The sequence below is a fragment of the Dactylosporangium maewongense genome, from assembly GCF_039531485.1.
Lineage (GTDB): Bacteria > Actinomycetota > Actinomycetes > Mycobacteriales > Micromonosporaceae > Dactylosporangium > Dactylosporangium maewongense.
On record NZ_BAAAQD010000002.1, the window covers coordinates 395341 to 451998 of the forward strand.

A 56658-nucleotide genomic window follows, 5' to 3' on the forward strand; every position below is an offset into this window, starting at 1 on the left:
CAGCCCGCCCGACCTGCACGGGTTCGACGAGGAGGAGCTGCTCGGCTGGTCCGTCGACATCGTCCGGCTGGCCCGGCGCAACGGGTACCTCGCCAGCACCGCCGACGCGATCGCCGTCTTCGAGACGTCGATCCTGCTCGCCGGCATGCGCAACCGGGCGCGGCCCACGCCGTACGACTTCCAGGACGCGGCCGTCACCTGCATCGAGAAGGACGTGGTCCCGGGCCGCCGGGACGTGCGGCGGCTCTGCGAGATCCTGCTCGGCGGCGACCGCGTCGGCCAGGTCGGCTACGAGGCCCTGCCGCCACTGGCTCGCGACGTCTACGACCGGCTCGCCCCGATCGGCCTCGACCTGCGCAAGAGCACGGTGCAGCGGGCGCTGCTCGACCTCAACGGGCAGCCCGAGCTGGTTCCCTGCTCCCATCTGCTGTGGATGCTGCGGTACCTGCTGCCCGGCGGCGCCGTCCGGCCGATCATGGGCTCGCGGCGGCTCGGCGAGCGGTCGGTCCAGGAGAGCTGGGACCTCTCGATCGGCAAGCATCAGCGGTACATCATCGAGCTCGGCTATGAGGGCGTCACCGTCGAGCAGGTCGTGGAGCGCAGGCTCCGCCGGTCCGTGTACGCGCCCGACGCGACCGCCGCCGTCGCCCTGCGCGCCGTCGAGGACTCGATCCTGTTCCTCGGCAGCCGCAGGTTCACCGACGAGCTCGGCGCGCGGGCTGTCGAGCTGCTCTCCGCCGAGCGCACCGTCGACGACGCCCCCGACGTCCTGCGGCGCATCCGCCGGCTGCTGGCGCACTACCGGTCGACCGAGCCGGAGCTGCCGTCGTGGTGCGCGTCGTTCGTCACCACCGGCTACGCGCACTACTGCACGCTCCTGCCGACCGCGTTCGTCGACGACGAGACCGGGGTCCGGCAGGTCGGCGCGATGCTCGGCTTCCTCTTCACCATGGAGGGCCTGGCGCTGTCGCTCGGCTGCGACCGGGCCCAGCTGGAGCTCGCCGTCCGGCAGTCGCACCCCGAGTCACCGGCGAAGGTCGCGCTGCTCTGGGCCGCGCAGCACCAGCTCGGCCTGCTGCCCCTGGCGGACCTGCGGGCCCGCTGCGCCGACCTGCTGGGCAACCCGCTCGTGGTGCCGACGTTCCCGCAGTACCTGAGCGGGTTCGTCCAGGCGCTGGAGCCGGTGCCGAAGCTGGCCGCGTTCGTGGTCGAGGTGATGTCGGACGCGTTCGCCCACCTGCCCGACCCGGTCCTGCTGCCGTGGCTCCCGACGCTCATCACCACGCTGCGCGACCAGGCGGGCGAGCTCGTGCCCGTCCTGATCCGCGAGGCCGGCCGGACGTTCCCCGGCACCCTGCCCGCCGTCGACGCCTGGGCCCCGCCCTGGACCGTCGCCGCGCCCGCCCCGGGTGCCGCGGCCCACGGCGGCGGCGCCATCGGCGGCCTCGGTGACCTCGCCGGAGGCGGCGACGGGTTCGGGCCCGGGTCGGAGCGGTGGGACGCGGCCGTGCCGGTCATGCGGCTGCTCGCCGGGCACCCTTCCTCGGCTGACGGGATCGCCGGCCTGCTCGGTGTCCCGGGCGACGGCGGCGCGAGCCCCGGCTGGTCGGACCTCGAACTGCTCGCGGCGTCCGCCGCCCCGGGGCAGGCGTCCGCCGCGGGCTTGGCGGGTCCGGGACCGTCCGCCGTGCGGGCGCTGCTCGCCGACCACCCAGCGACGGGGGAAGCCCTGGAGGCGCTCTTGGCGGTGGGGTGACCGGTCGGGGCTATGCGATCTCGAGGTAGCGGCGGGCGGCGGTGAGGCCGCCGGTCGGGCGATGCGGCCTTGAGGTCGCGGTGGTGAGGTGGCCGGTGGCGTGGGTGTGCCGGTCGGGCTACGCGATCTCGAGGTAGCGGCGGGCGGCGGTGAGGCGGCCGGTGGCGAGGTCGGCTTCGGGGAGCCAGAAGGAGACGTTGACGACCTCGCCCCAGGCGGTGCCCGGCTCGGCCTCCAGCTGGAGGAGCGGGCGCAGGCCCGGCAGGTGCAGGAACGCGTCCCGCTGCCAGCCGAGCACCTGGTGGCGGGGCGGCCGGCCGGCGGTGTCCTCGGCGTGTTCGCGGGCGGTCATCGCGGCGACCGGGTCGAGGGCGAAGACGTGGGCGAGGGCGGGCGCGTCGTACGGCGGGACGGACCCCACCCGGTCCGCCGCCAGGCACAGCGGCGGGACGACCCAGGTCCCCGACGGTGCGGGGCGCGGGGGCAGCCCGGCCGGGACGTGCAGGACCCGGCAGCCGTCGTCGAGGGCGTCGCCGAACTGGCCCTCCGCGGCGGTGGACGACCCGTCGCGGAGGAGCGGCCGAAGGTCCTCGAACCGGTCAGCGGTGGAGCGCTCCTCGCCGGGGAGCGGCCGCGCGTCAACGAACCGGTCGGCGGAGGGCTCGTCGCGGGAGGACGGCGGCGGGTTCTTGAACCGGTAAGCGGTGGAGGGCTGCGCGTCCCCGGACCGGCCGGCGGCGGACGACTCGTCTCGGAAGAACCGCTGCGGGCCGGTGGCGGAATCGTTGCGGGGGAACGGCTGCCCGTCCCCGAACCGGTCGGCCATGGAGGAGTCCCTGAACCGGTCGGCGGTGGAGGAGCTCCCGAATCGGGCGGCAGCTGGGGGCTCGGCGTGGAAGAAGAGCAGCTCGCCGGTGCGGGGGAGGGTCCAGGTGTCCGGGAGCACGGCGGCGAGGTCGGCGCAGTCGAGGCGGGCGAGCAGGACCATGGGGGTGCCGTGGTGGGTGGGCCAGTCGGTCCCGTGGGGCAGGCCGGGCAGGCCCCCGTAGCGGTGGGATCGGGTCGCGGCGGCTTCTGGGATCACCGTGAGGGCAGCCGCCGGCTCGATCAGGGACTCGAACAGGTGCATGCGGTGAACCTCGCGGGCGGGGAGGTGCGGAGCGGACAAGCGGCGCGGCAGGTGGCGCAGCGCCGGGAAGCGGAACTGGCACCGGGACTTTAGCGTGGATGTATGGACTCCTCGGCCATCGTCATCGGTGGTGTCGCCTGTTTCGGGGTGGCGATCGTGCTGATCGTCGTCACGGCGGTGGTGTCGGCGCGGCGGGAGCGGGAGCGGGTCGAGGCGCTGCGGGTGTGGGCGAAGCGGCACGGTTGGCAGGTCGTGGTGAGGCCGCAGGTCGACTGGGGACGGCGGATGCCGGGGCGGAACCGGCGGGGCGTGTCGCTCGCGCTGTTCGGGACGGTGGGCGGGCGCCCGGTGAGCATCGCCGACTATTCGTACACGACCTCGTCGACCTCGACGGATGCCAACGGGACGACGCACACCACGACGACCACGCACCATCATGTCGCGGTGGTGGTGCGGCTGCGGATGCCGCGGCCGACGGTGGCCGTGCACAAGCGGGGCGGCGGGTCGAAGCTGTGGCGGTCGCTGTTCGGGGACAAGGCGACGGCGATCGGGTATGAGGCGTTCGACAGCGCGTACCGGGTGAACGCGAGCGACCCGAGCCTGGTCAGAGCGGTGATCGGCGGCCAGCTCGTGGCGGAGCACGTCGCCGGATGGCTGCCGGACTGGAGCGTCGAGGGCAACGAGCTGCTGACGTTCTTCCAGGGGCGGCTCGGCGCGCCGGACAACATCCCCGGGCAGGTCGCGCCGCTGCTGAGGGTCGCGGACCTGATCGAGACCCACGCCACGAGCTAGAGGGCGTCGTAGCGGGCCTGCGCGGCGGAGATCCCCGGCATCTCGGACTCCACGAGGTCGATCAGCTCCATGAGCTTCGTCGCGATCCGGCGGCCGGTGTCGGTGAGGCTGTACTCGACGCGGGGCGGGATCGTGCTCTGCACCGTGCGCAGGACCAGGCCGTCGCGCTCGAGGGCGTGGAGGGTCTGCGACAGCATCTTCTCGCTCACGCCGTCGACGCGGCGGCGCAGCTCGTTGAACCGGTGCGTGCCGCCCAGCAGCGCCGCCATCGACAGGATGCCCCAGCGGCCGGCGACCGTGTCCATGACGGGTCGCGACGTGCAGTTCCTGGCGAAGACGTCGAAGACCAGCTCCTCGTACGACATGAGACAACGGTAACTCAAGGTTTGCACTTTCCAGAAGTTAGTGCTTTCTTGGAGATAGCAAACAGGATGAGGGAGTTCTCATGACCATCACCGTCACCGGCGCCACCGGGCAGCTCGGCCGCCTGGTCGTCGACCAGCTCAGGCAGCGGGGCGTCGACGTGGTCGCCGCGGTTCGCGACACCACGAAGGCCAGCGGCAGGCACGCCGACTACGACAAGCCGGAGACGCTCGTGCCGGCGTTCGAGGGCACCGACCGGCTGCTGTTCATCTCCGGCAGCGACGCCGGCCGGCGGCTCGACCAGCACCGGGCCGTCGTCGACGCCGCCGTGAAGGCGGGTGTGGGCCACATCGTCTACACGAGCATCACCAGGGCCGACACGTCGGCGAACCCGCTCGCGCCCGAGCACAAGGCGACCGAGGAGCTCATCGTCGCGTCGGGGCTGCCGTACACCTTCCTGCGCAACAACTGGTACTTCGAGAACTACACGGCCGGCCTGGCCACCGCGCTGCAGCACGGCGTGATCCTCGGCGCCGCGGGCGAGGGCCGCGTCGCCGCCGCGACCCGCGAGGACTTCGCCGAGGGTGCTGTCGCGGTGCTCACCGGCGAGGGGCACGAGGGGAAGATCTACGAGACCGGCGGCGACGCCACCATGTCGCTCACCGACCTCGCCGCCGAGGTCACCGCGCAGTCCGGCACCAAGGTGGAGTACCGGGACCTGCCGGCCGACGACTACGCGCAGGCGCTGATCGGGTTCGGGCTGCCGGAGCAGTTCGCGCGGCTGCTGGCCGCGGCCGACGCGTCGATCGCCGCCGGTAGCCTCGACGTGCCCGGCGCCGACCTGTCGACGCTCATCGGCCGCCCCACCACGACCCTCGCCGACGCGGTGGCGGCGGCGCTGAAAAGTCTGAAGAGCTAGGGAACGCGTCGGCGCCCCCAGGCGTGTGTGTGCTGTGGGGACGCCAGTAATGACCGCGACAAGCAACGACTTCGAGTCGTTCTACCGGTTCGAAGCCGATCGGCTCTACCGCGCGCTCGCCGTCACCCTCGGCGATCCGCAGCTGGCCCGCGAGGCCGCGGATGAGGCGATGGCACGCGCCTACGCCCACTGGGGCCGGGTCCGTGACCACGACAACCCGGGTGGATGGGCGTTCCGCGTCGGACTCAACTGGGCCACCTCCTGGTGGCGCAAGGTCCGGCGGGAGCGCCCGTTGCCGTATCCGGACCCCGACGCGGGCGCCGTCGGCGGCGTGAAGGAGGGGCCCGACACGCATGCCGGCGCCCTCGCCGCGCTGCGGCGGCTGCCGCTGCCGCAGCGGGCCGTGATCGTCTGCCGGGTCCTGCTGGACCTGTCCACCGTGGAGACCGCCATCGTGCTCGGCGTCGCCGAGGGCACGGTCAAGAGCCGGATGGCGCGCGGCCTCGCCGAGCTGCGCCAGTCGCTGGGTGAGGAGCAGGGATGACGACCGGAGACATCACCGAGGTGATCCGCCGCGCCGCCGATGCGGTGCCCGCCGCGGGTTCGGATCTGGATGCTGTACTGCGAAGGCACCACCGCAACCGCCGGCGCAAGGCGACGTCCGCCGCGCTCGGGGCGGTCGCCGTGACGGCCGTAGCGGCTGTCACCGCAATCATCGCGTTAAATCCGGGCGGACCGGCCGTCGGGCCGGCAGCCCCAAGCCGAACAATCCAAGACCAAGACCAAGACCAAGGGCCGAGGCAGCGCCTGCCGCTCAACGCCGGCTGGGCGCTGGGGCCGGACAAGAACGGCGGCAAGGTCACGGTCCCGCAGGTGCGCGCGCTGTACGAGCTCGGCGCCGACAGGCGGCTGGACGGCACCCCCGTCCCCGAGATCGTCGACGACGTCCGGGCCTGGGTCCCGCTCGATGACGGCCGCTCCGTGGTCCTCGGCGGCAAGAACCTCAAGCCAGGCGTCAGCCGCGAGGACGGCCCCGACGTCAGCGACTTCGCGATCCGCCTGCTGGTGCTGGACGCCGGCGGGCAGGTCGGCCTGCAGCGGGAGGTGCGCGTCCAGGGCCAGGACGTCGAGCTCCTCGGCGCCACCGCGACGACCGCCTACCTGTACCGCACCCCCGGCCGGATCATGGCCCACGACCTCGCGACGGGTGCCGAGCACAGGCTCACGGGCCTCGAACCGGTGCCCTCCTGGGAGACGCACAGCCTGACGGTCCAGGGTGGCCTGCTCCTCGCGGCCCCGCATGCGTCATGCGGGCTGAGGGCCGTCGCGCTGGACACCGGAAAGCAGCTGTTCGTCGCATACCTGCCCTGCGCGGCGACGCGGGTCATGCGGCTCTCGCCCGACGGCCGCACCCTCGCGGTGGCGCTGAGCGACCCCGCGGGGGTCGTGACCCTGTTCAGAATCGACGTCGCGACCGGGAGGGTCGGCACGACGCCGGTCACGCGGGGCGAGAGGTCCGGCGTGCTCGGCGTGGGCTGGGCCGGCGGCACCGTCCGGGTGGTGTGGCTGCGCCTACCCGCGACCGGCGCGCACCCGCTGAGCGAGGAGCTCCGGATCACGGACGTCTAGTAGGAGGCGGCGAGCGTCGCGAGGCCCGCGCCGACCAGTGCCACCGCCCAGACGGTGTCCAGGTTGACGCGGGCCAGCCGGGAGAGCCGCAGCCCCACCGTCTGGTAGACCACGAGTGCGATCGCGCCGGCGACGGTGACCATGGCGGCGGTGTGCACGCCGGTGGCCAGGAAGCCCGCCCACAGCGGATCACCGAGAGCCGAGGCGGCGTGGGTGTGCCCGAGACCCGGCGGCGGGTCGGCGACCAGCACGGGCACGAGCATCAGGCCGGCGCCGTGCACGCTCGACATCAGAAACGACCACCCGGCCAGCTGCGCGGCGGACAGGTGCAGGCCCGGCGGGCCGACATGCCGGCGCGACACCGCCCGCCACAGCCCGAAGCCGACGAGCACGAGGCCGCCGCCGATCGCCACGACCCGTGTCGCGACCACCGACTGCAGGGCGCTGACCAGGCCGGCGACCACGAAGATCGAGGCGGCGTGCCCGGCCGCGATCGGCGCGAGGGCCCGGAGCACCGCGGCCCGGCTGCGCTCCTGCACCCCGTTGGCGACCGCCAGCAGCCAGCCCATGCCGGGGTTGAGGCCGTGGAAGGCCCCCATCGCCGCGAGCAGCGCGATCACCGGCACGACCCCGGAGCCTAGCGCGCGTGTCATCCGGCCGGTGGACACCGGCCGGGTGGGCTTTCCGGTGACGCCTCATGCCGCCGGGGGTGGGGTCGATGGCACGCACGTCGCGGTCACCGACCCTCGAGGAGCACGGATGCACCCTGGAGCACGCACCATCTTCGGCCTGCTGATGGCGGCGGGCGGCACCCTTGTGGCGGTGAACCCGGCGGCGGCCGCGGCGGTCACCCCGGCCGCGCTGCCGCACAAGGTCGGCGGGTTCACCGAGCCGACCACCCGGGTCAACGCGAAGTCGCAGCCCGGCGTGTACGGGACGCTGCCGGACAGCGCGAGCGTGAAGGCCGACCTGCCGGCAGTCGGCGACCAGGGCCAGATCGGCTCGTGCGTCGCCTGGACCATCGCCCACTCGATCATGGGCTACTACGCGAAGCGCGACGGCGGGACCGGCGCCCCGTACGCGCCGCTGTACCTCTACATGCGGTCGGTGCAGAAGGGCGGCGCGCCGAACGCGGGCCTGTCGCCGGAGAAGGCGCTGACCGAGGCCGCCGTCAACGGCGTCGACACCCAGGACGACTACCTGCAGGGCACCACCAACTACACGATCCCGCCGACCGCCGCGGAGATCGCGAACGCCAAGAACTACAAGGTCTCCAGCTGGAAGACCCTGTGGACCGGCTCGGGCCAGGGCACCGCCGGGCAGGTCGCGGTGGAGACCGCGATCGCCGCCGGCTCGCCGGTCGCGATCGGCATGCCGGTCTTCAAGGACTTCATGTACCTGACCGGCGGCGCGCTCTACCAGACGACCAGCGGCACGAATCTCGGCGGGCACATGGTCACCGCGTACGCGTACGACGCCGAGGGTGTGTGGATCCGCAACCAGTGGGGCACCGCGTGGGGCGCCTCCGGCGACGCGCACCTCGCCTGGGCGTTCGTCAACACCAACGTGCAGGCCGCGTACACCATCTCCGGCGTGACCACCCCGTCGAAGGTCACCGTGCCCCGGCCGTCGGTGTCGACGCTGTCGCAGGTCCGCGGGCCGATCACCGGCGGCACCGAGGTCACCATCACCGGCGGCAACCTGGCCACCGCCACGACGGTGAAGTTCGGCGAGACCGCGGCCCAGTTCCGCAAGGTCGAGACGAACGGCGTCATCAGCCTGGTAGCCACGTCGCCCGCGCACGCCAAGGGTGCCGTCGACGTGACCGTCGTCAACGTCGCCGGGGCCAGCACGCTGAACTCGCAGGCGCGCTTCCTGTACCAGCCGCCGCTGCCCGTCGTGACGAGCCTCAGCGCCGCGAGCGCGTCCGTCGTCGGCGGTGACGTCCTCACGGTCACCGGCGCCAGCTTCGACGGCGCGACCGCGGTGCGCATCGGCGCCAACCCCGCCGCCAAGGTGAAGGTGCTGTCGCCGACGACGATCACCTTCACCGTGCCCGCGAAGCTCGTCCCCGGCATCTACGACGTGACGGTCGTGACCCCGTCCGGCATCAGCGCCACGGTCGCCGCCGACAAGCTCGCGATCGTCAACCCGCCCGCGCCGACCATCGTCTCGCTGAGCGTGACCAGCGGCCCGACCTACCTGCCCACCCCGGTGGTCGTCACCGGCACCAACCTCGGCGGCGTCACCGGGGTCAGCGTCGGCGGGGTGGCCGCCCTGTACCAGCGGGTCTCCGACACGCAGCTGAAGGTCACGATGCCGGTCCACGCGGCGGGCCAGGCGACCGTGCGGGTGACCACCGTCGGCGGCACCGTCGAGGGCGTCTCGGCGCCGTTCACCTACGTCGCGCCGCCCGCGCCGGTCGTGTCCGCGGTGGCCCCGGCGACCGGCGGCACCAGGACATGGACGACCGTCGAGGTCTCCGGCAGCAACTTCGTGGCCGTCGACAAGGTCACCTCCAACGGCGTCGCGGTCTCGTTCGTCAGGCTCTCCGACACCAGGCTCAAGGTGTACCTGCCGCCGCGCCCCGCGGGCCCGGTCCAGCTCCAGGTCATCACGAAGGGTGGCACCAGCGCTGCTGCCACGACGTCGACCTTCACCTACAAGGTCTGACGTACCCGCAGGAAAAAGGCCGTCCCGCACCCGGGCAACCGGGGGCGGGACGGCTTTGCCCATTCCGAAGGTTGCATCCCGGTGCTGTCGAGATGAGTACATTTCCTCACCCGGATGAATCGTTTGATGGGGCATCGCCTCACCCGATCGACCGCTACCCTTTGCCGGACTTCGATCCTTGCTGGGGGTGAACCCGGGTGCGACGAATCCTTTTCGCGGTGGCCGCCGCCGGTGCGATCAGTGCACTGGGCGCCTGCACGGCATCTGGCCCGGAGGAGGTGCGCACTCCCGGACTCGCCGACCGGGGCCTCACGATGACCACAGTGAAGCCGACCCGGCAGGACCTGACCAACAAGGTGAGCCTGACCGGCAAGGTGCAGCTGAGCCCGACGTTCGGCCTGGTCGCCCCGATCGACGGCGAGATCCGCTACCTCGACGTGAAGGCGTCGACGAGCACGCCGACGAAGCCCACCAAGGTCGCCAACATCTGGGCCGGCGGCAAGGCCACCCCCATCGAGGTGCCGGCCGGCGCCGTCTTCAGCGGCCGCCTCGTCGACGACCGGTCCAAGGTGACCGCCGGGATGCCGGTGGTCTCGGCGAAACAGGCCGGCTACGGCGTGGTCGCGGACATCGAGGGCGCCCAGGCGTACCAGATCTCCGACCAGCTCGAGTCGGTGCAGGCGCAGATCAAGAACGGCCCGGGTCCGTTCCCCTGCACGGTCCTCGGCACGCTCGCCGCCCTGCCCGCGGGCACGATCCCGGAGCCCGTCACGCCGACGCCCAACCCGTCGGCCGCGCCGGTGCCGCAGCCGAGGGTCACCGGCCAGCAGCAGCAGCCTTCCGAGCCCACGGGCATGCGGTTGGTCTGCGTGCCGCCGGCCGAGATCAAGGCGATCAACGGCGCCGCCGCCACGGTCGAGGTGATCACCGCCCGCGCCGCGAACGCGCTGGTCCTGCCGGTCGAGGCGGTCGCCGGCTCGCAGGGCAAGGGAAAGGTCGACGTCGTCAAGGCCGACCAGACGCGGGAGACCCGCGAGGTGACGCTCGGGCTCAGCGACGGCAAGGTCATCGAGATCAAGAGCGGCCTCACCGGCGACGAGACGGTCGCCGTGCCCGGGCCGAACCTGCCGGCCGCCAAGAACAACGGCGGGGAGCCGATGCCCGGGTTCAGCAAATGAGCCCGCTCATCGAGATGGTGGGCATCACCAAGACGCTGAAGGGCCAGCAGGAGCCCCGGGTGATCCTCGACGGCGTCGACCTGACCGTCGACCCCGGCGAGAGCGTCGCGATCCTCGGCCGGTCCGGGTCGGGCAAGAGCACCCTGCTGAGCCTCATCGGGCTCTTCGACCGGCCGGACGACGGGCACTACTTCATGGACGGCCGCGACCTGGCCCGCATCCCCGAGCGGAAGGCCGCCGCCCTGCGCAGCGCCCAGTTCGGCTTCGTCTTCCAGCGCTTCTTCCTGCTCAAGCACCTGACCGCCGCCCAGAACGTGGCGATGGCGCTGGTCAACGGGCAGGGCTGGCTGCCGCGCCGGCACCGCCGCGCCCGCGTGCTGGAGGCGCTCGACCTGGTCGGCATCGCGCACCTGGCGAAGCAGCGCCCGGCGAAGCTTTCCGGCGGTGAGCAGCAGCGGGTCGCGGTCGCCCGGGCCCTGGTGCGGCAGCCGAAGCTGCTGCTGGCGGACGAGCCGACCGGCGCGCTGGACACCGAGACCGGCAACCTCGTCATCGAGGTCATGCGCGCCGCCACCGACCGTGGCTGCGGGCTGATCCTCGTCACGCACGACCACGCCCACGCGGCCAAGATGCAGCGCGTGCTGACCCTCACCAACGGCGTGCTGACGGCACCGGACCAGAGCCCGACGGAAGTGCTGACGGCACCGGACCAGGGTCCGACGGAAGTGCTGACGGCACCGGGCTGGGGCGCGACGGAGGTGCCGGCATGATCCGGCTGTCGGGCCGGCTCCGGTCGGCGCTCATCATCGGCGGGCAGGGCATCAGGTCGCGCAAGCTGCGCACCTTCCTGTCCATGATCAGCCTGTTCCTGGGCGTCCTCGCCGTCGTCACCGTCCAGGCCGGCGCGGAGACGGCGAAGACCCTGCGCCTCGCCGACCTGGAGCTGCACGTCGGCAAGGACGGCACCCGGCAGATGTACATCCCGCCGATGCCCGACGCGATGGACGCCGCCCTCACCACCGTCACGGGCAAGCCCGGCGCCGTCGGCATGCTGGGCTACCAGGCGATCATCGGCGAGCCGGACGTGCTGCCGATCAACCAGGGCGCCGCGCCGTTCGACAACAACGAGGGCGGCTACTACGGCCCGGGCATGCCGATGAACTGCGACCCGATGACCGGCATGTGCCGCCCGATGGAGCCGGTCGCGCAGCCGCCCCGCGGGCAGGCGATCGAGGTCGTCCTGCAGGGCCTGACCGGCGACGTCCGGCAGTTCCGCCCGTTCCGCCCGGTCAGCGGCGACTGGCTCGACTTCGGCGGCGACCCCTCCTACTCGCCCCGCCTGGTGATCAACAAGGAGGCGGCGAAGGGCTTCACCCGCTACCAGATCCCGGCGGAGATGCGGGTCGAGGGCGCGACCGCCAACCCGACGCCCCGCATCATCGGCGTCGTCGACGACGGCAACCCCCAGCCGACCGCCTACGTGCGGGCCGACGAGATGCGCAACTGGATGCCGAAGCCGTCGGCCAACCAGATGTACGGCCCGGGCCTGCAGCTGCTGTTCGCCCCCGGTGCCGGGGAGACCGAGGCGCTGGTGATCCGCAAGCTCACCGGCCTCGGCGTACCGCAGGAGATGCTGCACGTGGAGACCGTCAACGCCCGGAAGGACATCGCGGGCGAGCTGGCGATCATCCGCTGGATCTTCCTCGGCATGGCCGCCCTGGTACTGCTCATCGGCGTCGCCGGCATCCTCAACGTCGGCCTGGCGACGGTGGGGGAGCGGGTCGAGGAGTTCGCGCTGCGCAGGGCCGTCGGCACGCCCCGTTCGCTGCTGGCCGGCATCGTCCTGGCGGAGACGCTGCTGACCGGCCTGCTGACCGCGGCCGCCGCGATCGGCCTGGCGGTGGTGGCGCTCGACGTGGGCGCCGGGCTGCTGGGCTCGCGGGTGCCGCAGCTGCAGGAGATGACGTTCCCGTGGCAGGCGGGGGTCGCCGGCGTCATCGCGGGCCTGGTGGCGGGCCTGCTCGGCGGCCTGATCCCGGCCATCCGCGCCGCGCGGATCCCGATCGCCACGGTCATGCGGGCATGAAGAGGGGGGCGCCCTTCGAAGAGCGCCCCCTCCCTACAGCAGGACCACTACGGAGCCCAGGGGTTCTCCACGGACCACGTGGTGTCCTCGGTGAAGCTGGTGGGGTTGTCCCACGCGTTCGGCCCGCCCGGCGTCGCCAGCCACAGCTCCGACGCCCGGTGGCGCAGGAACTGGCCGGGGAAGTTCCAGGCGGTCAGCCGCACCCCGCCGGTGCCCTGCTGGGCGCACCAGGTGGCGTCGGCCTTGAAGAGCGCCGAGTTGTCGTTCGGGTCCTTGCGCACCCGGAAGGCCTGGTGCCGCAGGTACTGGCCGGGGAAGTTGCGCGACTCGAAGGAGTAGCACGACGCGTCGGCCAGGCCGGGCACGATCCTCCAGGTCGCGTCCTGCTTGAGCAGCGTGCTGCTGTTGGCGTCGACGACCTCGGTGTAGCCCAGGCTGTTCTGGTGCCTGATGTACCGGGTGGTGCAGCACGGCGTCACGACCCGGAACGACCGGTACACGTTCGTCGGCAGCGTGGCCGGCGGCGGCGGGTTGGTCGAGGCGTTGATGAGCGCCTGGTTCGCCGCCCGGAACCGGGCCACGTCGACCTTCATCACCTGGCGGTCGTAGGTGAGGAAGCCGTTGCTCTCGTTCTCCACGTCGGTGATCTCGGTGTAGACCGACGCGGACAGGCCCGCCGGCATGCCGCCGGTGCGGAGCTGGTCGTACAGGCCGACGATGCGGTTGTTGAGGTTCGTGGCGTTGCCCTGGTCCTCGTAGCTGAACCCGTTGCCGGGCGACCACTCGTGACCGGAGACGCGAAGGCCCAGGCCGCCGAACTCGCCGAGCACCGCGGCGCGGGTCGCGGTCGGCAGCGTGGAGCCGGGACCGACGTAGATGTGGTTGTCGATCACGTCGCCGTTGCCGCCGTCGACGGAGCCGCAGCAGTTGACCCCGCTCATGTTGTTGACCAGGCGCGACGGGTCGTAGGCCTTGACGTCGTTGGCGATGCGGGCCTGGTCGTACTGCCCCCAGCCCTCGTTCTGGTCGACCCACATGACCAGCGACGGCGAGCTGCGGTGCTGGTCGATGATGCGGTGGTACTCGGCCTCCCACTGGGTCCGCGCGGCCGTCGTCGGGTTCTTGCCGGTCGGCATGGCGGGCATGTCCTGCCACACCAGGAGGCCGAGCTGGTCGGCGTGGTAGAACCAGCGCTGCGGCTCGACCTTGATGTGCTTGCGCACCATGTTGAAGCCGAGGTCCTTGTGCGCCTGCAGGTCGGAGCGCAGCGCGGCGTCGGTGGGCGCGGTGTAGACGCCGTCGGGCCAGTAGCCCTGGTCCAGCGTGCCGGACTGGAAGACGAACTGGCCGTTGAGCAGGATGCGCAGCTTGCCGTCGACGTTACCGATCGAGATCGACCGCATGCCGGCGTAGCTGCCGACCGAGTCCACGACCGTGGAGCCGCTCTTGAGGTCGACGCGGACGTTGTACAGGAATGGGTCGCTGGGCGACCAGCGGTGCGCGTTCGGCACCGGGACGCTGAACGCGGTGCCCGTCCCGCCGTTGGCGGTGCCGACCTGGGTGGTGCCGTCCAGGACGGTGGCGGTCACGGTGTGCCCGGACAGGCCGGCGCCCTGCACGTTGACCGACAGCGTGTTGTTCGACAGGTTCGGCACCAGGTCCACACGGGTGATCCGGGCCGTCGGGGTCGGCTCCAGCCAGACCGTTTGCCAGATGCCGGAGACGCCGGTGTAGAAGATGCCGCCGCCCGCGTGTGGGAGCACGTCGTTGCGGCGCTGCTTGCCGACCGCCTGGGTGCCCGCGTCGGTCGGGTCGTAGACGCCCACGATGATCGTGTTGGTGCCGCCGTTGAGCAGGCTCGTGATGTCGTAGGTGAAGGCGTCGTAGCCGCCGCTGTGCACGGCGCCGGCCTGCGTGCCGTTGACCCATACGGTGGTCTGGAAGTCGACCGCGCCGAAGTTGAGCTGGACCCGGCGCCCGGCCCAGCCGGACGGGACGGTGAAGGTGCGCTTGTACCAGAGCCGGTCGTTCTCCGTGACCTTGCGCTGGATGCCGGACAGCGCGGACTCGACCGGGAACGGGACGCGGATCTGCTCGCCGAACGTGCCGGGCGGGCTGGTCTGGCCGCTGCCGGTGACCGCGAAGTCCCAGATGCCGTTGAGGTTCTGCCAGTCGGTGCGGGTCAGCTGCGGGCGTGGGTACTCCGGCAGCGGGTTCGCCGTGGGCACCGAATTGGTCCACGGGGTGGTCATCGGCGGCGTCTTCGGAGTCCATGCGCTCGCGGGGGCGGCCGTGACGATCACGGTGCCCGCCGTGGCCAGCAACGGTGCCAGCGCGAGCGCGAACCATCTGGAGAGCTTCATACGAGTGGCTCCTCGAGGTATGCGTCAGCCCCGGTGGCGGCCGAGGCTGATCCGTGGGGACATACGTCCCCACGGACCAACACATAACCTCACGATCCAACGAAGAGTGTCAAGAGTCACTCATCAATATCCCGCACAAGCGCGGGAAAGGACCGCACATTTTCCAACATCAGGCGCCGATGAGTTCGAACTTCTCCCAGGGGCCGATCGCGTCGCGGTTCGCGATGAGCGAGCCGGCGCCGTTGTTCTCCGCCACGACGTACTTGCTGTTCACCGTCGCCTGCAGGCTCTCGCTGCCGTCGGCGTTGCGGATCAGGTTGAACGTCTCCCACGACCCGGCGGTGGGGCGGTTGGCCAGGAGCGGGTTCGCGCCGCCGTTCTCCGCGCAGACGAACTGGCCGTTCGCCTTCGACTTCAGGGCGACCTTGCCGCCGCCGAGGTCGACCAGCTCGAACTGCTGAGCGGTGCCGATCGTCGCCGAGTTGGCGATCAGCGCGGTGGTCGCGTTCGCCGCCGTCACGTACTGGTTGTTCGCCAGCGACCGGAGGCTGACCGTCGGCCCGGTGCTGACGGTGCCGGTCGTGAACGTGAACGCGTCGACGTCGAACAGGTAGCCCGTGCCGCCCTTGAACACCAGGTACAGCGTGGTGGCCGTGGCCGGGCCGGCGGCCAGGTTCGCCGTCACGTTCGCGAACGTCTCCCAGCCCCCGGTCGGGGCGACCGTGGCGGTGCCGAGCAGCGTCCCGGTCGGCGAGCCGGCCCGGACCTCGATCGTGCCGCCGGCGCCGGCCGAGGACACCCGCGCGGTGAACTGGGTGACGTTGTTCAGCAGGTACGGCGTGTAGGCGATCCAGTCGCCGTTCTCGATGAAGCCGGCGGTGTTGCCACCCTCGGCCGCGGCGTGCGGGGCGATCTGCACGCCCGACTGGCTGCTGTAGTGCTCACCCTGCCGGTGCTTCGGCTGCAGGGTGCGGATGACGTGCGTGGTCAGGCCGCCGTTGTCGGTGTACGCCGCGTCGAAGACGCCGTAGATGTTCGCCGACGCGTCGTGCTCGCCGTCCACCGGCACCGTGATCGAGCCGGTGCAGCCGGTCTTCGAGGTGATCTGGTGGGCGTGGCTGTCGTGCCCCAGCGAGTAGGTCATGCTGACCTTGGCGCAGTTGATCGTGCCGTCCTCGGGATCGGTGACGCTGATCGTGAAGGGCACCGTGTCGCCGAAGTTGAACAGCTGGCCGTCCGCAGGGAGCGTCAGCGTCACCTTGGGCGCGGTGTTGCCGACGGTCACGACGGTGCTCGCCGAGCCGGTGAGCCCCTGCGGATCCTTGACGGTCAGCGTCGGGGTCTTCGTGCCGTTGGTGGTGTAGGTGTACGTGGGGTTCGCGGCCGTCGAGTCGGTGGTGCCGTTGCCGTCGAAGTCCCAGGCGTAGGTGAGCGCGCCGCCCTCCGGGTCCGAGCTGCCGGACGAGGAGAAGCTCACCGTCAGCGGGGCGGGGCCGGACGTCACCGACGCCGTGATCTTCGCCGTCGGGGCACGGTTGCCGCCGCCGATGTACTCCACCCGGTACAGCGCCTGGTTGTTGCTGCCGGTGCCGTAGTCGAGCACGTACAGCGCGCCGTCCGGGCCGAACGCCATGTCCATGACCTGGGTGCCGGCCCACGGGAATGTGGAGATCTCACCGGGGGAGCCGTCGGCGTTGACCTTGATCGGCTTGATCCAGCGGCGGCCGTACTCGCCGGCGAAGAACTGGCCGTCGAGGGTCTGCGGGAACTTCACGGCCGAGTTGAGGCCGGCGTTGTAGCGGTACACCGGGCCGCCCATCGGCGACTCGGAGCCGCCGCCGAACTCCGGCGGGGTCGAGTCGAACCCGTAACGGATCCAGCTCGGCTTGGCCGCGGGCAGCGTGGTCAGACCGGTGTTGCGGAACGAGTTGTTCGTCGGGCCGCCGGTGCAGTTGTACTTGGGACCGGTGGTGTTGGTGGCGAAGTTCCACTCGTTGTAGGTCTCGGCCGTGGTGTTCGTGCCGGTGCAGTACGGCCAGCCGTAGTTGCCGGGGCCGGTGATCCGGTTGAACTCGACCTGCCCGCCGGGACCGCGGTTGGGGTCGGCGGCGCCCGCGTCAGGGCCGTAGTCGCCCAGGTAGACGATGCCGGTCGGCTTGTCCACGCTCATCCGGAACGGGTTGCGCAGACCCATCGCGTAGATCTCGGGACGGGTCTTCGCGGTGCCCGGGGCGAACAGGTTGCCCGACGGGATGGCGTACGTGCCGTCCGTGTTCGGCTTGATCCGCAGGACCTTGCCCCGCAGGTCGTTGGTGTTGGCCGAGGACCGCTGCGCGTCGAACTGCGGGTTGCGGTTGGTCACCTCGTCGATCGGCGCGTAGGAGCCGGACTCGAACGGGTTGGTGTCGTCACCCGTGGTCAGGTACAGGTTGCCGGCCGCGTCGAAGTCGATGTCGCCGCCGACGTGGCAGCACTGGCCACGGTCGTTGTTCACGGTCATGACGATCTTCTCGCTGGCGAGGTCCAGCGTGTTGTCGGCCTTCATGGTGAAGCGGGACAGGTTGAGGTGCCCCTGCCACGGCGCGAAGTCCGCCGCGGTGCCCGTCTTCGGCGCGTCGCCGGCCGGGGTGGACAGCGTCGGCGAGTAGTACAGCCAGACCCAGCGGTTGGTGGCGAAGCCGGGGTCGACGGCGACGCCCTGCAGGCCTTCCTCGTCGTGGGTGTAGACCGACAGCTTGGCGGCCTGCTTGGTGTTGCCGGCGGCGTCGGTGACGCGGACTGTGCCGTCACGGGCCGTGTGGATCACCGTGCGGTCGGGCATCACCGCCAGGGACATCGGCTCGCCGAGCTCGGCGCTGCCGAGGGCCAGCTGGACGTGCTGATAGTCGGAGGCGGGGAGGGGGATGGCCGAGGCGGCGGGCGCGTGGACGAACGCGGCCGCTGCGGAGCTGCCGGCGGCGAGCGTGGCCGCGGTGAGCAGCCTTCTCCACCGGCGCTGGGATGGTGCCATGCGGGGTGTCCTTCCTGGGCTGATGGGGGTGCCAGCCAGGCAAGACGCGCGCCGATCGCGCTACCTGAGGACCGCTCGCGACCGGGGCGCCGACCCTTCGCGCGCGCGGGCGGGAACTAACTGCGCGGTGGATGGCGGCCACCGTGTTAGTTATCAGAGCTAACTAACCATCGCGGGTCACAAACGGCAATGCCGAGTTTTTCGAGATGCGGCATTTCTGTCGTTCTACGGAAAACTCATGGCAGTCGATGTGCACATTGAGAACCCCTGAGGTTTGTCGTTATAAAACCGTGACCTCTTACAAGATTGCTCACATGTGGTAACCGTCACACGCGATTTTTGTCCGTCTTTACGTGCTTTGGAGCGCGGTCACGCGCTGGAAACGCTCCGGTAACCGATCACGGAACGTAAGAATTCTGGACTTGAGCCGTTACCGGCGAGTAACTACGGGCCTTGTCCGCGCTCGACGCAGGCGGCAACATCGTCCGCACGCCCCAATCCCCGGTTCCACCCCCTGCGCACGCAGGGCCGGCCGGGGCGTCGAGACACCCAGGCCGGTGCGAGCGCCCGCAGTGACAGGAGCGCAGCACCGCACGCACCCCCGCGACCCAAGAGGAGCTTCTCGTGTCCGTAGCTCAGGGCAGCGCGGTGAAGGGCCGCACGCGATGGAAGCGTTTCGCAACCGTCGTCGTGCCTTCCGCCTTCATCGCCGGCGCCATCGTCTTCGGCCAGGCGACCGGCGCGATCGCCGCGTCGTTCAGCGTCTCCGGCCAGCAGTTCAAGGTCTCCGCCGACAAGCTCGAGGGCACCGGCTTCGTCCAGTACGGCGGCCTCGCCACGGAGAAGGGCGGCAACCCCGCCAACCCGGCCGACCCGAAGAACCACTTCGTCGCGGTCTCGGGCATCAAGTCCGCCAAGCTCTACAACCTGTGCCAGTCGGTGAAGGTCCCCGGCCTGCCCGTCAGCATGGTGATCCACGCCGGTCAGGCCGCGGGCGCCCCGGCCGAGGCGACCGACCTGCTGATCGACCTGACGTCGCTCAAGGGTGACGCCACGTTCGAGAACATCCAGATCGGCATCGACGCGTCGGACCTGAGCAAGGGCGGCCCGAACGCCAAGGGCCTGCAGGGCAGCTTCGCCCAGCAGGCGGACAGCGTGGTCATCACCAACCTGAAGCAGGTCGCCTGGTCGACCACGGCCGGCACGTTCAAGCTGACCGGTCTCGACCTGAGCCTCTCCACCGGTGGCACCCCCTTCGAGTGCTTCTAGCCTCACCGCCTGGGCCCGCGGCGTCACACCCGCGGGCCCAGTTGTTTGCAGTCAGTCTTTTCAGCTGGAGGGCTCCGTGACCACTCCCCACCCTTCGCACGTCAAGCGCCGTGCCGGTGGCTTCAGCAAGTGGCGCGACTCGCGTCCTTTCTGGGGTGGGTTGTTCCTGCTCTTGTCGGGGCTGGAACTGTTCCTCAGCGCAAACCTGCAGCTCGCCCTTGAGGTCCATTTCGGTCCGACGGGCTTCCTGTCCTACGTCATTCCCGCGATGCTGCTGCTGTGCGGTCTGCTGACCTGGCTGTCGCCGGCGCAGCGGCTGTTCTACGGCATCCTGGGCACCCTCACCGCGCTGTACTCGATCATCGGGCTCAACCTGGGCGGCTTCTTCCTCGGCATGACCTTCGGCGTCATCGGCGGCGGCCTGGCCGCCTCCTGGTCGCCCGGGACCCCCGCGGAGCCCACCACCGCCGAAGATGACGACACGGCGACCTACGAGCCGGCGGAGCTCGACGACCTGCTCAGCAACGAGCCGGACGAGCCGGCCGGCTACGAGCGCCCGTCGCTGCGCAAGGAGACCGACGCCGGTCATGACATCGCTCATGACGAGCCGACCCGGGAGCAGCCCCTCCCCCGGCATTCGTCGGGCGTGTTGACCGACTCGCTGCCGATCTCCCAGCGCAGCCCCCTGCACGACGCGCCGTCCTACGAGGCGCCTTCCTACGGTGGTGCCGGCAGCGCCGACGACGAGCGGCCGCCGTCGGGCAACGACGACCTGCCGAGGCGGCGCGGGCTCGGCATCCCGCTGTTCGCGCTGCTGCTCACCGGCACCGTCGCGGGATCGGCCCTGTTCGGCGCGGCCCACGGCGGCACGCCGGCGTTCGCGGCGCCGGCCGCCTGCGCCTCCCCGTCGGTGAAGCCGAGCACCGGCACCCAGCCGGCGCCCAGCGGCGGCGCCACGTCGGCACCCGCTCCGGCATCGCCGAGCCCGAGCCCGTCGCCGACCAAGACCGCGGAGGAGAAGCCGGGCCTGCTCGACTGGCTCGGCGGCCTCTTCGGCGGCGGCGACGACAAGAAGGCCGAGACCACCGCGTCGGCGACCGCGGCCCCGCCCGCGGCGCAGGCGGAGACGACCGCGTCCCCGGCCGCGCCGGCCACGACCTCGACGGCGACGAAGTCGCCCTCGAAGGCACCGTGCGCGAGCGCGTCGGCCACCCCGAACGACAAGAAGGCCCAGGTCGCGGCCGGTCAGCCCTTCGTGGCGTCGGCGCCGTCCATCCTCATCGCCGACCAGATGACGATGGACAGCCTCGTCTACGACGGCGTGGCGGAGCTGACGAAGAAGGACGGCAGCAAGGTCAAGGTGCTGGCGTTCAGCATGAAGAACTCGGTGTCGACCCCGTTCGAGCTGCGGACCCCCGGAGCGCCGAAGCTGCTGCTGACGAAGAGCAGCAAGCTGACCGTCGAGGGCGACGTGAAGTTCTACACGTCGAAGTTCTCCGCGAACGTGCTGGGCATCCTGCCGCTGACCTTCACCCCGTCGTTCCCGCCGCCGCCGATCCCGCTGCCGGGGTACTACACCAACTGCAACATCGAGCTGGTCTACGTGCAGTCCAACGTCCTGCGGGCGCCCGGGCTGAGCATCGCCTACGCGTCCTGATCAGGTGGTGGGAGTCGATAGGTCACCGGGGTCTCCGACAACCTGATCGGGGACGCCACCGACCTGGCACCGTCGACTTCCACCACCGGCGCGAGCCCCAGCCGCTCCGCCAGCGCGATCCCCTCCGCCACCGTGTTCACCGGCCCGCACGGCACCCCCACCGTGTGCAGCAGCTCGATCCAGTGCGTTTTCGGCCGCTGTACCGTCACCGCCTCGATCCTGTCGACGAGGTCCTGCCGGTGCGCGACCCGGCCGGCGTTCGTGGCGAACCGGGGGTCCGGCGCCAGCTCAAGCGCCGCTGAGAGCCGCTCGAACTGCCGGTCGTTGCCCACCGCCACCGCGAACTCGCCGTCGCTCGCCCGCAGCGTCTCGTAGGGCGCGATGCTCGGGTGCCGGTTGCCCATCCGCTGCGGCACGACGCCGGCGTTCAGGTGGGCGGAGGCCTGGTTGACCAGCCCGGCGAGCAGGCTGGACAGCAGGTCCACCTCGACCCGCTGCCCCCGGCCGGTCCGCTCCCGGGCGTAGAGCGCCGCCAGGACGCCCGCGGTCAGCTGCTGGCCGGCGAGCACGTCCACCAGCGCGACGCCCACCTTCGTCGGCGCGCCCGCCGGGTCGCCCGTGATCGACATCAGGCCGCCGACCGCCTGCACGAGGAAGTCGTACCCGGGAGAGTGGTGCTGCCGGCCGAAGCCGGTGACGCTGGCGTAGACGAGCCTGGGATTGCCGATCTGCTCGTAGCCCAGACCGAAGCGCTCCATCGTGCCGGGAGCGAAGTTCTCCACCAGTACATCGGCCGCCGACGCCAACTCGAGCGCCTGTCGCCGGCCGTCGTCGGTGCCCAGATCCAGCGCCAGCCCGCGTTTGTTGCGGTTGACGGACAGGAAGTAGGTCGAGCGCCCGTCGGCGGTGAACGGCGGCCCCCACGACCTGGTGTCGTCGCCCGCGCCGGGCCGCTCCACCTTGACGACGTCGGCGCCGAGGTCGCCGAGCGTCATGGTGGCGATCGGCCCGGCGAGGACTCTGGAGAAGTCCGCGACGAGGATGCCGTCGAGGGGGCCCACGCTCTAGATTCTCTGCAGTGCGGCCCGCAGCGGGTCCAGGCCCAGCGAGCCGAGGTTGAGCGCGTCGCGGTGGAAGGCCTTCAGGTCGAAGGCGGCGCCCTTGCGGGCCCGGGCGTCGTCGCGGGCGGCGAGCCAGGCGCGCTCGCCGAGCTTGTACGCCGGCGCCTGGCCGGGCCAGCCCAGGTAGCGGTTGAGCTCGAAGCGCAGGCTCTTCTCCTCGACCCGGCAGTGCGCGCGCAGGAACTCCCAGCCCAGCTCCGGGGTCCACCGCTCGCCCGGCGCGAAGCCGAACGGGTTGTCGCGGGGGATCTCCAGCTCCAGGTGCATGCCGATGTCGATGATCACCCGGACGGCGCGGAACGCCTGGCCGTCGAGCATGCCGAGCTTGTCGCCCGGGTCGGCGAGGTAGCCCAGCTCGTCCATGAGCCGCTCCGCGTAGAGCGCCCAGCCCTCGCCGTGGCCGGACGACCACGCCAGGATCCGGCGCCACCGGTTGAGCAGCTCGGCCCGCACGTACGTCTGCCCGATCTGCAGGTGATGGCCGGGGACGCCCTCGTGGTAGACCGTGGTGACCTCGCGCCAGGTGGAGAACTCCTCGATGCCCTGCGGCACCGCCCACCACATGCGGCCCGGGCGGGAGAAGTCCTCGCTCGGGCCGGTGTAGTAGATGCCGCCGTCGGACGTCGGCGCCAGCATGCACTCGATCTGCCGGACCTGCTCGGGGATGTCGAAGTGCCGCCCGTGCAGCTCGCTCACGGTCGCGTCGGCGAGCGACTGCATCCAGTCGCGGAACGCCTCCTTGCCGCGGATCGTGCGGGCCGGGTCGGCGTCGAGCGCGGCGACCGCGTCGTCGACCGAGCCGCCGGGCACGATCTTGTCGGCGACGGTGCGCATCTCGCTCTCGAGGCGGGCGAGCTCCTCGAAGCCCCACGCGTACGCCTCGTCGAGGTCGACGGTGGCGCCGAGGAAGTAGCGGGAGGCGAGCTGGTAGCGCTCGCGCCCGGCGGCCTCCTTCTCCCGGCCCAGCGGCGCCAGCTCGCGGCGCAGGAACTCCGCGTGCGCGACGGTCGCGGCGCGGGCCGCCACCGCGTTGCGCGCCAGCTCCTCGGCGAGCGTGGTCTTGTTGCCGGCGCCGACCTTCGCGGCCAGGTCCGGGTAGAAGTTGTCACCCTCGGGATCGGCCCAGACCTCGCACTGCTTGGCGACCTCGATGATCTGCCGGGCCGGCGCGACGTGCCCCTGCTGCGCGGCGTGCAGCAGGGAGCGCTGCCACTGGTCCAGCGCGACCGGTACCTCGGCCAGGCGGTCGCGGACGTTGGTCGCGGCCTCCTCGCCCTCGGTCGCCATGAGGTCGAACGAGCTCCGCACCCCGTGCAGCGGGCTGGAGATGACGTTGATGTCGCTGGTCATGTCGCCGGCCTCGAACCGCTCCAGGGCGAGCCCCAGGCGCTCCTGCATGGCCTCCCTGGCCACCCGCTCGCTCTCGCTGGTGGGCGTCTGCGCCGCGAGGGCGGCCAGGGTGCGCCGATCCAGGTCGGCGAGGGCTGCGAAACCGTCGGGCGACAGGTCGGTCAACCTGTCGTCATACCCGGCCACTCCGACGAAGGTCGCCCCGGTCGGGTCGAGGGGCGCCCACTGCTCGACATAGCTGTTGGCGATGTCATCGATAGATCCCACGCGCCGACCCTACGGGACTGCGTCCGGCGCTGTCGCCTTTGTCGAGGCCAATTCGCAACTGGTGGACTGACCTGCGCCCAGACGTCCGAAATCCGCGCGACTTTTTGTTTTCGACGGGAGCAAAGTAAGGCCCATGACGTCTCCTGCTCCTGACGCGTCCCGCTGGCTTCCGGCCTTCCTGGCCGTCGCCCTGATCTGGGGCACCAGCTTCATGTTCATCAAGGACGCGCTGGTCGAGCTCGAGCCGGTGTACGTCGCCGGCTACCGGATCCTTCTCGGTGCGCTCACCCTGCTGATCTTCCTGTTCGCCCGCGGCCTGCGCCCGCCGCGAGGGCTCCGCCTCTGGGTCCACCTGTTCGTCTACGCGACCGTCGCCACCACGGTGCCCTTCACGCTCTTCGGCTACGCGGAGCAGCGGGTCCCGTCGGTCCTCGCCGGCATCTGGAACGGCACCGCCCCGCTCACCACGCTCGTCGTGACCCTGGTCGCGATGCGGTCCGAGCGCCCCTCCCGGCGGCAGATCCTCGGACTTCTCGCCGGTTTCGCCGGTGTACTGGTGGTCCTCGGCGTCTGGAACGGGGTGGGCGGCTCGTCGCTGGCCGGCCAGCTGATGCTCCTCGGCGCGGTCACCTGCTACGGCATCGCGTTCAACTACACCCGCTGGCTCATGAAGAACTTCGAGCTGTCGGCCCTGCAGCTGTCGGTCGGTCAGCTCACCATGTCGACGCTGCAGCTGCTGGTCGCGGCGCCGCTGATCGCCGGGGCGCCGCCGTCGCCGCTGTCGCACTCGCCGCGGGTCTACCTGGCGGTCGTCGCGCTCGGCGTGTTCGGCACCGGGATCGCCTTCGCCCTGAACAACCACGTCGTGCGGACCGCCGGGATCACCACCGGCTCGATGGTGACCTACCTGCCGCCCTTCGTCGGCGCCGTGGCCGGCGTCGTCGTCCTGCACGAGCACCTGACCTGGAACCAGCCGGTCGGCGGCATCATCGTCCTGTGCGGCGTCGGCATCTCGCAGGGGCTATTTGTGCGATTGGGTCCAGCTTTTAAGGTCGGCGGCCGGAAGCGTGTTGACGATCCGGTCGAGCGGCACCCCGCAGGCGACGGCACGCGCGCAGCCGTTTGACAGCCAGTCGAGCTGCCCGGGCGCGTGCGCGTCGGTGTCGATCGAGAATTTGCACCCCGTCTCGAGCGCGACCCGAAGCAGGCGCTTCGGCGGGTCGAGCCGCTCCGGCCGCGAGTTGATCTCGATCGCCTTGTCGTGCTCGACGGCCTTCTCGAAGACCTGCTCCGGATGGAACCGGCTTTCTGGCCTGGTGCCACGACCGCCCGTGATAAGGCGCCCGGTGCAGTGGCCCAGAATGTCCAGGTGCGGGTTGGCCAGAGCGGTGACCATGCGGCGGGTCATCACGTCCGGCTCGTCCTTCAGGTTGCTGTGCACCGACCCGACCACCACGTCGAGCCGCTCCAGCAGCTCGTCGGTCTGGTCGAGCGAGCCGTCGGCGAGGATGTCGACCTCGATGCCCGTCAGGATCCGGAACTGCATGCCCAGCTCCGCGAAGCCCGCGTTGAGGTCGGCGACCACGTCGAGCTGCTCGGCGAGCCGCTCCGCCGACAGCCCCCGGGCCACCGTCAGCCGCGGCGAGTGGTCGGTGAGCACCAGGTATTCGTGCCCGATCGCGGCCGCCGCCAGGGCCATCTCGTCGATCGGCGACCCGCCGTCGGACCAGTCCGAGTGCGCGTGACAGTCACCGCGCAGCGCCGCCAGCATCGCGGCGGTCGCCTCGTCGAGGTCCTGCCCGGCGGTCGACTCCAGGCGGCGCAGGTAGACCGGCTCCTCGCCGGCGAGCGACTCGACCACGCACCGGGCGGTCACCTCGCCGACGCCCTGCAGGTCCTTCAGCGTGCCGTTGCCCGCCCGCGCGGCCAGCTCGCCCTCCGGCAGCTTCGCCAGGGTCGCCGCCGCGCCGCGGAACGCGCGCACCCGGTAGGTCTTCTCGCCGGCTCGCTCCAGCAGGAACGCGATGCGCCGCAGATCGGCGAGCGGATCCCTCATGCTCTAGAAGGTAGTGCTCCTCGACGGCCGGTGCGCGACCACCGTCCGTGTCCTCGTCAGTGTCGCGAACGGGTTGGCGAACTGCAGCACCAAAGCCTTGTGCCGGGACTCCGGCCGGCAGGTGATCATCAGCAGCTGGTCGCCGCCGCGCACGTCCCAGAACGTGCCGTCGTGCACGCCCGCCGTGATCACCCCGTCGATGTGCAGCGCCCCCGGCCGCAGCCGCTTGGCCACCGCCGGCGCCTCGGACCGCGGCACGATCCTGATCGAGGCGATCTCCTCGACCGGCACCTCGACCCTTCCTGTCCCCGTCCACCAGCTGTCCAGCCCCTGCGGCTCGATGACCAGGGCCGTGTCGGTGACCGTCAGCTGCAGGTTTGTCGGAATTCTCATCAACGCGACCGGCCCAACCGTCATCAGACCCAAGACCGTCGCGAGCGCCAATCCGGTGCTCATAACCGCGAATGTACGCCCGTCAACGTTTCGTGTTGGCCGTTTCCGAAAATCATGACCGTTGGGAGTTGACATGCGAACGATCGACTGGATCGACGACGCCGTCGTCCTTATCGACCAGACCCTGCTGCCGTCCGAGCTGGTCCACCTCCGCCTGTCCACTGTGGATGAACTGGTCGACGCCATCAAACGCCTGGCCGTGCGCGGCGCACCGGCCCTCGGCGTGGCCGGCGCGATGGGCGTCGCCCTGGCGGCCGCCTCGTCCTCCGACCCCGCGGTCGTCCGCGACCTGGTGCACCGCCTGGCCACCGCCCGCCCGACCGCCGTCAATCTCGCCCGCGGCGTCGACCGCGCCGCCGCCCACCTGCCGTCCTTCCCCGCCGTGCTGGCCGAGGCGCTGCGCGTGCGCGACGAGGAGATCCATTCCTCCACCGAGATGGCCCGCCGCGGCGCCGACCTGGTCACCTCCCTCTGCGGCTCGTCCGCCCGCCTCCTGACCCACTGCAACACCGGCGCCCTGGCCACCGTCGTCGGCGGCACCGCCCTCGCCGTCGCCTTCGAGCTGCACCGCCGCGGCACCCTCGCGAGCGTCACCGCCAGCGAGACCCGCCCCCTCCTGCAGGGCGCCCGCCTGACCACCTGGGAGCTCGCCCGGGCCGGCATCCCCCACCGCCTGTCCGTCGACTCCGCCGGCCCCTTCCTCATGGCCCGCGGCGAGATCGACGCCGTCATCCTCGGCGCCGACCGCATCTGCGCCAACGGCGACGTGGTCAACAAGGTCGGCAGCTACGCCCACGCCCTGGGCGCCCGCGCCGCCGGCATCCCCTTCATCTGCGTCGCCCCCGAATCCACCGTCGACCTCTCCACCCCCACCGGCGCCGACGTGGAGATCGAGGACCGCGGCCCGGCCGAAGTCGTCGGCACCACCGCCCCTCCAGCCACCCCCGCGGTGAACCCCGCCTTCGACGTGACCCCCGCCTCCCTGGTCACCGCCATCGTCACCGACACCCGCATCTGGTACCCCACCCCACCCCGCCCTGCCCACCACGCCGCCGACTCCCCGCGCACCGCCCCCTCGCGCCTGCCCCACCCCGCAACCCACCCGGCACTCGAGCAATGACCACAAGTCGCACGCCCGCGTCGCCGCACAGGGACATCGCCGTGTCGTGAGTTGCTCCACTCAACTGGGAGACACATTGCGTTTATGCGTAGTGAAGCGCCGAGCCTGCCGCCGCTGTTCTGCTCGCGGCATCAGGCCGAGCCGCTGACCTGGCTTTACCTGCACCCGCACGACGAGTATCCGGCGACCGACCTCGCAGCCCGTCTCGGTGTCCCACTGTCGACCCTGCATCGCCGAGGCGCAGCGCCTGGCCGCCTCGGCCTTCCTGTGAACCCGACGATGCGATCGCCGCGGTAGCGGCAGGATGCTTCAGACGCCCTCGTTCAGCAGATCAAGGCGTCGCCCTTGGTGGCAATCTTCGACCGTGATGCCACCGACCAGCCCACGCCGGCGCTCGAACCGGGAAGGACTCAAGGCGCGGACTCCAACGCCAGCCATTGCTCGACAAGGCCGAGCGCACGCTGATCCCGGCCGTCGTGCTCTTCAAATCCACGTCCGCGGGTCCGGCGCCCTGCGGAGGCATCGCAGCTGGAGTACCCGGAGCTCCCGCGATGCAGACGTTGGTCAATGCCCCGGAATACTCCTTTTCCCGGATCGACGTTGCGCGATCCACCCCTATTTCAGAGATCGAACTGGGGGTGGATCGCGCAACGTCTATGGAGCAAAAGCCGCAAAGCGGGGCATTGACCAATGTCTGTCAAGGGAGTGTCGCGAGCAGCCGGGCTCGGGCCTGGACGGCCTGCGCGGTCAAAGCCTGAGCCGCGTGAGGCAGTGATCCCACATCTCGGTTCGAAGCTCAACTGGGACTAGCGATCTTGAAACGCCAAACGCCCGGTCGGTCTGTGGGGACCGCCGGGCGTCTGAGCTGGCCGAGTGCGGTGGCGCGGGGATTCGAACCCCGGGAAGGCTTGCACCTTCACACGCTTTCGAGGTCTGCCCACCCGCGTCCGGGAGCCGTCCCCACCGTCCGTGACCAGGTGCGGCAAGGTGACATGGACCGCCTGGGCCGCCGGTGGACGCTGGCGAATGAGACGACAACTGAGACGACCTCGATGGGTTGAAGGTTGGCTCTCGCGGCGGAGCGCGCGACCTCAGGCTTCCGGAATTTGCGGTACCCGCCGATAGCGAGCGGTCCGCGATCGTGGCTGGCCGGTCATCTCCACCAGACCCCGTTCCCGAAGCGCCTTCAAGGCGCGAAAGACCTGGTGCGGCTTCAGGCCGGTGCGCTCCTCGATCTCGCTTCGAGACGAACCTTCGGCGGAGAGCCCGGCCATCACTCGAGCCGAGTTCCGAGTCAGGTCGTCATCCGTCGTTACCGGCTCGTCAGTCTGTTCCGTCTGAAGCGGATCATTCGACGGAAGGCGATACGTTGTCGTGCCCCGCGTTCCCTCCTGTTCGATCAGGCCCCGCTCGACAAGGTCCCGTAGCTCGCGAGTGACCGTTCGGCTGTCCTGAACGCCGGTGGACGCTCGATAGGCGCTGTTCGTCATCACGACACCGTTTCGCATCATCACCAGGGCGCTCATTTGCGACCGCGACAGCGGCCGGTTGTCGAGAGACTGCAACCATTCGAGCGCTTCCTGGTCGAGCAGTGTGTGGTTCGGGAACTCTGCGGTGAACGATGAGACCGAGTCGGTGAAATGCGGTGGCTCCATGCCGGCCTCGGTGAGTGCGATCCGGATGCGGGTGATTCCGCTTCCGCGGTTCTCGCACACCATGTGACCGTCGAAGTACGGCGTGTCCTCCAGGATCTTGAGCAGGGCCTTGTTCCGTGATGACGTGACGCCGGTAATGCCCAGCACACCGACGTCGACCGGCCCGTAGAGCCCGCCGGGGTTACGGATCACGAGCCGATCGGGGTACATCTCGACCTGGACCTGCATGCCGCGTGCGAAGTCGGAGTAGTCGCGGTGGACCAGCGCGTTGACCAGCGCCTCGCGCAGGACCTCCTCGGGATACTCCCACTCGTCGATGCGGAAGATGCCAGAGATGATGCTGCGCCGCTTCATGTTGCGCTTCAGGATGCGCACGCACTCGTTCACGATGAACGGGATCGAGCCATCCACCGACCGGTTCTCGGTGAACCGTTCACCGGCGGGGCCCAGCACGCCGGGTTCGCTGGTGGGATAGGCGACGAAGGTGAGGTTGAGCTGGGGCTCGAAGGTCTACGGATAGACGCCGAACGCCAGCAAGCCGGCCAGCGTCGGCACGGACCTGCCGTCGTGAACGGTCAAGACGTTGAGCATGGTCAGAGCGCGCTCGTCGTCGACCTTTCGGAAGATCTCACCCCTGGTCTCGCGAATCCGGTGAAGAAATCGACCGAGTGCCTCCTGGTCCAGATCCGCGATGCTGGCATCTGACATCGCCCGGACGTCGTGCTTCTGCTCGGTACGGTTCGCGAGCAGCACAGCGACCTCGTAGTCGGTCAGCCGCCGGTCCCCATCACCGACCCGGATCCGTGACCCGGCCCAGGGTCCGAGGCTTCGCTTGTGGCACGGGCGCTGATCGCGTGGTGTCGGTGGCACGTAGCAGGCGACAACGTTCTTGCCATCGATGGCGACCGTAAAGATCTCCGCCCGGACGGCCGGCTCCATCTCGGAGCACACCGCGCCGATCTGGCTCTCCATCGCCCCGGCGTCGGTGACACCGACGGCGGCGAAGCCGGACTTTTCATCGACACCCAACAGGATGCAGCCACCCTGAGCGTTGGCGAACGCGCTGATCGTCTCCCAGAGTGTGGCGGGCAATCCCCCCTGGGACCGCTTGACCTAGCAGAGGAAGTGATCGTTGCCGAGCTGCTGTAGCTCGGTGAGCAGGGCAGGAACATCCGCCGGGATCATGCGTGCTTCCTCTCGCGGGCCTGTGCAACAGGCTGTAGTACAGAGCTGTGTTTTGTACTACAGCATGACACGGTCGGTGTAGTACAGCACGTTGCGTGTAGTACAGCGAGGGGCGACCGAAGTACAGGAGAGGATCGTCGACTGGTCGCCCTGGATGCTCCGTGGCCGCCAACGGTGCACAGAGCACCCTGCCACAACTGAGACGAAATGAGACTGGAATGCCGAACGCCCGGTCGTCTCCGTTAGGAGATGCCGGGCGTTCGTGCTGGCCGAGTGCGGTGGCGCGGGGATTCGAACCCCGGGAAGGCTTGCACCTTCACACGCTTTCGAGGCGTGCTCCTTAGGCCACTCGGACACGCCACCGCCGAGAAGGCTACCGGATGCCCATCCGCGTCTGCGCGGGGGATAGCCGTTTGGCAGGATCGGGGGCATGAGCACGCACATTGGCGCTGAGCCGGGCGAGATCGCCGAACTTGTCCTGATGCCGGGGGACCCCCTGCGGGCCAAGTGGATCGCCGAGACGTTCCTGGAGGGGGCGTCGTGTTACTCGACGGTGCGGAACATGTTTGGGTACACGGGGACGTTCCGGGGGACGCGGGTCAGCGTTCAGGGGTCCGGGATGGGGATGCCGTCGGCCAGCATCTACGCGCATGAGCTGATCAACGACTACGGGGTGAAGTCGCTGGTCAGGGTCGGGAGCTGTGGGGCGCTGGTCGAGTCGCTGCAGCTGCGGGACGTGGTGGCGGCGATCGGGTCGAGCACCGACTCGAACATGAACCGGGCCAGGTTCGACGGGCTGATCGACTACGCGCCGGTCGCGGACTTCGGGCTGCTGCGCGCGGCGGTCGACGTGGCCGAGGCCAAGGGCATCACCATGCGGGTCGGGCCGATCCTGGCCGCGGACGCGTTCTACACGGACCGGCCCGACCTGTACGACAAGCTCGCCGACTACGGTGTGCTCGCCGTCGAGATGGAGTCGGCGGCGCTGTACACGATCGCCGCGCGGTTCCAGGCGAAGGCGCTGACGCTGCTGACGGTCAGCGACCACATCAAGACGGGCGAGCGGACCTCCGCGCAGGAGCGGGAGCAGACGTTCAGCCAGATGGTCGAGATCGCCCTCGAGGCGATCGTCAAGTAGCCGACACCAGGGCGAGCGTGGGCGAGAGCCGGGCGGCCCGCACCGCGGGCGCCAGCCCGGCCAGCACGCCGACGATCAGCGTGGCGACCAGCGAAGCGCCCACCGCCCACAGAGGCACCACCGCAGGCCAGGACCGCAGCAGCGCGTAGAGGACGGTCACGGCGGCGCCGAGCAGCGCGCCGCCGAGGCCGCCGAGCAGCGACAGCAGCAGCGACTCGGTGAGGAACTGCAGCCGGATCTGGGCCCGCCGGGCGCCCAGGGCCCGGCGCAGGCCGATCTCGGCGCGGCGCTCCAGCACGGAGATGACCATCGTGTTGGCGACGCCGACCCCGCCGACCAGCAGCGCCACCGCGCCGAGGCCGAGCAGCAGGCCGGTGAACGCCCGGTCCACGGCGGAACGGGCGGCCAGGGCGTCCGACGGGCGGGAGACCTGCACCTCGTTAGGAGCCGAAGGGTTCGCGGTGGCGGCGAGGACCGACGCCACCGCGGTCACGGCGTCCGGGCGGGTGCGGGCGTAGATCGTCGTCGGGTAGCCGTCGAAGTCGAGCTGGGCGGCCGCCGACCAGCTGATGAGCGCAGCCGTGTCCAGCGCGGGCGCCAGCGGTACCGGCGAAAGAACCCCCACGACGGTGAACCACCGCTCTCCCAGCCATACGCGCAGCCCAGGGGACGAGACGCCGAGCAGGGACGCCGTCCGCGAGCCCAGCACCACCACGGGCGCGGCGCCGGAGCCGAGCCACGAGCCCGACGCCACCGCGCCGCCCACGGTGGGCAGCAGCGAAGGTGACGCCGCCAGGACGGCGATGCCGCCCGTCGACGAGGCGGGGATGCGGTCCGTGCGGTACACCCGCGCGGACGCGACCCGCCCGGTCGAGGACACCGAGGTCACCGGCCCGATCCGGGACACCATCGCCGGCGCCGACGACGGCAGGTGCGACTCCTCGCCGAAGAACGACTTCCCGGGGCCGACGGTCAGGAGGTTGGTGCCCAGGGCGTCCAGCGACCGGTCCAGCGACGCCCGGCTCGACGTGGAGATCCCCACGACGGCCACCATCGCCGCGATCCCGATCGCGACACCCAGCGCCGACAGCACCACCCGCAGCGGCCGCGTCCGCAGCCCGGCCGTGCCCACGCGCACGACATCCAAGAACGAGAGCCTCACAGGATCCTCCCGTCGCGCATCCGCACCCGGCGGGGCAGGGCGGCCGCGATGTCCAGGTCGTGCGTGATCACCACGACGGTCGTCCCGGCGGCGTGCAGCTCGCGCAACAGCGACAGCACGCCGGCACCCGCCGCGGTGTCGAGGTTGCCGGTCGGCTCGTCGGCCAGCAGCAGCGCCGGCGAGCCCACGACGGCCCGGGCGACCGCCACCCGCTGCCGCTCGCCCCCGGACAGCTCGTGCGGCCGATGCGTGGCCCGGTGCCCGAGCCCGACCCGGTCCAGCGCCACCAGGGCGAGCCGCCGCCGATCGGCGAGCCGCACCCCCGCGTAGAGCAGCCCGTCGGCGACGTCGTCGACCGCGCGCACCCCGGCCGCCAGGTGGAACTGCTGGAAGACGAAGCCGATCGTCGTCGCCCGCAGCCGGGACAGCCGGTCGTCGGGGAGCGTCCCGACATCGAGGCCGTCGATCGAGACCGAGCCGCTGGTGGGCCGGTCCAGGGTGCCGATGAGGTTGAGCATCGTCGACTTCCCGGAGCCGGAGGGACCCACGATCGCGAGCATCTCGCCGGCCTCGACCGACAACGACACGCCGTCCAGTGCCGTGATGCCGCCGGTGTACGACTTCCGCACGTCCTCCAGGCGGATCATCCGGCGGTCCCGACGGTGAGCCCCTCGCGGACGTCGGGGCCCGAGACCTCGACCCGGCCCGCGGCGAACAGCCCGGTGGTGACGGCGACCGTGCGCATCGCGGGGCCGTCGACGAGCTGCAGCCCGTAGCCGCCCTCGGCGAGCGCGACCAGCGCCCCGACCGGCACGATGAGCACGCCGTCGCGCCGCTGCGAGACCAGCGTGACGTCGACGGGCGCCGACGAGTAGGCGCCGAGGGCGTCCTGGGACGGCAGCGTCACGGTGACGTCGACGGTCACGATCGACGGCGGCCCGGGCTGCACGGTGGCGACGGCGCCGATCGCGGTGATGGTCCCGGGCACGGTGGCGCCGTCGGGCAGCTTCACGGTGGCCTGGTCGCCGACCGAGGCGAGACGCTGCTTGGTGACGTCGAGCCTGACCGTGACCTGCCGGGTCCGCCCGGTCCACTCCAGCAGGGGGCCGGTGGCGTTGTCGCCGAGGTGGGCCTTGACGGCGCCGATCCGGACCGGCCCGGGCGCCATGACGACCCGGCCCAGCTCGACGACGCCGGTCTCCGGCAGGCCGAGCCGCTCCTGCCAGTCCCGCACCGCCGACGCCGTCGAGGACGTGAAGGAGTCGTCGGCCGTGAACCCCTTGAAGCCGAGCGCCGAGAGGTTGCGCTCGAACGCCGCGACGTCCGCGCCCGAGTCGCCCGCGCGGAGCGACCGGTGCAGCGGCGCCGCGTCGTACATGAGCAGCACCGGCAGGCCGTCGACGTGCAGCAGCGGCTGGCCGCGCTCGACGGTGGCCCCCTCGGCGGGCAGGCCGGTGACCATGCCGGGCAGCCGGCCGGTCACGGTGGTCGCGGGGCCGAAGTCGAGGGTCCCGTCGACGTCCTCGGTCTCGGTGAGCGTCCCGCGGGTGATCTTCGTCGTGGCCGCCGGGGGACGGTCCGCGGCCGGCGCCGGGTCGCGGTCGAGGAGCACCCACCCGCCGGCACCGGCGAGCGCGAGGACGGGCAGGGCGATCAGCAGGGTGCGCCTCACCGGCCCACGACCCCCTTGCACGCGTTCGCCGCCTCCTGGAAGCCGGGCTTGCCGACGAGCTTGACCATGTCGCCGACGCCCGTCGCGGGGTCAGGGTCGGGCATGTCGATGCCGTGCTCGCGCATGCACCTGGCGAACTGGCGGGCCTGCTCGAGCTGCTCGGGGGTGAGGTTGCTCAGGGTGCCGCCGTTGGGCAGCAGCCGCTGGCAGGCCGGCATCGCCTCGGCGACCTTGTCGCGGTTGACGCCGGGGCCGAACTCCAGCCTGCCGTCGGGGCCCGGGTCGGGCACCTCGACGCCGTGCTCCCGCATGCACTGCGCGAACTGCCGGTTGGCCTCGGCCTGGCTGATGGACGGCGACGCGGACGCGGCGGCGCCGCCGCCCGCCGTGGCCACGGACGGGCCGGTGGTGGACGAGCAGGCGGCCAGCAGCAGCGCCGTCGTCAGCAGGATGCGTCTCATGCGGGCAGCAGACGCCTCCGGCGATAAACGGGCCGTGAGCATGCGGGCTTATCCCGGGCTTACGCGGCGGGCGGGCACCATGGATCGCGTGCGGGTACTGGTGGTCGAGGACGAGCAGCTGCTGGCCGACGCGGTCGCCGAAGGGCTGCGCCGGGAGTCGTTCGCGGTCGACGTCGCCTACGACGGTGACGGCGCGCTGGAGCGGCTCGGGGTAAACGAGTACGACGTGCTGGTCCTGGACCGGGACCTGCCGTCGGTCGGCGGCGACGACGTCTGCCGGTGGGTGAGCGCCGAGCTGCCGGAGACCCGGATTCTGATGCTGACGGCCGCCTCCGCGGTCCTCGACCGGGTCGAGGGGCTGTCCCTCGGCGCCGACGACTACCTCGGCAAGCCGTTCGCGTTCGCCGAGCTGGTCGCGCGGGTCCGGGCGCTCGGCCGGCGGGCCAGGGCGGCGACCCCGCCGGTGCTGGAGCGCGGCGACCTGCGCCTGGACCCCAACCGGCGGGAGGTGTTCCGCGCCGGGCGTTACGTGGCGCTGACCCGCAAGGAGTTCGCGGTCCTGGAGGAGCTGCTGCGGGCCGGCGGCGCCGTGCTCAGCGCCGAGCAGCTCCTCGAACGCGCCTGGGACGAGCACATCGACCCGTTCACCAACGTGCTGCGGGTGACGGTGATGACGCTGCGCCGCAAGCTCGGCGACCCGCCGGTGATCGAGACCGTGGCCGGCGTCGGGTACCAGATCCGATGAACAGACTGGGGATCCGGACGCGGTTGACCGTCCTGTACGGCGTGCTCTTCCTCCTCGGCGGGACGATCCTGCTCGGCGTCACCTACTTCCTGGTGCGGGAGAACATCCACCAGCGCGGCGCCGGCACGGCCGCGGACCTGCCGGCCGAGATCAAGATCGGCAACGTGGCGGTCAACGAGTTCGTCCAGCAGCTGGCGGCGCGCCAGGCGCGGATCGAGCAGGACACCCTCGACGCGCTGATCACCCAGGGCTCGATCGCGCTGGGCGCGGTGACGGTGATCGGCGTCGGGTTCGGCTGGCTGATGGCGGAGCGGGCGCTGCGGCCGGTCGGGCGGATCACCGAGACGGCGCGCCGGGTCGCCGGCGGCAGCCTGCACGAGCGGATCGCGCTGCAGGGTCCGGCCGACGAGATCAAGGAGCTGGCGGACACGTTCGACTCGATGCTGGAGCGTCTCGACGGCGCGTTCGACGGGCAGCGCCGGTTCGTGGCCAGCGCCTCGCACGAGCTGCGCACGCCGCTGACCATCAACCGCACGCTGATCGAGGTCGCGCTGGGCCGGCCGTCGCCGCCGCCGGAGCTCGTGCACCTCGGGGAGACGCTGCTCGCGGTCAACGCGCGGCACGAGCGCCTGATCGACGGGCTGCTCACCCTGGTGGCCTCGGAGCAGGCGCTGACCGTGCACGAGACGGTGGACCTCGCGGAGATCGCGCGGCACGTCACGGCTGGTGTCGCCACCGACGTGTCGCCGGGCGCGGCGCCGACCGTCGGCGACCCCGTGCTGCTCGAGCGGGTGGTGCAGAACCTCGTCGACAACGCGCTCGCGTACAACGTGGAGGGCGGCGACGTGTGGGTGCGCACCCGCACGGCCGGCGCCTCGGCGGAGCTCGTCGTGGAGAACACCGGCCCGGTGATCCCGGCCTACGAGGTGCCGCGGCTGTTCGAGCCGTTCCGCCGGCTGCGCGGGCGCACCGGGTCGGCGCAGGGCACGGGGCTGGGCCTGTCGATCGTGCGCTCGGTCGCGGTCGCGCACGGCGGGCGGGTCGACGCGCGGCCCCGCGACGGCGGCGGGCTCATCGTCACGGTGACCCTGCCCACACACAAACTAACCGATCGGTCGGTCGTTTAGTTGGTACCGTCGGGGGCGTGCCCACCGTCGACGGCCGCCTGGCGCGCGGCGAACGAGCCCGCACCGCGACCCTCGACGTCGCGGTCGCGCTCGCGACCGAGTCCGGCCTCGACGGGCTGTCGTTCAGCCAGCTCGCGGAGCGGGCCGGGGTCAGCAAGTCGGGCCTGTTCGCGCACTGGTCGACCAAGGAGGAGCTGCAGCTCGCCGCCGTCGCCCACGCCTCGCAGCGCTTCACCGAGGTGGTCGTGCGGCCCGCGCTGCGGGCGCCGCGCGGCATCCGCCGGCTGTGGGCGCTGCAGGAGAGCCGGCTCGCCGACATGGCCAGCGGCGCCCTGCCCGGCGGCTGCTTCTTCACCAACGCGCAGTTCGAGTTCACGGTCCGGCCCGGCAGCGTCCGCGACGCGCTGAGCGCCGCCCTCGCCGACTGGCACACCCTGCTGGAGCGGCTGATCACCGAGGCGGTCGAGCTCGGCGAGCTGCCCGCCGACGTCCACCCTCCGCGGCTCGCGTTCGAGCTCAACGCGCTGGGCACCGCGGCGGTCTACGAGTCGCGGCTGCTGCGGGCGGAGGAGATCTACACGTATGCGCGGACGGCCGCCCTGGAGCGGCTGCGCGCCCTGGCCCTGGTCCCGTATCTGGAGGCGCTGACATGACCACCACCGTCCTGCCCGGCCACGTCGCCCCGTTCGTCGTGCACTTCGACGACCTCGACGCGATGGGCATCGTGCACAACGCCCGCTACGCGGTGTTCCTGGAACGGGCCCTGTCGCAGTGGTGGGCCGAGCGCGGCCACTCCTACGCCGGCGGCCGGCCGACCACGCCGGACGTGATGCACGCCGTCGCGGAGTACTCGATCTCCTACAAGGCGCCCGTCCGCGGCACCGGCGAGATCGGCGTCCACTTCTGGATCGAGACGCTCGGCGAGACGAGCGCCGTCTACCGCTTCCGCATCCTGTCCGCCGACGGCCTGACCGTCCACGCGGAGGGCCGGCGCGTCAACGTGAAGCTCGACCCGCGCACGCTGCGCCCCGCGCCGTGGAGCGAGGACGCCCGCACCCACGCGAGCACTTTGCTCAGTTCCTGAAGGTCGTCGCCGATGCGGTCCGGTATCGATCGCCGGGACGGAAGGTGCCTTCACCATGCAGCGTCGGTCCGACATCCACGTGACCGTGCCGCGGGGGCGGCTCACCGGCCTGCTGGCGGACCTCGGCCTCAACGCGCGCAACGCCCTCGTCGTCGGCGTCGTCGCCCTGGCGGCGCTGGTCATCGGCACCGCGTCGCTGACCACGATGCTCGGCATGCGCAGCGACGTACGCACGATCAAGGCGCACCACGTGGACAGCCTCAGCACCTTCTCCGAGCTGCGCGGCGACATCGGCCTGCTCTACCGCACCGTGCTGGTCTACATCCTGACCAAGTCCGCACCGGCGCCGGACGCGCAGCGGCTCGCGGCGGCGCGGGAGGAGATCACCAAGGCCGACGCCCACACGGACCAGAACCTGGCCGAATACCGGAAGGCCGCCGAGGCCTCACCGGCCCGCCTCGCCGCCGCCGACGAGCTCGAGAAGACCATCCTCGCCTACCGGCAGCTGCGCAACGCCGCGTTCCTGGGCGAGGGCGCGGCCGCCGCCGGCTCGCCCGTGCCGGCCGCCCAGCAGCAACAGCAGGCGGAGCGGATCGAGTCGGCGTTGCTTGCGGCGGTACAGAAGGTGCAGGACCTCGAGCTGTCCGAGGCGGAGGCGCGGTCGGCGCAGGTCGAGGCCCGGTTCTCCGATGCCCGCACCACGATGATCGTGGCCTACACCGTGGGCATCCTGCTCGCGCTGATCCTGGCCGTCTGGGCCGCACGGCTGACGAGACGCCAGCTGTCGAGCGTGTCGGCGGCCCTCGGTGCCGTCGCCGCGGGTGACCTGACGACGTCCGCGGAGGTGCGCGGGCGGGACGAGCTGGGCCAGATGGCCACCGCGGTCAACGCGGCCCGCACCGGGCTGCGCGACACCGTCTCCTCGCTGACCGCCGGCTCCCGGACGCTCGGCCAGAACACCTCCCGGCTGACGTCCGTCACCAAGCTCCTCGCCGGCAGCGCGTCGGCGGCGGCCCGGCAGGCGGGCCTGGTCGCGTCGTCCGCGGGCAGCGTCTCCACCAACACCCAGGCCGCCGCGGCCGGCGCCGACGAGATGGACGCCTCGATCCGCGAGATCGCCCGCAACGCCAACGATGCCGTCACCGTCGCCGCCGAGGCGGTCAGCGTCGCGGCCACCACCACCAACACCGTGTCGCAGCTCGGCGCGTCGTCGGCGGAGATCGGCAACATCGTCGCGACGATCACCGCCATCGCGACGCAGACCAACCTGCTCGCCCTCAACGCGACGATCGAGGCGGCCCGCGCCGGCGCGGCAGGCAAGGGCTTCGCCGTGGTGGCCAGCGAGGTGAAGGACCTGGCGCAGGAGACCGCCCGCGCGACCGGCCAGATCTCCGAGCAGGTCAGCGCCAGCCAGGTCGACACCGCCGAGGCCGTCGAGGCGATCAGCCGCATCAGCGAGATCATCGCGCGGATCAACGAGTATCAGCTGACGATCGCCGCGGCCGTCGAGCAGCAGAGCGCCACCACGAAGGAGATGAGCCGCAGCGTCGCCGACACCGCCGACTCCTCGACCGACATCGCCACCAACATCACCGGCGTGGCCGACGCGACCCAGCAGACCACGACCAACCTCGCCGAGGCCGACGCGGCCGTCGCCGACCTGACCCGCCTCAGCGACGAGCTCCAGCAACTGGCCGGCCGCTTCCGAACCTGACGCGGCGGCGCGCAGCGCTGCCGCAGGGGCGCCGGTGCCGCCGGTGCGTTGCCCGTGCATCGACGCCGCCTGTGCGTCAGGGCCGCCGGCGCATCGTGGGGCCCCGGGTGTCACGACCGCCGGTGCGTCGGCGTTGCCTTGGCGTCAGCGCTGCTGGTGGAAGAACGTCCGGAGCAGGGTCGCGGACTCCGCCGCCAGTACACCTGCCAACACCTCAGGACGGTGGGTCTGCCGGCGGTCGCGCAGGACGTCCCACAGGGAGCCCACGGCGCCGGTCTTGGGCTCCCACGCGCCGAAGACCACGGTGCCGACCCTGGCGAGCACGAGGGCGCCGGCGCACATCGTGCACGGCTCGACGGTGACCACCAGGGTGCAGTCCTCCAGCCGCCAGGCGCCGAGGCGCACGGCGGCGCGGCGCAGCGCCAGGAGCTCGGCGTGCGCGGTCGGGTCGCCGGTGGCCTCCCGCTCGTTGTGGGCGGCGCCGAGCTCCGTGCCGTCGGGGCCGAGGACGACCGCCCCGATCGGCACGTCGGCGCCGGCCGACGCGGCGACCGCCAGGGCCCGCCGCATCGCCGGCTCCCAGCGCTGGTGCAATGCCTCAGGCCTCGCGCAGCTCTTCGATCTCGTCGCCGGCACCGATCGCCTGGCAGATCTCCGCGGTCAGGTCGGCCGGGAGCATGCCCTCCTGGGCGCACAGCTCCAGCAGCCGCCCGCCGGGCAGCCCGAGGTCGGCGAGGAGCTCCGGATCGCCGACCGGCTCGATGTCGGGCTCGGCCGACGGCCGCTCCTCGTCATCCTCCTCGTCGGTGTCGGCCTCCTCGTCGACGATCTCCGGCAGCTGCTCCTCGATGTCGCCGAGGAGGATGGCGCCGAGGCGCGACTCGGCGGCGAAGATGGAGTCGGAGCCGAAGATCCGCAGATCCTCGCCGTCGTCGAGGCGCAGGATCACCAGATACGCGTCGTCGGACTCGACGAACAGCAGTGACACCGTCGCGTCCGGGTCGGTGTCGCGTAGGCGTTCGGTGACCTCCTCGACGTCGGCGACGCCACTGAGGTCGAGCTCGGCCGCGGCCCAGCTCTTGGAGCCGCGTGTGACAGCGGCAGCGAAGTGCGACACGGTCCCCCCGGTCGGTGTTCGTCGTTACCCGAGAACACTATTCGAGCAGATCGGCGGTTGGCGCAGGGCTAGTCGGCGAGTCGTCGGCGAGTCGCGATGAGCTCGCGGATCCGGTCGGCGCGGAGACGGCGTGGATGGAGCCGCTCGCGAAGCGCTTTCGCGTCCGCGAGCTCGACCAGCAGCGCGAGCCGCCGACGACGCCGCTCAGGATCGAGCCGCTGCAGCCTCAAAGCCATGTTGCTGAGAGTGATCCTCGCCGCAATCCACGTCAAGCCCGCGCGGGAAAGTCCTTGTGCCAGCTACCGAACGTGTTCGGCCGACGCTTTTCAGCGGTGCTCGCGCCTCACCACAGGACCCAGTCGCCGCCGGCGAGCCGGTATGCCACGACGATGCCGGCGATCGCCACGGCGATGCCGCTGGAGACCGCCACGCCCACGGCGACGCCCCGGTCGCCGAACCTCGCAAGGATGAACGACGCCACCCAGGCGAGCACCCCGGCGATGATCGTCAGCCAGATGTACCCGCGGGCGCCCGTGGCGAGCAGGCCGAACAGCAGCATCCAGGCGGCCCCGGCGGCGGCGCCGGCGGTGACCATCGGGCTGCGGACCGGCAGCGGCTCACGGTACGTGGGCCGAAGCGGCCCCTGGGAGACCACGAACGGCGGTGGCCGCAGCACGCCCTGCCAGGCGCCATAGGACGCGGCGGGGGTGAGCGGGCGGGTGGCGCTCAGGCGTGGTGGGGGCCCGATGACGGGTGGCCCGCTGGCGCCCGGCCACGGCCGGCCTGCCGTGAGGCTCGGCGCCCCGTGCGGGGGCGGCGGGACGGGATGGGAGCTGCCGGGCAACCCCGGCATGACCGGCTTGGGCCCGCCGGGCAATCCCGGCGCGACCGGTTGAGGGCTGCCGGGCAGCCCCGGCGCGACCGGCTGGGGGTTGTTGGGCAACGCCGGTGCCGGGCTCGCGGGGCGCGACGCGTCCGGCGAACTCCACGGCGACTCGTTCACTGCCACGAAAAAGAGCTTAGCCCGGCCGTCCCAGAGGGACGACCGGGCTGCGCAGCGACCTACCGATGTCTGGTCCGAATTCCTAGCCGAACAGGGCGATCCGCTTCTGCGTCACGCCGCCGATGGTGGTGAACTCGCCGCCGGCGACGACCTGGCCGAGCGCCTGGTTGGCGGCCATGGCCCGCACCCCGGCGACGCCGTTGCCCTGCGGCGCCCAGTCGAGCAGCTTGCCGCGGTCGTCGATCGCGGCGAGTTTCACCCGCGACACCGACCCGTCGGTGCACGCGCCCTGCGAGCCGTTGCTGTTCGTGGTGCATGCCTTGTCGTAGTGCCCGCCGACGTACGCGACGCCGTCGAGCACCGTGACCGCCTGGACGTCGCCGTCGAAGACCCGGGTCCACCGGGCCTTGCCGGCGGTGGTGTAGGCGACCGCACGTCCGCCCTGCCCACCGATGCCCGCGTAGACGCCGTCCGGGCCGACCGCCACCGCCAGCACGATGGCCGACGGCCGCGGCATGAAGGTCTTGTCCAGCTTGCCGTCCACCGAGTCGACCGCGGTGAGCCGCAAGGCGTTGCTGACCCCGTTGGTCTTGTGGAAGGAGCCGCCGAGGTACACCCGGCTGCTCGTCACGGCGAGCGCCTCCACCTTGTCGTCGGTGGTCGGCGCCCAGTCCGCGTCGAGCGCGCCCGTCGCGAGGCTGAACGCGGCGAGGTTGGTCCGCTTCGCCGTGTCGATCGTGCTGAACTTGCCGCCGACATACAGGCGGCCGCTGCCCACCCCGAGGGTGACCGGAGAGCCGGACACCTCGTGGCTGAATGTGGTCACCGCGCCGGTGGTCGCGTCGAGCCCGGCGAGCGAGTCCCGCTTGACCCCCGCGACCTTCGAAAAGTCACCGGCCGCATACACAGAGTTACCGTCGACCGCGAGTGCCCGGACCGTGTTGTCGGCGACGGGGGCCCAGTCCAGCAGCGCGCCGGTGCGGGTGTTGATCGCCGCGAGCCGGCTCCGCGCGATGCTCTTGCCATTGACGATCGCCTTGCTGAACGATCCACCGACGTAGACGGTCCCGCCGTCGGAGGAGTAGGCCACGGCCCAGACGGTGCCGTCGAACGACGGCGACAGCAGCGGTGTCTTCTCGACCACCGCGGCGTGCGCCTGGCCGCCGCCGGAGAGCCCGTAGACCGCCGTGGCGGCGGCCGCCACGAGGGCGGTCCTCACGAATTGCCGGAAAAGTCGCATGTGAGCACGCTAACGGGTTGTAACCGCCCAAATAGGAATGAATCGGCTCCTTAAGGCTGTTCGGTGGTCGTCCCGAGCCGAACGGGTGATCGGCAGGTGTGCGAGAGTTCCGCAGTGCGTGATGCGACGTTGAACGTGGCGGTGATCGGGCTCGGACTGATCGGCGGATCGGTCCTGCGTGCCCTCGCGGCGCGTGGGCACCATGCCACCGGCTACGACGCCGACCCCGCCACCAGGGCGACCGCCCGCACCGCCGCGGCTCAGGCGCCCGCCGACGCCCGCTGGCACGTCACCGCCACGGTCGCCGACGCCGTCCGCGACGCCGATCTCGCGGTCGTCGCCGTGCCGCTCCCGGCCGTCGGGAGTGTCTTCGACGAGCTGGCGTCGCTGGCGTACGTCGGCGTCGTCACCGACGTCACCTCCGTCAAAGGCCCCGTCCGCGACCTCGCCCTCGACCGGCTCCGCACCGGCGGGCAGGCCCTCGCCACGTTCATCGGCGGGCACCCCATGGCCGGCCGCGAGACCTCCGGCTTCACCGCCGCGGACCCGCGCCTCTTCGACGGCTGCGCCTGGGTGCTGTGCCTTGAGGAGGACGGCGCCGGCCTGCGGGACTGGATCGAGCTCGCCGCGCTCATCACCGGGCTCGGTGCCCGGGTCGTCCCGGCCACCGCCGAGGAGCACGACCGCGCGGTCGCGACGATCTCCCACGTACCGCACCTGGTCGCCGCCGCCGTCGCCGCCCGGATCGCCGCCGACCCCCTGGCGGGCACGCTCGGCGCCGGTTCGTTCCGCGACGGCACCCGGGTCGCCGCCGCCCGCCCCGAGCTGACCGCGGCCATGTGCGGCGGCAACGCGGAGGCGGTTCTGGACGCCCTCGACGCGGTGCTCGCCGACCTGGCCGCCGCGCGGGCCGCCCTCGACGGCGCGGACCCGATCACGACCCTGGTGCCGTGGCTGACGCCCGGCCACGCGGCCCGGCAGGCGTGGCCGCCCACGCCGGGCGAGACCGCCGACCTCCCGGCCCGGGCCGACGTCCTGCTGCGGCTGGGACGGGTCGGCGGCTGGGTCTCCGCCGTCGCCGACGACGGCAAGACGGTGCGTGCCGTCCGACCAGCTATGTGATTGTGCTCTCATTCGCCGTCGTTCTCTGGTACGCCTAGCTGTAACCGTCCGTACACGGCTGGTTGCGTGACAGCCACCCGTGGTACGTCAATCTGCGATATAGCTGGTTGAAGTCTGGCGATCTGTGAGGCACCTCATCCATACTGGTAGGGCGGATGGACGGCCAGAGTCTCCGGTGGGGGCCGGAATTGTGATCGACAGCCGACTCTGACTACGCGGGGTGATTCACATGCGGATGGGGACCCGCCGAATACCTCGCGGCACGGACGACCGCGATTGACTTGCCCGACAGGGAGGGGGAGCAATGTCAACGACGGTGTATTACCGAAGTACCGACCTGATGATCACTGAGGAGATCTTCGCCCTCTGGTCGCCGGAGCCGCAGGTGTACGTGCTGGACGAGGTGCAGGGGGTGCACGTCGTCCGCGGTTCGATTCACCCGGCCCGGATCGTTCTCATGGTGCTCGGAGGTCTTGCCGTCCTCGCGGTGCTCGTCGCCTGGCCGCTGATCGATTCGGCCGGCGAGTTTCTGTTCGCGTTCGCCGCGATCGTCGCGCCGCCGATGGTCGGCTCGACGTCGCGGGCGCTCACCCCCCGGACGCTGCACCTGGTGGGTCACCACCTGGGCGTGCCGGTCACGTTGTTCAGCTCCTCCGACATGCTCGTGTTCGGTCAGGTCAAGCGAGCCTTGATGCGCGCGTTCGAGGCCCGTTCCCGCAGCATGGACCGGCGCGATCTGGCCGGCTATGACGAGGCCTTCCGGAGACTCAACCAGACCCTCTAGTGGCCTGGGTGATCGTGCCGCCTGCGATTTGCAAAACGCAGGCGGCACGATCGTTGCCTTTTGGCCCCGGTTTGCGCATGAATGAGGCATTCACACATGCCAAACTCATGCAAATCGATGAAATCTCGGTGGCGCCGCTTGTGACCGTCCGTATCCTGGAGGGCAGGTCCAAAGGGAGGAGGACCCTGTGGCCGACGGTGTGAACGGGCTGACCTGGCGGAAGAGCCGGTCCTGCGCAAGTGCCGCCTGCGTCGAGGTGGCGCGGGCCGAGGACCGCTTTCTGGTCCGCGATTCGAAGAATCCTGAAGGCCCTCGCCTGGGATTCGGCGCCGACGATTGGGCATCGTTCATCGGGGCGGTGCGTGAGGGGCGAATCGAATGAGCCGGTGAGGTTGGGCGCTGCGGCGTCTTGAACGTTCGTCGCACTCAACCTCACCATTCGTTATGTCAAACGGACGTCGTGAGCGCGCCGGTCTTGATGCCGGTGATGAAAGCGCCCCACTCCGCCCGGTCAAAGGTCAGCACCGAGCCTGCGGCATTCTTCGAATCGCGGACGAAGAATGAGCTCGAGTGTTCTGCGACCTCGACGCATGCCGAGCTGGCACACGCCTGGCTTCTGCGCCACACAAGTGGCGCCACAGTAGGCTGCACTATACTTCTTTCCTCTCGGAAAAGGAGTCGACACCTCAGGCTTGAGGTGCCCTATCCCGCAGGTTCGCGTCCTGGGGAGTTATGAATGGCGAGGAGTTCGTGGGCGCGACTCTCGATCATTTCCTTGCTGTGGGTCTCGTCATACGACGCGTGCCAGATCTTGTCCCATTGGACAAGATGCCGCTGCAGACTGACGGCGTCGTCGATGATTTCGTCCCGGGTGGCGTTTTCGCGATAGAGAACCGCATGGTCGAGATCTTCGGAGCCGAGATAGAAAAGATCCCAGTTTCCGATGGCGATGTTGAAGACGGTGAATGGTGCGACGCGAATTGTCAGCCAGCCCTCGTTGATGACGTCGAGCACGGCGGACAACTGGCGGCCCAGCACTTCCGGAAGGCCGAGGGTCCGGCGAAGCACTGACTCGTCGAGCAGCAGATGGACGTTGGGTCGGCCTCTTCGCTGCTCAAGGACCTGTCGACGCTGGGTCCGCGTCTCGATGCGCGCCGCGATCTCGTCTTGTGTGAGGTCGTCGACGAAGAACTCAAGTAGAACACGCGCAAATTCCGGGGTCTGCAGGAACCCCGGAAAATACGCGGAGTAAAAGAGCCGCATGGAGCTGGCTTCGGCCTCGTAGCTGAACCACTGCTTCATCGCCGGCGTCAGCATTCCAGCGTAGCGCTTGTGGTCCCACCACTGCTGCCGCTGCTTTGATGCCTTGGCGGCCTGCACGAGCTCGTCGACGCGTGCTCTGTCGCGAATTCCGAGGTGGCTCAGCAGAGGGCGCAGGTCATTCTGCGAAATGGTGACCTCGCCGCTTTCGATGCGCATCACCTTGGACAGCGACCATTCCATGGCCTCGGCTACCTGCGACTGGGTGAGCCCCTTCGCCGTCCGCGCGTCCTTGATAGCCAAGCGGACGGCGCGGCGGGCCACGGCGGGAGTGTCACCCGGTGCCATGTCCAGCCCCTCCAAGGGACGTATGCCTACCAGCGACATTGCAGGTAGGGAGCCACTTCGTGACGCTACGCGCAGACGGTTGGGCGGATGTGGTGAATGCCAAAATACAGGCTATACCGCGCACCGACCTCCGGGGAGGTCGCCTGCGGGTGGCTCGCACCGTCCGCCGCCCCGGGGATGGTAACGACAGGCCATCCACCAGGTAGCGATATTGCAAGTTGCACTTCTGCATCATCTTGATGAACCCAAGATGCCGCGCGCGAGTCCGTCGGCTCGCGCGCGGTCATTTGGGGCCTAACTACGTGCTGCTTTGCTCTGCTCCAGGGCGCGGATGAGTGCGCGACGGACCTGTCCAAAGGTCCGCGAGTCGGTGGTGATGAAGAGCCGGACGTCGTTTGCCCCGTAACCCGCGCGAATCTCCAGCTGCGGGCGAAGTGAGGGCGATCCGTGCCGGACGATGTAGGCAGCTCTGAGGTCCCTGATCCGGAAGCGGACAGGGCGTGGGCGGAGGACAGAAAAATGGTCGCTTGTGACCAGGATGTCCGGACTCCGGTAGAAGGTGCGCATCTCCCTTTCCCTCTCGGTCTTGCGGAGGGGTGCAGGATGCGCAAGGATTGCTGTGGGTATCACCGCTGACCCTCCGCGTAGTCGTAGAGGTGGAAGCGATCACAAACAGCACCCGGTGGCCGCCGGGTGCTGTTGTGTTTTCTCGCCCCCTAGCCGGCTGGCCATGCACTCATGGTCGCATGTGGTGTCACAGGGCGCCAGGTCCCAACCAGCTATATGGCAGATTGAGCGTGAAGACTGCCTGTCGCGCGGGGGGCGGCGCGGTGTCGGCTCTTCGGGTGGTCCGCCGTTCGGGTGGGTCTTGTTCCGCCCTCGACCGTCCTCGGATGAGCCTGGGCGCCTCTCGGTGGGCTCCCGGGGTGACTCCGGGGTGAGTCCTGAACGCCTCCGGTGTGGGCCCTGAACGCCTCCGGTGTGGGCCCTGAACGACGAACGCCGGGCCGCCCTGGTGGGGCGTCCCGGCGTTTTGCCTGGTCAGACCGGCGGAGGATACGAGATTCGAACTCGTGAGGGTTTTATCCCAACACGCTTTCCAAGCGTGCGCCCTAGGCCTCTAGGCGAATCCTCCGTGCGCCAGGATACCCATGCCTCACGGGCTCCGCGCTACGGGGTATTGTGTTCCTCAAGCCACTCGTGCGGCGTCATCTTACGAACCTCCCCAGGGCCGGAAGGCAGCAAGGATAAGTGAGCTCTGACGGGTGCACGGGTGGCGCCTTCATGTCCGGGCCCCGGTCGGTCGCGGCGCAGCTTTTTGTCGGTGCCTGGGGGTACCGTGGTGCCGGCCCGATTGAGCGAGGCGAACGGAGGGACCGCTGGTGGCGCTCGCGCTCTACCGCAAGTACCGGCCTCGCACGTTCGCCGAGGTGATCGGGCAGGAGCACGTCACCGAGCCGCTGTCGCAGGCGCTGCGTTCGGGGCGGCTCAACCATGCCTACCTGTTCTCCGGCCCTCGTGGCTGCGGCAAGACCAGCAGCGCCCGCATCCTCGCCCGCTCGCTCAACTGTGAGAAGGGCCCGACGCCCGACCCGTGCGGCGAGTGCGACTCGTGCCGCGCGCTCGCGCCCGACGGCGCCGGCTCGATCGACGTCATCGAGATCGACGCCGCCAGCCACGGTGGTGTCGACGACGCGCGCGACCTGCGGGAGCGGGCCTTCTTCGCGCCGGTCTCCAGCAGGTTCAAGGTCTATGTCATCGACGAGGCCCACATGGTCTCGTCCGCCGGCTTCAACGCGCTGCTCAAGCTCGTCGAGGAGCCGCCGGAGTATGTGAAGTTCGTCTTCGCGACCACCGAGCCCGAGAAGGTGCTGGGGACGATCAAGTCCCGCACCCACCACTACCCCTTCCGGCTGATTCCGCCGGGGGTGCTCCGGCCCTATCTGGAGCAGCTGACCACGTCCGAGGGCGTCAAGGTCGAGCCCGCCGTCTTCCCGCTGGTGGTCCGCGCCGGCGCGGGCAGCGCCCGTGACTCGCTGTCGGTCCTCGACCAGCTGATCTCCGGCGCCGGCGCCGACGGCGTCACCTACCAGCGGGCCGTCTCGCTGCTCGGCGTCACCGACGTCGCCCTCATCGACGAGATGTGCGACTCGCTGGCCGCCGACGACGGCCGTGGCGCCTATGGCGTGATCGACCGGGTCGTCGAGGCCGGCCACGACCCGCGGCGCTTCGCCTCCGACCTCCTCGAGCGGCTCCGCGACCTCATCGTCCTGCAGCAGGTGCCCGACGCCGTGGCCAAGGGTCTGCTCGACGCGCCGCACGACCAGCTGGAGCGGATGGGCGCCCAGGCGACCCAGCTGGGGCAGGCGACGCTGTCGCGGTTCGCCGACATCGTCCACGACGGGCTGACCGAGATGCGCGGCACCACCGCCCCGCGGCTGCTGCTGGAGCTGATCACCGCCCGCATGCTGCTGCCCGGCGCCGACGACTCCAGCGGCGCGCTGCTGCAGCGGCTGGAGCGCATGGAGCGCCGCCTGCTCGCCGGCGGCGCCCCGGTGCCCGGTCCAACGGCGGCGCCCGCATACGCGCCCGCGCCCGCCCCAGGGCCTGGCCCTGCCTCCGCGGCCGGTTACGCACCCGCGGCGGGTGCTCCCGCTGGGTCCGGTCCTGCTTCCGCGGCCGGTCACGCTCCCGCACAGGCGGAGGGTCACGCCTCCGCGGCCGATCACGGCTCCGCGCCGGCGGCTGGTTCCGCCCCCTCGGCGGCCGGTCATGCGTCGGCGCCGGTTGCCCACGCTTCCGAGCAGGTCGCTGCCGGGGCCGCACAGCAGTCGGCGGGTGGTGGGGCTCCGGTCGCGTATGAGCCTGCGGCCCATCCGACCGCACCCCCGGCACCTCCCGCCGCGCCTCCTGTGCCGCCGCAGCCGGCCCCGCAGGGTGTCGGGGCGCTCGACGCGGGCGCGGTCCGGCGGGTGTGGACCGACGTGCTGTCCCTGGTGAGCGGGAAGTCGAAGAAGGCCGCCGCGATCGTCCGCGAGGCCACGGTGCAGGACGTCGAAGGCACCACGCTCGTGCTCGGGTTCAAGCACACCGCGCACGCCAACATGCTCAACGCCTCACCCGACGTCCTCATCGCCGCGCTGAGCGAGCTGCTCGGCGGCAGGTGGCAGGTCAGGTGCGAGGTCGGCGGCCAGCCCGGCGGCGGTGGCGGCGGCACCCGTCCCACCCCACCCCGCCCGACGCCGTCCGGCCCCGGCGGCGCCCCTCCGGGTGGCCAGGCGCCCGGCGGCGCACCGGGACACGGCGGTCCGTCGGGCGGCGGTCCCGGCGGCGCGGCAGTCCCGCAGCAGGCCGCGGAGGCCTGGCCGACGCCCGCCCGCCCCGCGGGCGACCCGGTCCCCGTCGACGCTCACGCGGGTGGCCCCTCCGGGCACTCCGCTCCGGGTGGCCCGTCAGGTGGCTTCACCCCTGCGAGTGGTCCGTCAGGGGCGTTCGCCCATGGAGGTGGTTCGTCAGGGGCGCTTGGCTCTCCGGGTGGTCCGTCCCAAGCGGGCGACGGCTGGCCCACTCCGGCGGCCGTGCCCGGCACCGGCGGCTCTCACGGGACCCACGCCACGACGACTGTCCAGGCTTCCGACGCAGGTCATGGGGGCGGGCACCCGGCCCAGGGTGGTTACGCGGGTCAGGCCGGCGGGGCGGCGCGCGGTGGTGCGCCTGGTCCTCAGGGCGGTGGGCAGGCGGGTTGGCCGACGCCTGCGGTTCCTGGTGGGGCGGCGCAGCCGGACGGCTGGCCGGCGACGGCCGTGCCCGGTGGGGTGGTTCGCACACCGTCGGGTGGGGCGCTGGCAGATCCGCGCGGCCTGTCCGGAGGATCGGCGGGCGGCGACCAGATGCACGTCAGCGGCGGCGGCCAGGGCGGCGGTTGGCCCGCGATCGCCACGCCAGGTGGTGCGGCCCAGGGGGGTCAGGGGCAGGCGAGCGAGTGGCCCGCGACGGCCACGCCCGGGGGATCCGCGGCGGCTGGATCGGCGCAGGTGGCGACCAGGCAGCCCGGCGCCGGGCAGGCGGCGGGTGCGTCGCCGAACGGTGGTGGCCCGTCCGGGGCAGGTGGCGGTCAAGGAGCCAACGGCGCGCGCACCCAAGGGGGCGCCCGCCAGCAGAACGGCGCACGACCGCGGAGCGCCATCGAGCAGGCGCGCGAGGCGGCGAGCAGGGCGGCGAACGCACCACGGCGGGCGGCCGCGGCGCCGGTGGCCGAGTCGGCGTGGGAGGGCGCGGGGGCGGACGAGCCGCCGTACGACCCGGAGTACGACAGGCCGGTCGCCGATCCGCGGTTTCCCGGGCTGGACCCGGGGGATGAGCTGCTCGACGATGCGAGCTCCGTCCGCGAGTCGAGCGAAGAAGCCGCGTTACGGCTGCTCAGCGAGGCGCTCGGGGCGGAGAAGATCGGCGAGACCACGAGCTGAGCCGGCGGGCGGGGCTTCGAGTGAGACCGGCCGGCCCGCAGGACGACGCGACCGAGGGTCACCGGCCGGGTGGCAGGACAGGCACGGCGGCGGCGGCCCGGCAGGGCGGCACAGCGGCACGGCGCGGCGGCCGAGGGTCACCCGCCGGATGGCAGGACGGTGCGGCGGCCGAGAAACACCGGCCCAGCGGCACGGCAGGACGGTGCGGCGGCCGAGGTGTACCGGCCGGGCGTGCCAGGGTAAGACCAGCTGAGCATTGACCGAATATCGAAGAGGAGCAGATCGTGCGCCCCGGTGGACAGCCCAACCTGCAGCAGATGATGAAGCAGGCGCAGAAGATGCAGCAGCAGATGGTCGCCGCGCAGGCCGAGCTGGCCGAGGCCGAGCTGACCGGCACGGCCGGCGGCGGCCTCGTCACGGCGGTCGTGCGTGGGTCCGGGGAGGTCGTCAGCATCAAGATCGACCCGAAGGCGGTCGACCCGGAGGACGTGGAGACGCTCGAGGACCTCGTGGTCGCGGCGCTGCACAACGCCGCGCAGGCCGCGAAGGATCTGACGGAGCAGAAGATGGGACCGCTGACCGCGGGCCTCGGCGGGTTGGGTGGCGGCCTCGGGCTGCCCGGATTCTAACCGCCGCAGATGTACGAAGGTGCCATCCAGGACCTGATCGACGAGCTGGGCAGGCTGCCCGGCGTCGGTCCGAAGAGCGCGCAGCGGATCGCGTTTCACGTGCTGTCGTCCGACCCGTCGGACGTGAAGCGGCTCGCCCAGGCGCTGACGCGGGTGAAGGAGCTCGTGCGCTTCTGCACCCGCTGCTTCAACGTCGCGGAGTCGGACCTGTGCCGGATCTGCCGCGACCCGCGCCGCAGCGACGAGGTGTTCTGCGTCGTGGAAGAGCCGAAAGACGTCGTGGCGATCGAGCGCACCGGCGAGTTCAGGGGCAGGTATCACGTGCTCGGCGGGGCGATCAACCCGCTCGAGGGCGTGGGGCCGGACAACCTGAAGGTCCGCGAGCTGATGATGCGACTCGCGGACGGCACCTGCAAGGAGCTGATCCTGGCGACCGACCCGAACACCGAGGGTGAGGCCACCGCGACCTACCTGGCGCTGCTGGTGAAGCCGATGGGTCTCACCGTGACCCGGCTCGCCAGCGGCCTGCCGGTCGGCGGCGACCTCGAGTACGCGGACGAGATCACGCTCGGCCGCGCGTTCGAGGGACGGCGGGCGGTCTAGCCCGGGCTAGCCTTCCGGGCGGTTCAGGATGCCGACGGCCACGGCGTGCACGGCGGCGAGGTCGGCGGGGTCGGCGAGGTGGGTCTTGGTGCCGGTCACCACGTACCACTCCTCGGCGTCCTTGTACTGGACACGGACGAGCGCGGCGCCGGTGGCGTCGACCTCGGAGCGCAGGGTCAGCTCGCCGGTGACCACGCCGACCTCGTCGGTCATGACCCCGCCGGGGCCCGCCATGATGTCGGTCGTCAGCGGCGCTGCCCCGCCACCCGCCTGAGCCGCAGCGGGTGCGGCGGCCGGGTCAGCGCCAGCCGCGGCCCCAGCGGGAGCGGCTCCAGCAGCGGCGTCAGCCGGAGCGGCCGGGGTGGCCCCGGCCGCAGTGGCGTCGGCGGGAGGGGCCGCGGCCGGAGCGGCGCCTGCCGGAGCCGGAGCCGCCGCCGGGGTTGAGGCCGGAGTCGAAGCGGGTGCCGAAGCCGCCGTCGCGGGAGCCGCGGCCGGCGTCGGAGTGCCGGCCGGCGCCGCCGGGGTCGCGGCGGGGGCGGCCGGTGCCTGCGGAGTGCCCGGTGCCGCTCCCGGCACCGGTGCTGCGTCTGCCATCTCGGCCGCCCTTCAGTCGCGCGAAAACCCGGAAAAAGAACCCTACTTGCAGGTCGCGAGCATCTCCGTCAGTGCCGACTTCTCGGCGGCGGTGACGGTCAGCTTGTAGAAGCTCTTCACCGTTACCCAGTCTTGCGCATATGTGCACCAGTAGCCCTTGTTCGGCGGCTTCCACGTCGACGGGTCCTGGTCACCCTTGGAGCGGTTCGACTGGAGACTGACGGCGAACAGCTGCGGGCGCGTCAGGTCGTTGGCGAACTGCTTGCGCTGCTCATCGGTCCACTTGCTGGCACCCGAGCGCCAGCCGGCGGCCAGCGGCACCATGTGGTCGATGTCGAGGGCCTTCGCGTCGGTGAGGGTCTTGTCGTCGTACGGGCTGTACCAGGTCCCCGCCGTGATCTTGCACTCGGCGTCGGCCTTGACGCCCTTGCCGTCGCGCTTGAGCACGACGTCGCGGGTGTCGCAGCCGTCACCCTGGCCGATCCAGTGGGTGAACTTCTCGCGGCTGTACCCGGCCATCGACCCCGCGGCCGCGACGGTGAGCTGATCGAGCGCGGCCGTGGCGTTGGCCGGGTTGCCGGCCGGTGGCTTCGTCGCACTGGCGGTGCCACCGCTGCCGGTCGTTGACGTCGAGCTGGGCGCTGCCGCGCCCGGCGTGGAGGAGACCTCGCAGCTGGCGGCGCCGGTGAGCACCGTTGCTAGCGCGAGGGCGAGGAGGACGGCTTTGCCGTTGGAGGGGCGCACGCCCACCACTGTGCGGCATCGGCGCACGCCGCGCTCGCAGCGCCACGGTGCGATTCCCGACACGAACAGTCGCATATCCCCATGAAACGGGCGGGACCACAGAACGGGACCGGTGTCCCTGTCGCCCGGGACACCGGGTCCCGCAGGATCAGTGGCATGACGACGAAGACCTGGGCAGGACCCACATAGACGGAAAGGCCGGCCCATTGCGGGGGCCGGCCTTTCACCCTGAGCAACCCTGAGCAACCCGAGCAGCCTGAGCAGCCCGGAGTAACCCGAACGATCCCCGGAGGAACTCCGGGATGCGGCGGTGGATCAGCCGCGGTTCGCGGCGCTCAGCACGGCTCGCAACGATGCGGTCACGATGTTGGCGTCGATCCCGACACCCCAGAAGGTCTGCCCGTCGACGGAGCACTCGACGTACGCCGCGGCCTGTGCGCTCTCACCCGCGGTGAGGGCGTGCTCGGCGTAGTCCAGGACCCGCACGTCGACGCCGAAGTCGCCCAGCGCGTGCACGAACGCGTCGATCGGGCCGTTACCCGTGGCCGTGACCGACCGGACGGCGCCGTCGACCGAGACGTCGGCGGTGAGGGTGACCTTGCCGTCGACCGTCGCCGCCTCGTACCCCTGCAGCGCGAACCTCTTGTCGGAGAAGTACTCACCGGAGAAGAAGTCCCACATCGCCTGCGGGCTGACCTCGCCGCCCTCGTCGTCGGTGTGCCGCTGCACGACGCCGGAGAACTCGATCTGCAGCCGGCGCGGCAGGTCCAGGTGGTGCTCGGTCTTCATGACGTAGGCGACGCCGCCCTTGCCGGACTGCGAGTTGACCCGGATGACCGCCTCGTAGGAGCGGCCGACGTCCTTGGGGTCGATGGGCAGGTAGGGCACGCCCCACGTGAAGCGGTCGACCTCGACGCCCGCGGTCTCGGCGTCGCGGTGCAGCGCGTCGAAGCCCTTCTTGATCGCGTCCTGGTGGGAGCCGGAGAAGGCCGTGTAGACCAGGTCGCCGGCGTACGGGTGGCGCTCGTGCACGGGCAGCTGGTTGCAGTACTCGACGGTCCGCTTGATCTCGTCGATGTTCGAGAAGTCGATCTGCGGGTCGATGCCCTGGGAGAACAGGTTCAGCCCCAGGGTGACCAGGTCGACATTGCCGGTGCGCTCACCGTTGCCGAAGAGGCAGCCCTCGACCCGGTCGGCGCCGGCCAGCAGGCCCAGCTCGGCGGCGGCGACGGCGGTGCCGCGGTCGTTGTGCGGGTGCAGCGACAGCACGACCGACTCGCGCCGCGGCAGGTTGCGCGACATCCACTCGATGGAGTCCGCGTAGACGTTGGGGGTCGCCATCTCCACCGTCGCCGGCAGGTTGACGATCAGCGGCCGGTCGGGGGTCGGCTGCAGCACGTCGATGACGGCGCTGCAGACCTCCAACGCGTAGTCCAGCTCGGTCCCGGTGTACGACTCCGGCGAGTACTCGTAGTAGATCTCGGTGTCGGGCGTGATCGCCTCGGCGTACTTCTGGCACAGCCGGGCCGCGCTCGTCGCGATGTCGGTGATCCCGGCCTTGTCCAGGCCGAACACGACCCGCCGCTGCAGCGTCGAGGTCGAGTTGTAGAAGTGCACGATCGCCCGCTTCGCGCCGCGCAGCGACTCGAACGTCCGCTCGATCAGCGTGTCGCGGCACTGGGTCAGGACCTGGATCGTGACGTCCTCGGGGATCAGGTCCTGCTCGATCAGCGTCCGCACGAAGTCGAAGTCGGTCTGCGACGCCGCCGGGAAACCTACCTCGATCTCCTTGTAGCCCATGCGGACCAGCAGCGCGAACATGCGGCGCTTGCGCTCCACGGACATCGGGTCGATCAGCGCCTGGTTGCCGTCGCGCAGGTCGACCGCGCACCAGCGGGGCGCCACGGTGACCTCACGGGAGGGCCACTGACGATCGGTCAGCGGGACCGGGAACTGTTCACTGAACGGCCGGTAGCGCTCGACGGGCATCCGGCTGCTGGTCTGATTGGCGATCTCGGACATGGCTCAATGCTCCTGGAAAGGTGGTCGGGACCAAGAAGGGTCGACCGGCAGGAGCGCAGACGCGACTCAACCCCGCGACGAGGTGCCGGCCTGTCGGGCCTCGTCGCGGCGACGAAGAAGGAGAACCGTCTGCCACATGTCGAGCGCCAGCGTATCACTCAACGGGAGCGCGAGATCGACGGTGCGGCCGATGGTGACGAAGACGACGGCTTCGGCGGGGGCGGCGCCGACGTGCCCAGCGGAGGGACCGTGACGACCGGTCCGGGCAGGGTGATCGTGTCGGGGGCCGGCGCGGGCTCCCCGGTCAGCATGAGCTGGCCGAGCGGGATCCTGGCGGCCGCGAGGATGCCCTTGTCGTTGTAACAGAACACCCCTGCGTCGATCGGCGGCTGTACGGCGGTGACGCCCGGCTCGACGGCGAAGCACGGCGCCGACGTGCCGGCCAGCGGCTCGGCCGGCGACACCGCGAGCGGGACCTGCCGGTCCAGGAGCACGTCCAGCCAGGCGATGAAGACGTACTGCAGCCTCGGGTCGATCGAGACGGGCAGCTTCTTGTTGGTGGCGCCGACCCTCACGCAGCCGGTCGGGGGGTTGATCGCGCACTGGTAGACGCCCTCGGGCCGGTTGGCGATCGCGACGTCCGCCGTCCCGCCGAGCGCGCCACCCTGGATGTCGACCCGCCAGGTGCGGTCCTTGGCGACCGTGACCAGCACCGATCGGGGCGCCTTGCCCTGTACGACGAGGGTGTACGCGGCGACGTACCGCTGGTCCTTGGCGACCGCGACCCGGGCGGCGAGCATGCCGCGGGGGTCCGGCTGCGCGGGCACCCCGGTCGCCGGATCCGACGGCGCATCGACCGGCGCGCCGCCGCCGCAGGCGGTCAGCAGCAGCCCGGTGACCGCGGCGAGCGCCGTGCCGGTGGTCACAGTGATCGCGGATACCCGGCCTCTACGTGCGCGCACGTGCGTATTCTCGCCTGTCGTGCGGCCGGATCGTGGGAACGCCACTCCCGGGGGATACCCGGCGCCGGTACGCTCGGCTGCGTCAACATCGCCCGTACGGGTGGAAAGGAGCTCGACGGCGTGGCGCTGATCGTGCAGAAGTATGGCGGGTCGTCCGTCGCCAACGCCGAGCGCATCAAGCGCGTCGCCGAGCGGATCGTCGACACGCGGAAAGCCGGCAACGAGGTCGTCGTGGTCGTCTCGGCCATGGGCGACACGACCGACGAGCTGCTCGACCTCGCGTCGCAGGTCAGCCCGGTCCCCGCCGGGCGGGAGCTGGACATGCTGCTCACCGCCGGTGAGCGGATCTCCATGGCGCTGCTCGCGATGGCCATCAACAATCTCGGGTACGAGGCAAGGTCGTACACCGGCAGCCAGGCGGGCGTGATCACCACGTCGACGCACGGCCGGGCCCGCATCATCGACGTGACGCCGGGTCGCCTCCGCGGCGCGCTCGACGAGGGTGCGATCGCCATCGTCGCCGGGTTCCAGGGTGTGTCGCAGGACACCAAGGACATCACCACGCTCGGCCGGGGCGGCTCGGACACCACCGCCGTCGCGCTCGCCGCGGCGCTGCGCTCGGACGTGTGC

Annotated in this window: 52 protein-coding genes, 2 tRNA genes and 1 other RNA gene (2 of these 55 cut by a window edge); 27 read left to right on the forward strand and 28 right to left on the reverse strand. The window is 71.1% G+C overall.

What is annotated here, in order from left to right:
* On the forward strand, positions 1–1756 hold the 3' portion of the coding sequence (locus ABD332_RS08660) for a DUF5682 family protein (protein WP_344501265.1). It extends 1223 nt beyond the left edge of the window; only the last 1756 of its 2979 coding nucleotides appear in the window; its start codon lies off the left edge, out of view; its stop codon occupies positions 1754–1756.
* Between the two features lie 118 nt (positions 1757–1874).
* On the opposite strand, the gene ABD332_RS08665 is transcribed toward ABD332_RS08660, so the two are convergent.
* A complete protein-coding gene (locus tag ABD332_RS08665) occupies positions 1875–2885 on the reverse strand; it encodes a DUF1963 domain-containing protein (RefSeq protein WP_344501266.1) in 1011 nt (336 codons plus the stop codon).
* 102 nt (positions 2886–2987) lie between these two features.
* On the opposite strand from ABD332_RS08665, the gene ABD332_RS08670 reads away from it, so the two are divergent.
* The gene (locus ABD332_RS08670; protein ID WP_344501267.1) at positions 2988–3677 is read left to right on the forward strand and encodes a hypothetical protein; all 690 of its coding nucleotides are present in this window, start codon (positions 2988–2990) and stop codon (positions 3675–3677) included.
* On the opposite strand, the gene ABD332_RS08675 is transcribed toward ABD332_RS08670, so the two are convergent.
* Positions 3674–4042: a winged helix-turn-helix transcriptional regulator gene (locus ABD332_RS08675; RefSeq protein ID WP_344501268.1), complete on the reverse strand. Its 369-nt coding sequence runs from the start codon at positions 4040–4042 to the stop codon at positions 3674–3676. The genes ABD332_RS08670 and ABD332_RS08675 overlap by 4 nt on opposite strands.
* Positions 4043–4122: 80 nt before the next feature.
* Between ABD332_RS08675 and ABD332_RS08680 the strand changes: the two genes are divergently transcribed.
* The 3 genes from ABD332_RS08680 to ABD332_RS08690 are packed head-to-tail and all read left to right on the forward strand — an operon-like array spanning position 4123 to position 6588.
* Positions 4123–4959, forward strand: a complete 837-nt coding sequence (locus tag ABD332_RS08680) for an SDR family oxidoreductase (RefSeq protein ID WP_344501269.1) — start codon at positions 4123–4125, stop codon at positions 4957–4959.
* Positions 4960–5008: 49 nt separating this feature from the next.
* On the forward strand, positions 5009–5503 hold the full coding sequence (locus ABD332_RS08685; protein WP_344501270.1) for a SigE family RNA polymerase sigma factor: 495 nt from the start codon (positions 5009–5011) through the stop codon (positions 5501–5503).
* Positions 5500–6588 carry a hypothetical protein gene (locus tag ABD332_RS08690; RefSeq protein ID WP_344501271.1) on the forward strand — a complete coding sequence of 363 codons (1089 nt, stop codon included), beginning with the start codon at positions 5500–5502 and terminating at the stop codon, positions 6586–6588. The genes ABD332_RS08685 and ABD332_RS08690 overlap by 4 nt, the downstream gene beginning before the upstream one ends.
* Here the strand turns inward: ABD332_RS08690 and ABD332_RS08695 are convergent.
* Positions 6585–7241 (reverse strand): hypothetical protein, encoded by a 657-nt coding sequence (locus ABD332_RS08695; protein ID WP_344501272.1) that lies wholly within the window; start codon positions 7239–7241, stop codon positions 6585–6587. The genes ABD332_RS08690 and ABD332_RS08695 overlap by 4 nt on opposite strands.
* A 106-nt stretch (positions 7242–7347) precedes the next feature.
* Here ABD332_RS08695 and ABD332_RS08700 point away from each other — a divergent pair, with 106 nt between their 5' ends.
* The 4 genes from ABD332_RS08700 to ABD332_RS08715 all read left to right on the forward strand — a co-directional run bounded on the left by ABD332_RS08700 (position 7348) and on the right by ABD332_RS08715 (position 12525).
* Entirely contained in the window at positions 7348–9261 is a 1914-nt protein-coding gene (locus ABD332_RS08700; protein WP_344501273.1) for an IPT/TIG domain-containing protein, read from the forward strand.
* Positions 9262–9458: 197 nt separating this feature from the next.
* Positions 9459–10439 (forward strand): permuted SH3 domain-containing protein, encoded by a 981-nt coding sequence (locus tag ABD332_RS08705; protein WP_344501274.1) that lies wholly within the window; start codon positions 9459–9461, stop codon positions 10437–10439.
* Positions 10436–11209: an ABC transporter ATP-binding protein gene (locus ABD332_RS08710; RefSeq protein WP_344501275.1), complete on the forward strand. Its 774-nt coding sequence runs from the start codon at positions 10436–10438 to the stop codon at positions 11207–11209. Before ABD332_RS08705 ends, ABD332_RS08710 begins: the two co-directional genes overlap by 4 nt.
* Positions 11206–12525, forward strand: a complete 1320-nt coding sequence (locus tag ABD332_RS08715) for an ABC transporter permease (protein WP_344501276.1) — start codon at positions 11206–11208, stop codon at positions 12523–12525. Before ABD332_RS08710 ends, ABD332_RS08715 begins: the two co-directional genes overlap by 4 nt.
* Positions 12526–12572: 47 nt before the next feature.
* Here the strand turns inward: ABD332_RS08715 and ABD332_RS08720 are convergent, their stop codons facing one another.
* Both ABD332_RS08720 and ABD332_RS08725 read right to left on the reverse strand, forming a co-directional pair.
* A complete protein-coding gene (locus ABD332_RS08720; protein ID WP_344501277.1) occupies positions 12573–14888 on the reverse strand; it encodes an AbfB domain-containing protein in 2316 nt (771 codons plus the stop codon).
* A gap of 169 nt (positions 14889–15057) precedes the next feature.
* The gene (locus tag ABD332_RS08725) at positions 15058–17898 is read right to left on the reverse strand and encodes a PQQ-dependent sugar dehydrogenase (protein ID WP_344501278.1); all 2841 of its coding nucleotides are present in this window, start codon (positions 17896–17898) and stop codon (positions 15058–15060) included.
* A 624-nt stretch (positions 17899–18522) separates the two neighbouring features.
* Here ABD332_RS08725 and ABD332_RS08730 point away from each other — a divergent pair.
* Both ABD332_RS08730 and ABD332_RS08735 read left to right on the forward strand, forming a co-directional pair.
* Positions 18523–19167, forward strand: coding sequence for a DUF6230 family protein (locus tag ABD332_RS08730; protein ID WP_344501279.1), 645 nt, complete (start codon positions 18523–18525; stop codon positions 19165–19167).
* 76 nt (positions 19168–19243) lie between these two features.
* Entirely contained in the window at positions 19244–20824 is a 1581-nt protein-coding gene (locus ABD332_RS08735; RefSeq protein WP_344501280.1) for a DUF6114 domain-containing protein, read from the forward strand.
* Here ABD332_RS08735 and ABD332_RS08740 read toward each other — a convergent pair.
* Positions 20812–21885, reverse strand: coding sequence for a CaiB/BaiF CoA transferase family protein (locus ABD332_RS08740; RefSeq protein ID WP_344501281.1), 1074 nt, complete (start codon positions 21883–21885; stop codon positions 20812–20814). The genes ABD332_RS08735 and ABD332_RS08740 overlap by 13 nt on opposite strands.
* Before the next feature lie 3 nt (positions 21886–21888).
* A complete protein-coding gene (locus ABD332_RS08745) occupies positions 21889–23562 on the reverse strand; it encodes a DUF885 domain-containing protein (RefSeq protein ID WP_344501282.1) in 1674 nt (557 codons plus the stop codon).
* A 133-nt stretch (positions 23563–23695) separates the two neighbouring features.
* Between ABD332_RS08745 and ABD332_RS08750 the strand changes: the two genes are divergently transcribed.
* Positions 23696–24688, forward strand: a complete 993-nt coding sequence (locus tag ABD332_RS08750; RefSeq protein WP_344501283.1) for a DMT family transporter — start codon at positions 23696–23698, stop codon at positions 24686–24688.
* On the opposite strand, the gene ABD332_RS08755 is transcribed toward ABD332_RS08750, so the two are convergent.
* Complete coding sequence (locus tag ABD332_RS08755; RefSeq protein ID WP_344501284.1) at positions 24584–25618, reverse strand: PHP domain-containing protein; 1035 nt, start codon at positions 25616–25618, stop codon at positions 24584–24586. The two genes, ABD332_RS08750 and ABD332_RS08755, sit on opposite strands and share 105 nt — an antisense overlap.
* Positions 25619–25621: 3 nt before the next feature.
* On the reverse strand, positions 25622–26011 hold the full coding sequence (locus tag ABD332_RS08760; protein WP_344501285.1) for a hypothetical protein: 390 nt from the start codon (positions 26009–26011) through the stop codon (positions 25622–25624).
* Between the two features lie 133 nt (positions 26012–26144).
* On the opposite strand from ABD332_RS08760, the gene mtnA reads away from it, so the two are divergent.
* The gene (gene mtnA / locus ABD332_RS08765) at positions 26145–27191 is read left to right on the forward strand and encodes an S-methyl-5-thioribose-1-phosphate isomerase (RefSeq protein ID WP_344501286.1); all 1047 of its coding nucleotides are present in this window, start codon (positions 26145–26147) and stop codon (positions 27189–27191) included.
* A gap of 1091 nt (positions 27192–28282) precedes the next feature.
* Here the strand turns inward: mtnA and ABD332_RS08770 are convergent.
* From ABD332_RS08770 to ABD332_RS08780, 3 genes are all read right to left on the reverse strand, one after another.
* Positions 28283–29299, reverse strand: coding sequence for an ATP-binding protein (locus tag ABD332_RS08770; RefSeq protein ID WP_344501287.1), 1017 nt, complete (start codon positions 29297–29299; stop codon positions 28283–28285).
* Positions 29300–29356: 57 nt separating this feature from the next.
* The gene (locus ABD332_RS08775; RefSeq protein WP_344501288.1) at positions 29357–29938 is read right to left on the reverse strand and encodes an AlbA family DNA-binding domain-containing protein; all 582 of its coding nucleotides are present in this window, start codon (positions 29936–29938) and stop codon (positions 29357–29359) included.
* Positions 29939–30307: 369 nt separating this feature from the next.
* Positions 30308–30394: transfer RNA gene (locus ABD332_RS08780), tRNA-Ser, on the reverse strand.
* 67 nt (positions 30395–30461) lie between these two features.
* Between ABD332_RS08780 and deoD the strand changes: the two genes are divergently transcribed.
* Complete coding sequence (gene deoD / locus ABD332_RS08785; protein ID WP_344501289.1) at positions 30462–31169, forward strand: purine-nucleoside phosphorylase; 708 nt, start codon at positions 30462–30464, stop codon at positions 31167–31169.
* Here the strand turns inward: deoD and ABD332_RS08790 are convergent.
* The 4 genes from ABD332_RS08790 to ABD332_RS08805 are packed head-to-tail and all read right to left on the reverse strand — an operon-like array spanning position 31162 to position 34464.
* Positions 31162–32331: an ABC transporter permease gene (locus ABD332_RS08790; protein ID WP_344501290.1), complete on the reverse strand. Its 1170-nt coding sequence runs from the start codon at positions 32329–32331 to the stop codon at positions 31162–31164. The two genes, deoD and ABD332_RS08790, sit on opposite strands and share 8 nt — an antisense overlap.
* Positions 32328–32978, reverse strand: coding sequence for an ABC transporter ATP-binding protein (locus ABD332_RS08795; RefSeq protein ID WP_344501291.1), 651 nt, complete (start codon positions 32976–32978; stop codon positions 32328–32330). The genes ABD332_RS08790 and ABD332_RS08795 overlap by 4 nt, the downstream gene beginning before the upstream one ends.
* Positions 32975–34003 carry a peptidoglycan-binding protein gene (locus tag ABD332_RS08800; RefSeq protein WP_344501292.1) on the reverse strand — a complete coding sequence of 343 codons (1029 nt, stop codon included), beginning with the start codon at positions 34001–34003 and terminating at the stop codon, positions 32975–32977. Before ABD332_RS08800 ends, ABD332_RS08795 begins: the two co-directional genes overlap by 4 nt.
* Positions 34000–34464 (reverse strand): hypothetical protein, encoded by a 465-nt coding sequence (locus tag ABD332_RS08805; RefSeq protein WP_344501293.1) that lies wholly within the window; start codon positions 34462–34464, stop codon positions 34000–34002. Before ABD332_RS08805 ends, ABD332_RS08800 begins: the two co-directional genes overlap by 4 nt.
* A gap of 88 nt (positions 34465–34552) precedes the next feature.
* Here ABD332_RS08805 and ABD332_RS08810 point away from each other — a divergent pair, with 88 nt between their 5' ends.
* Genes ABD332_RS08810 through ABD332_RS08830 form a run of 5 tightly spaced genes read left to right on the forward strand, consistent with a single transcriptional unit; the run spans position 34553 to position 39134 of the window.
* Complete coding sequence (locus ABD332_RS08810; protein ID WP_344501294.1) at positions 34553–35209, forward strand: response regulator transcription factor; 657 nt, start codon at positions 34553–34555, stop codon at positions 35207–35209.
* On the forward strand, positions 35206–36336 hold the full coding sequence (locus ABD332_RS08815; protein WP_344501295.1) for a sensor histidine kinase: 1131 nt from the start codon (positions 35206–35208) through the stop codon (positions 36334–36336). The genes ABD332_RS08810 and ABD332_RS08815 overlap by 4 nt, the downstream gene beginning before the upstream one ends.
* Before the next feature lie 17 nt (positions 36337–36353).
* On the forward strand, positions 36354–36989 hold the full coding sequence (locus ABD332_RS08820) for a TetR family transcriptional regulator C-terminal domain-containing protein (protein WP_344501296.1): 636 nt from the start codon (positions 36354–36356) through the stop codon (positions 36987–36989).
* Entirely contained in the window at positions 36986–37420 is a 435-nt protein-coding gene (locus ABD332_RS08825) for an acyl-CoA thioesterase (protein WP_344501297.1), read from the forward strand. The genes ABD332_RS08820 and ABD332_RS08825 overlap by 4 nt, the downstream gene beginning before the upstream one ends.
* 55 nt (positions 37421–37475) lie before the next feature.
* The gene (locus tag ABD332_RS08830; RefSeq protein ID WP_344501298.1) at positions 37476–39134 is read left to right on the forward strand and encodes a methyl-accepting chemotaxis protein; all 1659 of its coding nucleotides are present in this window, start codon (positions 37476–37478) and stop codon (positions 39132–39134) included.
* Positions 39135–39278: 144 nt separating this feature from the next.
* On the opposite strand, the gene ABD332_RS08835 is transcribed toward ABD332_RS08830, so the two are convergent.
* From ABD332_RS08835 to ABD332_RS08855, 5 genes are all read right to left on the reverse strand, one after another.
* Positions 39279–39704: a nucleoside deaminase gene (locus ABD332_RS08835; protein WP_344501299.1), complete on the reverse strand. Its 426-nt coding sequence runs from the start codon at positions 39702–39704 to the stop codon at positions 39279–39281.
* Between the two features lie 28 nt (positions 39705–39732).
* Positions 39733–40251, reverse strand: coding sequence for a tRNA adenosine deaminase-associated protein (locus ABD332_RS08840; protein WP_344501300.1), 519 nt, complete (start codon positions 40249–40251; stop codon positions 39733–39735).
* Positions 40252–40319: 68 nt separating this feature from the next.
* Positions 40320–40487 (reverse strand): hypothetical protein, encoded by a 168-nt coding sequence (locus ABD332_RS08845; RefSeq protein WP_344501301.1) that lies wholly within the window; start codon positions 40485–40487, stop codon positions 40320–40322.
* A gap of 107 nt (positions 40488–40594) precedes the next feature.
* Positions 40595–41260 carry a hypothetical protein gene (locus tag ABD332_RS08850; RefSeq protein ID WP_344501302.1) on the reverse strand — a complete coding sequence of 222 codons (666 nt, stop codon included), beginning with the start codon at positions 41258–41260 and terminating at the stop codon, positions 40595–40597.
* A 76-nt stretch (positions 41261–41336) separates the two neighbouring features.
* Complete coding sequence (locus tag ABD332_RS08855; RefSeq protein WP_344501303.1) at positions 41337–42494, reverse strand: NHL repeat-containing protein; 1158 nt, start codon at positions 42492–42494, stop codon at positions 41337–41339.
* 114 nt (positions 42495–42608) lie between these two features.
* On the opposite strand from ABD332_RS08855, the gene ABD332_RS08860 reads away from it, so the two are divergent.
* The 3 genes from ABD332_RS08860 to ABD332_RS08870 all read left to right on the forward strand — a co-directional run bounded on the left by ABD332_RS08860 (position 42609) and on the right by ABD332_RS08870 (position 44782).
* Positions 42609–43616, forward strand: a complete 1008-nt coding sequence (locus ABD332_RS08860; RefSeq protein ID WP_344501304.1) for a prephenate dehydrogenase — start codon at positions 42609–42611, stop codon at positions 43614–43616.
* Between the two features lie 340 nt (positions 43617–43956).
* A complete protein-coding gene (locus ABD332_RS08865) occupies positions 43957–44400 on the forward strand; it encodes a DUF6232 family protein (RefSeq protein ID WP_344501305.1) in 444 nt (147 codons plus the stop codon).
* A gap of 187 nt (positions 44401–44587) precedes the next feature.
* Complete coding sequence (locus tag ABD332_RS08870; protein WP_344501306.1) at positions 44588–44782, forward strand: DUF397 domain-containing protein; 195 nt, start codon at positions 44588–44590, stop codon at positions 44780–44782.
* A gap of 65 nt (positions 44783–44847) precedes the next feature.
* Here the strand turns inward: ABD332_RS08870 and ABD332_RS08875 are convergent, their stop codons facing one another.
* The 3 genes from ABD332_RS08875 to ABD332_RS08885 all read right to left on the reverse strand — a co-directional run bounded on the left by ABD332_RS08875 (position 44848) and on the right by ABD332_RS08885 (position 47143).
* Positions 44848–45051 (reverse strand): DUF397 domain-containing protein, encoded by a 204-nt coding sequence (locus tag ABD332_RS08875; protein WP_344501307.1) that lies wholly within the window; start codon positions 45049–45051, stop codon positions 44848–44850.
* A gap of 51 nt (positions 45052–45102) precedes the next feature.
* Positions 45103–46023 carry a helix-turn-helix domain-containing protein gene (locus tag ABD332_RS08880; RefSeq protein ID WP_344501308.1) on the reverse strand — a complete coding sequence of 307 codons (921 nt, stop codon included), beginning with the start codon at positions 46021–46023 and terminating at the stop codon, positions 45103–45105.
* A 1035-nt stretch (positions 46024–47058) separates the two neighbouring features.
* Positions 47059–47143, reverse strand: a tRNA-Ser gene (locus ABD332_RS08885).
* Between the two features lie 55 nt (positions 47144–47198).
* On the opposite strand from ABD332_RS08885, the gene ffs reads away from it, so the two are divergent.
* The 4 genes from ffs to recR all read left to right on the forward strand — a co-directional run bounded on the left by ffs (position 47199) and on the right by recR (position 51706).
* Positions 47199–47292: signal recognition particle sRNA small type (ffs, locus tag ABD332_RS08890), an RNA gene on the forward strand.
* Between the two features lie 98 nt (positions 47293–47390).
* Positions 47391–50474, forward strand: coding sequence for a DNA polymerase III subunit gamma and tau (locus tag ABD332_RS08895; protein WP_344501309.1), 3084 nt, complete (start codon positions 47391–47393; stop codon positions 50472–50474).
* Between the two features lie 308 nt (positions 50475–50782).
* Complete coding sequence (locus ABD332_RS08900; RefSeq protein ID WP_344501458.1) at positions 50783–51103, forward strand: YbaB/EbfC family nucleoid-associated protein; 321 nt, start codon at positions 50783–50785, stop codon at positions 51101–51103.
* A 9-nt stretch (positions 51104–51112) separates the two neighbouring features.
* The gene (recR, locus tag ABD332_RS08905; RefSeq protein WP_344501310.1) at positions 51113–51706 is read left to right on the forward strand and encodes a recombination mediator RecR; all 594 of its coding nucleotides are present in this window, start codon (positions 51113–51115) and stop codon (positions 51704–51706) included.
* A 6-nt stretch (positions 51707–51712) separates the two neighbouring features.
* On the opposite strand, the gene ABD332_RS60025 is transcribed toward recR, so the two are convergent.
* The 4 genes from ABD332_RS60025 to ABD332_RS08925 all read right to left on the reverse strand — a co-directional run bounded on the left by ABD332_RS60025 (position 51713) and on the right by ABD332_RS08925 (position 56028).
* Positions 51713–52282, reverse strand: a complete 570-nt coding sequence (locus tag ABD332_RS60025; protein WP_425552163.1) for a hypothetical protein — start codon at positions 52280–52282, stop codon at positions 51713–51715.
* 60 nt (positions 52283–52342) lie between these two features.
* Complete coding sequence (locus ABD332_RS08915) at positions 52343–52993, reverse strand: HNH endonuclease family protein (protein ID WP_425552164.1); 651 nt, start codon at positions 52991–52993, stop codon at positions 52343–52345.
* Between the two features lie 366 nt (positions 52994–53359).
* Positions 53360–55066 (reverse strand): 2-isopropylmalate synthase, encoded by a 1707-nt coding sequence (leuA, locus tag ABD332_RS08920; protein WP_344501312.1) that lies wholly within the window; start codon positions 55064–55066, stop codon positions 53360–53362.
* A 158-nt stretch (positions 55067–55224) separates the two neighbouring features.
* Positions 55225–56028: a hypothetical protein gene (locus ABD332_RS08925; RefSeq protein ID WP_344501313.1), complete on the reverse strand. Its 804-nt coding sequence runs from the start codon at positions 56026–56028 to the stop codon at positions 55225–55227.
* 120 nt (positions 56029–56148) lie between these two features.
* On the opposite strand from ABD332_RS08925, the gene ABD332_RS08930 reads away from it, so the two are divergent.
* On the forward strand, positions 56149–56658 hold the 5' portion of the coding sequence (locus ABD332_RS08930) for an aspartate kinase (protein WP_344501314.1). It continues 756 nt past the right edge of the window; only the first 510 of its 1266 coding nucleotides appear in the window; it begins with the start codon at positions 56149–56151; its stop codon lies beyond the right edge, outside the window.

Bases quoted from the DNA above. Each gene is read 5' to 3' on its own strand.
- ABD332_RS08665 (WP_344501266.1), bottom strand. From the start codon at position 2,885: ATGCACCTGTTCGAGTCCCTGATCGAGCCGGCGGCTGCCCTCACGGTG.
- ABD332_RS08670 (WP_344501267.1), top strand. From the start codon at position 2,988: ATGGACTCCTCGGCCATCGTCATCGGTGGTGTCGCCTGTTTCGGGGTG.
- ABD332_RS08675 (WP_344501268.1), bottom strand. From the start codon at position 4,042: ATGTCGTACGAGGAGCTGGTCTTCGACGTCTTCGCCAGGAACTGCACG.
- ABD332_RS08680 (WP_344501269.1), top strand. From the start codon at position 4,123: ATGACCATCACCGTCACCGGCGCCACCGGGCAGCTCGGCCGCCTGGTC.
- ABD332_RS08685 (WP_344501270.1), top strand. From the start codon at position 5,009: ATGACCGCGACAAGCAACGACTTCGAGTCGTTCTACCGGTTCGAAGCC.
- ABD332_RS08690 (WP_344501271.1), top strand. From the start codon at position 5,500: ATGACGACCGGAGACATCACCGAGGTGATCCGCCGCGCCGCCGATGCG.
- ABD332_RS08695 (WP_344501272.1), bottom strand. From the start codon at position 7,241: ATGACACGCGCGCTAGGCTCCGGGGTCGTGCCGGTGATCGCGCTGCTC.
- ABD332_RS08700 (WP_344501273.1), top strand. From the start codon at position 7,348: ATGCACCCTGGAGCACGCACCATCTTCGGCCTGCTGATGGCGGCGGGC.
- ABD332_RS08710 (WP_344501275.1), top strand. From the start codon at position 10,436: ATGAGCCCGCTCATCGAGATGGTGGGCATCACCAAGACGCTGAAGGGC.
- ABD332_RS08715 (WP_344501276.1), top strand. From the start codon at position 11,206: ATGATCCGGCTGTCGGGCCGGCTCCGGTCGGCGCTCATCATCGGCGGG.
- ABD332_RS08720 (WP_344501277.1), bottom strand. From the start codon at position 14,888: ATGAAGCTCTCCAGATGGTTCGCGCTCGCGCTGGCACCGTTGCTGGCC.
- ABD332_RS08725 (WP_344501278.1), bottom strand. From the start codon at position 17,898: ATGGCACCATCCCAGCGCCGGTGGAGAAGGCTGCTCACCGCGGCCACG.
- ABD332_RS08750 (WP_344501283.1), top strand. From the start codon at position 23,696: ATGACGTCTCCTGCTCCTGACGCGTCCCGCTGGCTTCCGGCCTTCCTG.
- ABD332_RS08755 (WP_344501284.1), bottom strand. From the start codon at position 25,618: ATGAGGGATCCGCTCGCCGATCTGCGGCGCATCGCGTTCCTGCTGGAG.
- ABD332_RS08760 (WP_344501285.1), bottom strand. From the start codon at position 26,011: ATGAGAATTCCGACAAACCTGCAGCTGACGGTCACCGACACGGCCCTG.
- mtnA (WP_344501286.1), top strand. From the start codon at position 26,145: ATGCGAACGATCGACTGGATCGACGACGCCGTCGTCCTTATCGACCAG.
- deoD (WP_344501289.1), top strand. From the start codon at position 30,462: ATGAGCACGCACATTGGCGCTGAGCCGGGCGAGATCGCCGAACTTGTC.
- ABD332_RS08795 (WP_344501291.1), bottom strand. From the start codon at position 32,978: ATGATCCGCCTGGAGGACGTGCGGAAGTCGTACACCGGCGGCATCACG.
- ABD332_RS08805 (WP_344501293.1), bottom strand. From the start codon at position 34,464: ATGAGACGCATCCTGCTGACGACGGCGCTGCTGCTGGCCGCCTGCTCG.
- ABD332_RS08815 (WP_344501295.1), top strand. From the start codon at position 35,206: ATGAACAGACTGGGGATCCGGACGCGGTTGACCGTCCTGTACGGCGTG.
- ABD332_RS08825 (WP_344501297.1), top strand. From the start codon at position 36,986: ATGACCACCACCGTCCTGCCCGGCCACGTCGCCCCGTTCGTCGTGCAC.
- ABD332_RS08830 (WP_344501298.1), top strand. From the start codon at position 37,476: ATGCAGCGTCGGTCCGACATCCACGTGACCGTGCCGCGGGGGCGGCTC.
- ABD332_RS08835 (WP_344501299.1), bottom strand. From the start codon at position 39,704: ATGCGGCGGGCCCTGGCGGTCGCCGCGTCGGCCGGCGCCGACGTGCCG.
- ABD332_RS08845 (WP_344501301.1), bottom strand. From the start codon at position 40,487: ATGGCTTTGAGGCTGCAGCGGCTCGATCCTGAGCGGCGTCGTCGGCGG.
- ABD332_RS08855 (WP_344501303.1), bottom strand. From the start codon at position 42,494: ATGCGACTTTTCCGGCAATTCGTGAGGACCGCCCTCGTGGCGGCCGCC.
- ABD332_RS08865 (WP_344501305.1), top strand. From the start codon at position 43,957: ATGATCACTGAGGAGATCTTCGCCCTCTGGTCGCCGGAGCCGCAGGTG.
- recR (WP_344501310.1), top strand. From the start codon at position 51,113: ATGTACGAAGGTGCCATCCAGGACCTGATCGACGAGCTGGGCAGGCTG.
- leuA (WP_344501312.1), bottom strand. From the start codon at position 55,066: ATGTCCGAGATCGCCAATCAGACCAGCAGCCGGATGCCCGTCGAGCGC.